The following is a 41992-nucleotide window of genomic DNA, read 5'->3' as shown; positions in this document are numbered from 1 at the left end:
TTGACCTCGCCAAAAGTTTTACCTGTCGCCTCATTGGCCAGCACCACATCGGTGCGCCAACTCTGAAATTCAGGCAGACTAAAGTTCAACAGGTAGATGCCATATACCGGAAGCAAGCTATACTTCCAGTCAGCTCCGCTCTCTCCCTGACGAGAGACTAGTCGACAAATATAATAAAATCCACGGTTAAAGAAATAATGTTGGGGACAATTCTGCATTTCAAGTACAAATTTGCTCCCGTCCGCATCTTCGCAAAGGAGATCGAAGATCACCGTGCGCTGTTCTATTACTTCGGGTTGGATTTCTTTATCGAGATAGGTCAGGTCTTTTACCCGGCGTTCGCCCTCGAGCGTGGCGTTGATAAAGTCGATTGCTACCTGCTTTTCACCAAATACGGTCTTAAAAGCCTTGTCGAGCATGATGTTCACATACTTTTCCATAAGTCAATAGTTTTAGTTGTTTATTACCCGATAGCAGGTAACGGGACAAATGTAGGCAATATTTTATTTATTCCAACAGTGGAGAATACCTTTTTTTGATTCACAGTCAGAAATAAGTAAACCCTCCTCTTTCCCTTCAAAGAAAAGGCGATTCAATTCTTAGCAGAAAAGGTGAATGGTTGTTAGCAGCCATTCACCTTTTCCACAAACCTTTCACCCCCGCTATTCACCGTCAAACAACTAGAAAACAAACAGTTGTCCTACACGCAGCAGATGGTGAACGGTTTTTATCTAAAATCTATCAGTATCATTCTACATTATATCCTGACACAACCACTTTCGGTGCATTGCCTCTGGTATCTTCGTCTTTCCAACGGAAGCTGATTTCTTTCTTTTCACCCGGAAGCAGAGCGAAGTAGTTGTCGGAATAGAACATCGGAAGGAACTGCTCGCCATCCTTGTCGCCCACAACATTTACACGAATCATTAATGCCGGTGTTGAAGTAGTATTCTCGATAACGACTGTACCGTTCCAGTTTCCATCAGTTCCCTTGTTTGTCGTGACATCGGACTTCAATGCTACTTTCGGGAGATTACGCAGATCCTGGTAGTTGTTTTCTTCCAGGCTTCTGTGATAGAAGTTCTCGGAAATAACCTTTCCGTTTTCAGTCAAGACCATCTTGATAAAGTGAACCTTCGACAGGTTATCCGGGAATTCCAGCTGGATACATTTGTTGGTCGTATCTTCATTGCTGTCAGTAGTGACTTCTTTCTCCCAAGCTACGGAAGCATCCATATTCAGCACCTGTACTTTAGCTGTCAAACCCTTACGGTTGCCACCACTGTAGTTTACGACTTCTACCTCATCGGTTACCGGGTTCCATTGGATATGCAACGGTTCGGAAGCCTTCTTGATAGCGAAATAGGCGGCTGTCGGTTCGAAGTAATAATCATAGGTCTGCCATACCATAGAAGGCCAGCAGGAATGACTCATCCACATCAGCAAACCTTTACGGTTCTGGCTGCGGGATTCAAATAAGCTGCGGTGACCGTCATAGTTCACCCATTGCGCCAGTTCGGAAAACTCTTTGGCGCTACGGGGTTCGCCGTATCCTTTCGCAATAATCTCGTTGAAAGAAGTAGCACCCTGTGCACCTTCACGGGTATAGTCGTGCATACCCCACTGATTATCCTGCGGCCAGATACCTTCCGGAGAGAAGGTACGGAGCATACTTTCGTAGGTCAGCACATTCGGCATACCGCGTTCGCTATGGAACTTGTCGTTACCGGTCTTCAATGTGAAGTATTCCTTTGCAGGAAGCATACGGTACGGGCCGTGGCCACTTACTACATCATCAGCCGAACTGGATATATAATGTATATCCGAATGATCTTCTTTGATGATCCGGAGCAACGCCTTGTCGATCTGTTCGGGAGGGAAACCTTCGTTACGACCGCAATAGATACCGATGGAAGCATGGTTACGGATGCGCTTCACATAATCTTCCGCGTTGGCAATAAACATTTCGGGATAGTAAGGATCAGGACCGTCAGCCGGATTCGCCAGCCAGAAGTCTTGCCAAACCACGATACCATGGCGGTCGCAGGCTTCATACAGTTCTTCATCACCAATCATACCCACCCAGTTACGCATGATCGTGAAGTTCATATCGGCATGGTAAGCCACGGCAATATCATATTCACGTGCACGGTAATTCAGGTTAGACTCACTGAATCCCCAGTTACCGCCCCGGCCAACAAAACGACGGCCGTTGATAAAGAGACTCAAAATCTGATTATCCTCATTGAAGGTCATTTGGCGGATACCGACTTTAAAGTCTTTGGCATCCGATACCTTATCATCTATTTTAAATGTGAAGTTGGCATCATACAAATTAGGCTCTCCATAGCCTTTAGGCCACCAGAGACGCGGATTCTGAACATTCAACTGAGCGAAATCCTTTGCATCGAAGACAACCGTTTTCTCTTCGCCCGCTGCCAGTTCCACCGGCTGCTGGAATGTGATATCACCGATCTTGCCTTCCAGCATACCTTTTACCGCATTTGCATCATGGTTCTTTACGATCACTTCCGCCGTCAGTTTAGCAGAAGTCGTATCGGGCAACGGCAGAACCGATTTAACAAGCGGATCGGCTACCGTCACTTTTCCGGTCGTTGTCAGGAAGACATCATTCCAGATACCGATATTACGGCCACGCATCGTCGGGATCCAGTCCCAACCGATCGTTGCATGGAATGTCGGGTTATCAGCACCCAGAATACCGCCGTTGAAGTCCGTGCTCTGTGCATTCTTCTCTTTGATAGCACCGATATGCTGGTTTTTGATGATCTCTACGGCTACCACATTCTTACCCGGAACGATCAGGTCCGTTACATCGAACTTGCCACGCATAAAGGCGCCTTCAATGCGGCCAGCCTGTTTTCCGTTTACATATACATTCGCCTTCCAGTTGATACCGTCGAAATTCAGGAACACACGATCCTGTTTAAAGTCGGCCGGCACCTCAAACTCGTCACGATACCAGAAATCGGAATTGAAGAACGACTCGGATATCTGCAACTGATTATCTGCATAGTTAGGATCGGCAATGGCACCAATATTCTTGTAACTGCTCAAGACAGTTCCCGGCACAGTGGCAACAACCCAGTTTTCAGGTTTGAAGCCGGGAGCCGAAATTTCTTCTCCCGTAGCCGTTATTTCTGATGCACGCTGAAGTTTCCAGTTGCCGCCGGACAAATAGATTTCGCCTTTCGATGCGGCAGGTGCAGCCACAGCCTGCGGAACCAGGCCACCTTTACCCATCACTTCCAGTTCGCTCAGGATATAACGACTGTCGTTGGCCGGCTGTTGCATCAGGATACGCACATAACGCGCATTCTTTTTGCCGTTCAGCGAAATTTCATCGACCAGTTCCTCCCCACCGGGAAGTTCAGCGACATCCGTCCACTGTTCTGCATTATCGGAAACCTGTACTTTACCTTTTACGGCTTTGTTTATCCAGCGTAAAACGACTTTGTCAAATTCAGACTGACTACCCAGGTCTACATATAACCATTCTTCTCCCGTTGTGGCACTCATCCAGGCACTATTGAAGAATTGAGAAGGTTTCATTTCCACCATTCCGCCTTTATTATAGAAATCGGCTGCCGTAAACACCCAGCTATGAGCACCGGCCATCTTCAATAGAACACGGTAATTGGAGTAATTCGCCTCTTTATCGAATGCTATGGTTTCATTCAGTTTGCGGACCGGCATGGAAATCTGTTCGGTCTGCTTGTTCGGGTCGGTTACCGGTATACGATACCGTACAGCGTCGCCCGGCAGTCCTTTACCGCTCAGTTTGCCGACCTCGGTCCAGTTCTGTCCGTCATTGGAACCCTGGCAGATAATTTCATAACCGTCTTTTGCCAACTGGTCGTCATAAATAAGAGTTCCTGTCAGCACCAGCTTGTCGGCCGTTTTAGTGTAATTATTCAATGTAAACTGGAAATAAGTATCCGCCCCTTCAAATGTATTCCGGGAATACGGACCTTCGTCGATCATCCATTCGCGTTCACGCCGGGGAACCTCACCGGCCGGAGTCGATAGTATTAAATACTGTGGTTGCCGGTCGGTTATAATACCATCTGTCACTAACTGCGCCGTCAGGTTATAGTCATGACTGGAGGAGTTGAAAGCCGAACGCAGAAGGGCTATATTGCGATAATTTGACTTATCCGGAGCCAAATCAGGAGAGAAATCCTCCTTCGGGTTACCGGGATATTGCCCTATACCACGCGTATAGTAGTCCGAACGTTCAAACGATTCGGTTGTCGCCCCTGCACCACTACAACCCCAAAGCAACAACGAAGTCGTTGCTGCTCCACAGAGCGTGAGGATACGGGAGACTTTTTGCTGTTTACACATTTTCATACGATGAAAGTCTATTTGATTTGTATTTTTTGCATAGGCAAATATACATTAAAAACAGTGATTTCTATGCAAATAGGAAAAGGTTAGATATAAAAAAGGTATATAATCGGTATTTAACAAGGGAACAACAGGCGGAGAAACAAACTTATAGCGACGAAAGTATCTCTTCCCCTCTTGAGAGGGGATAAGGGGTGTGTTATAATTCTGCCATAAGACTTGCTTTAACACACCCCCTGCCCCCTCTCAAGAGGGGAAAAGTTACTCCCGTCGCTATATATGCGATGTTCTTTTACTTCAAATCAGCCGCTTCAAGAATCTGCTCTACGGCCTGGGCTAAACCGTCGGAGTTTTTACCGCCGGCAGTTGCAAAGTGGGCCTGTCCGCCACCGCCACCCTGAATCAGTTTGGCTGCATCTTTTACCAGTTTACCGGCATTCAGTCCTTCGGCAACAAGCGGTTCGCTCAGCATCACCATCAATGCACATTTTGCACCGTCCTTGATACCGGCCACAAAGAATACTTTCTCTTCGCTATTGCTTTCACCTTTGATCTGGAAGGCCAGGTCCTTGATCGCATCTACATTCGCCTCACCGCGGAAAACAACCACCTTCACTCCGTGGCGTTCAACAGCCTTGGCGATCAGTTCTTTCTTCAACATAGCGACCTTTTCCTTTACATAGTCGCTAACCTGTTTCTTCAGCTCGGCATTTTCTTCGATCGACTTACGGATTGTCTGTGCCAGGTTCGGTACATTATTAAATAAAGCACGCAACTCACGCATGGAATCCTGCAACATGAAGGTATAGTTTTCCGCCCCTTCGGCCGTCACCGCTTCGATACGGCGTACACCGGCAGCGATAGAACTTTCGGCAATCACACGCAGCGAACCGATCATACCGGTTGCCGGGATATGCGTACCACCGCACAACTCGATAGAAGAACCGTATTTAACGACACGTACTTCCTCGCCATACTTTTCACCGAACAACGCCATAGCACCCAAAGCCTGCGCCTGGGCAATCGGCATATTGCGATGCTCTTCCAACGGATAGTTGGCACGGATCTTTTCGCTTACCAGCTTTTCTACCCGGCGGATTTCTTCGTCAGTCACTTTCTGGAAATGAGAGAAGTCGAAACGAAGCGCTTCGGGAGAAACATACGAACCTTTCTGTTCAACATGTGTGCCCAATACTTCACGCAAAGCCTCATGCAGCAAGTGAGTTGCCGAGTGGTTACATTCGCACTGGATACGTTTCTTTTCGTTGATCTTAGCCGTGAAAGTAGCTGTTACATCTTTCGGCAAACGAGTGACGAAATGTACCGGCAGGTTGTTTTCACGTTTCGTATCTACAACATCCAGTTTCTCATCGTCGGCAATCAGCCATCCGGTATCACCTACCTGTCCACCCATCTCTGCATAAAACGGAGTCTGGTCGAGAACGATCTGGAACAACTCTTTATTCTTCTGCTTGATTTTACGGTAACGCAGGATTTCGGCTTCACATTCGAACAGGTCGTAACCAACAAACTTAGCTTCGCCTTCTTTCAGGACCACCCAGTCACCGGTTTCGATAGCAGCCGCATTACGGGCACGTTCTTTCTGTTTCTGCATTTCCGCATTGAACTCTTCGATATTCACTTCCATGCCGTTTTCACGCAGGATAAGTTCGGTCAGGTCCAACGGGAATCCGTATGTATCATATAATGTAAAGGCATCCACACCGCTGATAACGGTTTTTCCGACAGCCTTTGTTTCTTCAATCTTCTTATCCAGCAGACGAATACCTGTTTCCAACGTGCGCAGGAACGATTCTTCTTCTTCCTTGATTACCTTTTCGATCAGCGTCTTCTGGGCAACCAGTTCGGGATAAGCATCGCCCATCGTCTCGATCAGGACAGGCAACAAGCTATACATAAAAGCTTCGCGGCGTCCGAGGAACGTATAACCGTAACGAACGGCACGGCGAAGGATACGGCGGATTACGTAACCGGCCTTTGCGTTCGACGGCAACTGTCCGTCTGTGATAGAGAACGCGATTGTACGGATATGGTCGGCAATAACGCGCATAGCCACATCCTGCTGTCTGTTGTCACCGTATTTTGTTCCGGTCTTTTCGGCAATCACCTGGATGATCGGCTGGAATACATCGGTATCGTAGTTGGAAGTCTTACCCTGCAATGACATACACAGGCGTTCGAATCCCATACCCGTATCGATCACCTTCGCAGGCAGCGGTTCCAACGAACCGTCGGCTTTGCGGTTGAACTGCATAAACACCAGGTTCCAGATCTCGATTACCTGCGGATGGTCTTTGTTTACCATCTCTGCACCGCTAGAAACGGCACGTTCTTCGTCAGAGCGAAGGTCTATATGAATTTCCGAGCAGGGACCGCAAGGACCGGTATCACCCATTTCCCAGAAGTTATCATGTTTGTTACCATTGATAATATGATCTTTCGGCAGGAACTGTTCCCAGTAGCCGGCAGCTTCGTCGTCGCGCGACAAACCTTCGGCAGGGCTTCCTTCGAATACGGTTGCATACAAACGTTTCGGGTCCAGCTTCAGGACATCCACCAGATATTCCCATGCCCATCCGATAGCCTCTTTCTTGAAATAATCACCGAACGACCAGTTTCCCAACATTTCGAACATCGTGTGGTGATAGGTATCGTGTCCTACCTCTTCCAGGTCGTTATGTTTACCGCTTACACGAAGACATTTCTGCGAGTCCGCGACACGTGAATATTTAATGGGTACATTTCCCAGGATTATATCCTTAAACTGGTTCATGCCCGCATTGGTGAACATCAATGTCGGGTCCCCCTTCACGACCATAGGAGCAGACGGTACAATCTGGTGCTGCTTGGAAGCGAAGAACTCTTTAAACGATTCACGAATTTCTTTTGCTGTCAACATAATCTATTATATAGTTCTCGTTAATATTCTGAAAAACAATTTGCAAAAGTACTGCAAATTATTATTTTTGCACGTATCCAAGCAATAAAATATTCAATGAAACTGTTTAAAACAAGAAAAACATATTACTTATATAACCCGAACACGCTCAGTTACGACCGTGTTTACCCCTCCGCCAAAGACCGTTTCTTCATTGTGCTCCGTCATTTGAGCATTGGTGCGGCAATCGGTATCGGTGTATTCTTTATTATGATGTACACGATCGATTCGCCGGTCGAGTCTTTGATGAAGAAGGAAAACAAGCTGTTGCAGACTCAGTATGAAGTACTTTCATTACGTCTCACCAATGCGCTGGAAGTGTTGGATGATATACAGCAAAGGGATGAGAACCTGTACCGCGCCATTTTCCAGGCCGAATCCATTCCCGAATCGGTGCGTAAATCAGGTTTCGGGGGAACCAACCGCTACGAACATCTGCTGAACCTGTCCAATCCGGAGCTGGTTGTCTCCACCACCCAGAAGATGGACATGCTCAGCAAACAACTTTATATACAATCCAACTCATTGGAAGAGTTGATTAAACTGGGTAAGAACCAGGAAGAACGCAGCCGCTGCATCCCTGCCATCCAGCCAATCTCCAACAAGGACCTGCGTCGCACGGCATCCGGCTACGGTGTACGTATCGACCCGATCTACCGAACTCCGCGTTTCCACTCCGGCATGGACTTCTCCGCCAAAGTAGGAACGGAAATCTATGCAACCGGCGATGGAGTCGTCACCTTTGCCGCCTGGAAACAGGGCTACGGAAACTGTCTGATGATCGATCACGGCTATGGATTCCAGACATTATACGGTCATATGAGCAAATACAGAAAACGCGTCGGACAGAAAGTGACACGCGGCGAAGTGATTGGAGAAGTAGGTAACACCGGTAAATCGACCGGCCCGCACCTGCATTATGAAGTGATAGTTCGTGGTAAACACGATAACCCATCCAGATACTACTATATGGACCTGACACCGGAAGAATACGACCGTATGATTCAGATTGCAGAAAACCATGGCCAGGTAATGGATTAAACATCTTTAATACAATGGCATTAAATAAAGATAAAAATCTGAAGTTATATTTCTCCATCAGCGAGGTGGCGCAGATGTTCGACGTGAACGAATCGACACTGCGTTTCTGGGAGAAAGAATTCGATATCATCCGTCCGCGCAAGACGCCTAAAGGAACCCGTTTTTATAAGCAGGAAGACATCGACGCCGTCCGCCTGATCTTCCATCTGGTAAAAGAGCGGGGAATGACCTTGGCTGGTGCCCGGCAAAAACTAAAGGATAACAGGGAGACAACCATCCGGCAGGAAGAGATCGTTAATAAGCTGAAGCTGATTAAGGAAGAACTGCTCTCTATGAAAGCTGCCTTCGATGCGCTCGACCCTTCCGAATTGCCTCAGGAAGAGAAAATCTAAGTCAAACAATTAGCAGGTTACGCCGGAAAAGCGTACCTTCGCCGACAATTTAATAGAACAATAAACATGGAAATTACGGGAAAAATTATCGCCGTACTGCCAGCGCAGAGCGGAACCAGCAAAGCTGGAAACGAGTGGAAAAAACAAGAATACGTATTAGAAACACACGACCAATACCCTAAGAAAGTCTGCTTCCAGATCTTCGGTGCCGACCGCATCGAACAAGCAGCTATTCAACCCGGAGAAGAATTGACAGTATCATTCGATATAGACAGCCGCGAGTATCAGGGACGTTGGTTCACCAACATCAGTGCCTGGAAGGTAGACCGTCCGATGGCAGGCGCTCCCCAGTCAGCACCAGGAGCCATGACACCGGAAAACTTTGCACCGGCATCTGCCCCGACAGCATCTGCCGCTCCCGACTTCGGCCCGGCTAACCCGATCGACGATCTGCCATTCTAATGGATATCGTTGCCCTGATCGGCGGACTACTCCTCATCTTGGTCGGCGCAAATGCACTGACCGATGGGGCTGCTTCGGTAGCCAAACGTTTTAACATCTCCTCTCTTGTTATCGGATTAACGATCGTAGCCTTCGGTACATCCGCCCCCGAACTGACCGTCAGCATTGTATCGGCACTGAAAGGAAGTGCGGATATGGCCATCGGGAATGTTGTCGGAAGTAATATTTTCAATACCCTTATGATTGTAGGTTGCACGGCAGCCATTGTTCCCATCGGGATGAATAAAGGGACGCTCAGCAAAGAGATTCCGTTATGTATCCTGGCATCTGTCGTTTTATTTATCTGCGGAAACGACGTGTTGATAAACGGAGCGACTGAAAATACAATCAGCAGCAGCGACGGGATGCTGCTGCTCTGCTTCTTTGCGATCTTTCTGGGTTATACATTTGCCATTGCACATAACGGGAACGGAGAGGAAGAGACGAAAATCAAATTGATGCCCGTATGGAAATCCGGGTTATTCATTGCCGGTGGCCTGGTAGGTCTGATTTATGGAGGGCAGTTCTTCGTAGACGGAGCATCAGGGATTGCGCGTGGCTTGGGTGTCAGTGAGTCTATTATCGGCCTGACGCTGGTTGCCGGAGGAACTTCCCTGCCCGAACTCGCCACCTCGGTCGTTGCCGCCTTGAAGAAAAATCCGGAGATGGCGATCGGGAATGTGATCGGTTCGAACCTGTTCAATATATTTTTTGTATTGGGTTGCAGTGCGACCATCAGTCCGCTGAACATGAAAGGTATTACCAATGTGGACCTCGGGGTTCTGATCGGTTCATGCGTATTGCTTTACCTGTTCGGGCTGTTTATCAGAAAGCGTACCATAACACGCCTCGAAGGGATTGTTATGGTCCTATGCTATATTGCCTATATGATCTATCTGGTCAAAGGATAAGTTACTCCCTGACCAGCCGCATAAGCGTCTCATGCATCGCTCCATTGGTGGCAAGCACTTCATCTCCCGACTGCCAGTTGTCGCCACCGCTGAAGTCGGTCACTTTGCCGCCGGCCTGCATCAGGATCAGGGCACCTGCCGCTATATCCCAGGGACCGATCCAGGCTTCGATACGCGCTTCGAAACGTCCGGCGGCGATATAGCAGACTTCGGCAGCCGCCGCTCCCATCAGGCGCGTTCCTCCGGCAAAACCGTATAACCGGTCGACCAGGCGGAGGGCCACCGGGCGGTAAGCATCGGAGTTATAAGGAAATCCCAGGTCGATAAAGGCTTTATCCAAGTCAGAGACGTCTGATACGTGTATTTCCCTGCCATCCAGATAGGCTTTACTGCCTTTCCAGGCATAGAAGCATTCGTCGCGACAGACTTCGTAAACGACACCGATCAGCAATTCTTCTTTATTACGCAGGGCGATGCTGACACAGTAAGGGGCGACATCGTGGATATAGTTGGAGGTCCCGTCCAGCGGGTCTACCAGCCAGCAATAGTTTTCGTCTGTCAGGCTGCCGCTGCCTTCTTCGGCGATGAAGCCTGCTTCGGGAAGCAAGGCGGAGAGTTGGGCGATCAGCCATTTTTCCGATTCCTTGTCGACATACGATACGTAATTGTGAGCACTTTTTTCTTCTACACGTGTACGGTCGAACTTACGCCGTTCTTCTTTCAGGAAAGTCCCGGCTTGCCGGGCTATCTGTTGTACCTGGGTACAAAGTTCTTCTAAATTAAGCATATCCTCTTTTTATCTTTTTGTTGTGACAAACATACGCATTTTGGAACTAAATAATACGGGTAGTACTGAATATTAACGAAAAAGATATACTTTTGACACAAGACATAAAACAGTTACGATCTATGAATATCCGGAAACCATGGAAACAGACTCCAAGCTATAAGGGAGAAGAGAAGGCCGAGAGTTATAATTTCTTCGATATCTCTTCCTTCTTCCGTTTCGATACGCACCGGAATGCTTTGGGCGTATTGTCCGACCAGACCTGCTCCGACCTGGGTTTCGAGGATCTTTTCATGTTTTCCGACCGCACCGCCTCACGCGTCGGGCAGCAGTATCTGTACAACCTGATGCGGATCATCCCGGACAAAGCGGGCGAAATAGAACGGCATGAAGCACTTATAAACAAGCTGTCGTCGCATCCGGATTTACAGGAAGAACTTGTCAAAGACCTGCAAATCCTGAATGCCTATGAAGCATATAGTATTGCGTCGCTGATGGGTATAGGATTTCCGGCTGTTCCTGTATGGAGGAAAATCTTGTTTCGTGTTTGTGGTTTCCTGCCGAGCTTCTTCCTTCTATTGTTGTATTTCTATCAGGCGGGAGCATGGCTGCTTTTGTTGATTGCAGCAATACTTGTGAACGGCGTTATTCATTACGGGAACAAGCCGAACAACCTGAATTTTCTGATATCCATCCCCCAACTGATACGTTTGCTGAATATTTCGGGCAAACTATCGAAGAACCCGCTTTTCACAGAACTCGGCAAAGAGGTTCCGGAGGCGCTGTCTTCATTGGAAACACTGAGAAAGGCGAGCGGCCACCTGCGGATGGAATCGAAGATGGACAGCGACCCGGCCGTCATCCTTTGGGCGATCATGGAATGCGTCAAGATCTTCTTTCTGGCGGAACCGATCGCCTATCATAAGGTGATCACCCTGCTGAAAGATAAGAACCGGCAGATAGAGACGGTGTTTCGTTTTGTCGGGTTGGCAGACAGCCTGTCGTCGGTCGCTTTTCTGCGAAAGAGTCTGCCTTATTACTGTCTGCCGGAAAAGCCGGAAGGCGAGGTGCGGATGGAGACGGATGAGATGTGTCATCCCCTGCTTGAAAACTGTGTTGCCAATACGATCCGGATCGAAGGCCGTTCCATCTTGTTTACCGGTTCGAATATGTCGGGAAAGACTACTTTCATCCGTACCCTGGGCGTCAATATGCTGGCGGCACAGACGCTTCATACGGCTTTTGCCCGGCGGATGCAGATGAAAGCGCCTGTCATGATCCATGCCGCCCTGATGCTTTCCGACAGCCTTTCCGACGGCAAAAGTTTCTATCTGAAAGAGGTAGAGTCGATACGCGATATGCTATCATGCAGCCGGAGCGAACATATCAACCTTTTCCTGCTGGACGAAATATTCAAGGGAACCAACACCACCGAGCGGATAGCGGCTGCCAAAGCAGTCCTGTCATACCTGAACACCTCGAACAACATCGTAATTGTCTCCACTCACGATGCGGAATTAGGAACATTCCTGAAAAACGAATACGACCTGTATCATTTCTGTGAAACGATAGCCAACGGCATTCTCTCGTTCGATTATAAATTAAAGGCAGGCAACCTCTACCAGCGGAACGCCATCCGTATTCTGGAAATAAATGATTACCCAGCTACATTGATAGAAGATGCCTACTCCGTTATCCGACAGATAGAAGGCAGATAGTTCTCGCAAAGCATCTTTCCATTGCTCACGCTCTTCACCCAAATTCTGCGGTTCTTCTTTCGGCTCCTCGCACGCGTGTTGTTGCTGTTGTATATTTACTTTCCTTTTCTTTTCTTTTCTTTGTCGCATTTCTGTAACAGAAACCCCCGTTTCTGATACATTAACAGCATTTTCCACGATGTTAATGCAATTAAACTCTTCGGAAATGGGATTTTTGCATCGTTTTACAACTAAAATGTATCTTTCCTGAATCTTTTCTTCCGTATCTCCCAAACGATCAGCAAGGTCATACACATAATCATCCGACAATTGCAGGAAATACCCCTCTTTTTTGTAAATGTCGCACAGGAGCGTAAAATAAGCCAGGAAACCAAACGACTTGTAGCGGCTTTTCAGTTTACGTACTTGTATATTTTCAAATATATCGGTATCGACCGGAAAATAATCCAGTCCTTTTTTAATAGGTCTAGCCATGATTGTTATAAACTTTTTCAATTATGATTTTGTACCGCACGGATAACCAGCCGTAACGTTTTCAGCATCAGCAGTTCTCCAGGCAGCACGCGTATCACGCACCAGCCTGAGACTGCCGCCTCATTATATTTCTCCATATCACGCAGGTAGCCTTCGGGGCGGATATGGCGGCCACCGTTGAAGGCGCCGCCCTCCACCTCGACAGCCACACGGCGGGAAGGGATGGCGAAGTCGAACCGCCAGTCCCGCCCGGGATGGAAACGGTATTCCGCCACCACCTCCTCGCCCGTATGCTTCAGGATCAACGCGCTAAGCGGCGAAAAATAGGCCGTCGCCAAAATACTTATTGTATATTTCCCCATTTCGGTGAAAACTGTTGTTTTTTTATAGGAAAACGCCCTTCCGGGAGAAAATACAATTCCTTTCGGAAGAAAATCAAATTTCATCCGGGAGAAATTGAAAACGGACTCGGATGGGGTGAAACAGGGAAGGGAAGATAATGTAAAATTCGAGACTGGCTTTCAGAAATAAGGTGTCAGATTGAAAAAGATGCTTCAGAGGTTTCGGCACAAAATCATTCGAAAACGTTTACGACGTCCTCCATCAAAACGGCATCCTCGACGAAAACAACGATAGTTATTTGTTCGAATTTATCTGAATATTTTCCACAGAAAAACAGATACGGGACAAATAAAAAAGAAGAACTTAAAGATTTACCAGTTGTCGCAAATTTTGCGACAACTGCAAGAGATGGCAAAACTTATAAAATGGAGTTTTACAATCTGGAGATGATTTTATCAATTGGATATCGGGTAAAATCTCAATCTGGAATACGATTTCGTATTTGGGCCAACAAAACATCGCTTCCCCCTGTCGAGGGAATTTTCTTCGACGGTCAATTGTTCGATGCTTATAAATTTGCTGCCGACCTGATAAGATCGGCCCGCAAATCAATTGTACTTATCGATAATTATATTGATGAAAATGTCTTAATGCTTTTCACAAAACGGAGTCCAGGTGTAACTAATTGGCATATTATCACATTACCCCGTTTTTATTACGAAATTTTATTTCTATATTTGTTAAAGAATTTTCAAACAAAACAGGGTATTTAGCCGTTATGATAATAAAAAAGAAAACGCTGATAAAAAGATGAGGATTTGGATAAAACGGATAGGGATTGTGTTGTTGATACCGGTGGTATTGATATTACTCGTCTCTGTGCTTTTATATATACCGCCTGTACAGAATTTTGCAGTGAAACAGGCCGCCTACTATGCCGGAAAAGCGACCGGGATGCAGATCGGGATCGAGCGGATACGCCTCTCCTTCCCGCTGAACCTGACTGTGCGGGGCGTAGAAGTCCTGACGGCTCCTACCGATACGCTCCTGACGCTGAAAAGCCTTTCCGTCAATGTACGTGCCTTGCCTCTGCTGAAAAAAGAAGTGCTGGTAGACGCCATCAATCTGGAAGGGGTGAAAGTGAATACCGGGACTTTTATCGAAGGCATGGAGATAAAAGGTGTGCTAGGACGCTTATATGCCAAGGCCGACCGCATCAATCTCTCGAAAGAACAGGTGACGCTCAATACAATCGACCTGTCCGATACCGCTATCACCCTGCTACTGAACGATACGACAACGAAAGCCGACACCACCTCCACCCCAGTCAACTGGATATTGAAACTGGAAAAGATCAATCTCGACCGGGTGGCGTTTGCCATGCAGATGCCTGCCGACTCGTTGCGCCTGACTACCTATATAGATAAGGCGAACCTGAAAGACGGCGTCGTAGACCTGGGCACCTCACAATATGGAGCAGACCTGTTCACGCTGACCGGTTCGACACTGGGATACGACGGCAACGACCAGGAGCCGGTGATAGGTTTCGACCCTTCGCATATCGCCCTGAGTAATGTCAATATCACCCTGGATTCGCTGTTCTACGGAGGGAGGGACATAAAGGCACGGATACGCGAACTCTCTGCCAACGACCGTTCCGGACTGGCGATCACTTCGCTGACCGGAAGCCTTCACAGCGACAGCACGACTATTAGTGTACCGCAATTATTACTGAAAACAGCTGCTTCGGAAGCACGCCTGCTGGCGATGGTTCCCTGGAGTTCGTTCGATGAAAACCCCGAAGGTGATATGCGGGTGTTATTAACTGCCTCTTTGGGAAAAGAAGATGTGATGACATTTGCCGGTGCACTGCCCGAAGATTTTCAGAAAGCCTATCCTCAGAAACCGGTTTCACTGACTGCCGGAGTAGAGGGAAACTTATCGTCCATGCTGCTCCGCCAGTTGAAAGCTGAGTTGCCGGGGACTTTCCGGATGGACGTTTCCGGAACGATGAAAGCACTGACCGACAGTGTGCGCCGTTCTGGAAAACTGGACCTGAAAGCTAAAACCGGCAATCTCGATTTCCTGCTGACGATGCTTCCCCTCGCCGAACGCCATCGGTATAATATCCCGGCAGGCATCACCCTGACCGGCGAGGCGGCTCTGAAGAATAATGAGTATCAAGCCGATCTCCTGTTGAAAGAAGACAAAGGGAAAGTCCTGCTGACAGGCCGTTTCAACCCGGCCAAAGAGGCTTATAAAGCCGACCTGAAAGTGGATAGCCTGGAGCCGGTGCATTTTATGCCGCTCGATTCGCTCTATTATATGAGCGCTTCCATACAGGCGGAAGGCCAAGGGTTCGATCCCTTCAAAACCTCTTCCTGGGCAAAGCTGGACGGAAAACTGACGGATATACGATACGGCAATTACAACGTATCGGACGTCACCCTGGCCGGTTCGCTGGAAAAGAACTTCGTAAAGTTCGACCTGCTGAGCAAATATCCGCTGGCAAAGATGGATATGACGCTGAATGCGACCTTGCAAAAGAAAGAGATCAAAGCCATGCTGATAGCCGATGTCGAAAACTTCGACCTCTATGGCATGCATCTGATGAACGACTCGCTGGCAACCTCCTTTCAGCTTTTCGCGGAAGCGGAAACCGATATGGGAAAGAACAACCTGGTCGACGTCACCCTCGGAAACTGGGAACTGACCACCACCACGGGTATTTATAAACCGAAGACACTGACCCTGCACGCCCAAAGCTCCAAGGACACCACCCGCGTCTCCTTCCATGCCGGCGACCTCGGGATCGTGCTGACCGGCAACTCCGACCTGGAGACCATGACCGATAAGTTCAACAAGATTTCCGAAGGGTTGAACAAACAACTCGAGAAAGATTCGATGATCAATATCCCCGCCTTTAAACCGTTGCTGCCGGATATGCATCTGGCCATATCGGCAGGGAAAGATAATCCGATTTATAATATATTGCAGCAGGCGAACGTCTTGTTCAACAACCTGAACCTGGAGGCGTTCACCTCTCCCGAAGAAGGTTTCCGGCTGGATGCCGGCATTTACAACCTGATGCAGGACACGACGCGGATAGACACAGTCAGCTTTGCGATCCGGCAGGACTCGCTCGGACTGTTGTATCAGGCCGATGTCATCAAGACGAAATTCCGCCAGCAGGCTCCGTTCACAGCCGGAGTCAAGGGGAAGGTCAGGAATACGTTTGCCGATGCCGAACTCCTGTACACGGACGGCCTGGGGAAAACCGGTATCCTGCTCGGACTGCGTGCCGACAAGGTGGAAGAAGGTTTCAACCTCCATCTGTTCCCGGACAATCCAATCCTGGCATTCCGCCCTTTCAAGCTGAACCCGGACAATTATATCCTTTATAAGAACGAAAAAGATATTGCCGCCGACCTCCGCCTGTCGGGCGAAGAAAACGCCTCCCTGTGGATACATTCGCTGCCCGAAAAGGATAAGATGGAGGAACTACATCTGGAATTGAGCCAGATCAACCTCGATGTGATCTCAAAGGCTTTTGCGGAGATACCTTCGATGAAGGGTATCCTGAGCGCCGACATGCAATATGCTCCGTCGGACAGTTCGTTTCTGGTCGTTGTCGATGCGAATATTGACAATCTGATCTATGAAGGCGGACGGGTAGGCGAACTGATGTTCAGCACCGTTTATCTCCCGCTGGCAGACAATACACACCAGGTCGACATGCACTTCTTCCGCGACCAAAACGAGGTCATGTCGGCAACCGCCCTTTACAAGATGGGAGAAAACGACCATCTGGACGGGACACTCGACGTAACGCATCTGCCGCTGGATATGGTGAACCCGTTTATCCCGGATAATATGGCGGCGCTCAGCGGCGTGCTAGAAGGAAACATGACGATAAAGGGCAGCAGCAAAGCTCCCGAAATGAACGGATATATCGAAATGGATTCGACTTCAATGTTCGTCACTGCCGTGGGAACCAGTTTCCGGGTGGACGACAAGAAAATCGTGGTGAAAGAAAATAAGATCCTATTCGACAAATACCATATCCACGCAGCCGGAAAGAACCCGTTCGTGATAGACGGCACGATCGACTTCAATAATCCTTCGCGGATGATGGCCGACCTGAAGCTGAATGCCGACAACATGCAGTTGCTCGACGTGAAGCGTAACAAGGAAAGCATGGTGTACGGCAAACTGCTCGTCAACCTGGCGTCGACGGTCAAAGGTCCGCTGGATGCCTTAATGATGCGCGGCAGCCTGCAACTGCTGGGAGGAACCAATGTGACCTATGTCATGAAAGACTCGCCGCTGACGGTACAGGACCGTCTGTCCGACCTGGTGACTTTCACTTCGTTCGAAGACACGCTGGTGAACCGACGCCGGCAAGAAGCCCCGCTGCCTTTGGGCGGCCTGGATATGCTGCTGACCATCCGCATCGACCAGTCCGTACGGCTGAACGCCGACATTACACCCGACCGCTCCAGCAAAGTCGAGCTCGAAGGGGGTGGCGACCTTTCTTTCCAGTATACCCCGCAGGGCGAGATGATCCTGAACGGACGATATACCCTTTCGGGCGGCATCGTGAAATATGCCCTGCCGGTCATCCCGCTGAAAGAATTTAATATCGAAAACGGTAGTTATGTGCAGTGGAGCGGCGATCCGATGGACCCGTACCTGAACCTGACCGCCACCGAACGCATCCGCACGAACGTGACGCTCAGCGGACAGAACCCGCGCATGGTGAATTTCGACGTGGGCATCGCCCTCAAACAGCAGTTGGAGAACCTGGGCCTGCAATTCGTCCTGACGGCTCCCGAAGACCAGGCGATGCAGACAGAATTGAGCAGCCTGGGTGAAGATGAACGCACGAAACTGGCAGTCGGCATGATCATGACCGGCATGTATCTGGGCAACTCAGGAAGCGGCAAACAGAATCTGAACATGGGTGCCGCCCTGAACAGCTTCCTCAACAGCGAGATCAGCAACATTGCCGGAAGTGCCCTGAAAACGGTCGACATCTCCTTCGGTATGGATACCTACGACGAGAACGGCGACGGCTCAGGCGGCCAGCGTACCGATTATAATTTCAGTTTCGCCAAACGTTTTTGGAACGACCGCATCCGTGTCGTGCTGGGCGGACGCATCTCGACTGGCGAAAATGCCAGCAACAGCAGCCAGACACAAGCCTTTATCGACAACGTCTCGATCGAATACCGGCTGGATGCCAGCGGAACCCGCTACGTGAAGCTGTTCCACGATAAGAACTACGAAAGTCTGCTAGAAGGTGAGATCACCGAAACAGGTGCCGGTATCGTCCTGCGCCGCAAGATGCTCCATCTGCGCGAACTGTTCAATTTTAAAAAGAATCGACCCAAACCGGTAAATGAAGAAGAATGATGGAAAATAAGGACATATTATACAAATTATACAGACTGTTAAACGGGATGGCGATAACCCCCCCCCTGCCCTCTCTCGAGAGGGGAAAAGTTACCAACAGTTTCCACAACAGAGAGTATCCGTCTCCCCTCTCGAGAGGGGGCAGGGGGGGGGTCATAATTTTCCTATTCACTACCCTGATCCTGCTATCCTCTTCCTGTTCGACAACGAAGAATCTGCCTGAAGGCGAAGTACTCTACACCGGCATTAAAAAGATCGATGTCACCGATGACGATAAAACCACCGCCGGCGAAGATGCCCTCGCCGAAGTGGAAGGCGCCCTTGCCTATCCGCCCAACAATGCCCTGCTGGGAAGTTCGTCCATCCGTGTGCCGTTGCCTTTCGGCCTCTGGGTCTATAATGCATTTGTTAATAAAAAGGGGAAGATTGGGAAATGGATTTTCGACAAGCTGGCTGCTAAACCGGTGTTCGTCTCCACCGTAAATCCCGAAGTCCGCATCAAGGTAGCGCAAAACCTGTTGAAGGAATATGGCTATTTCAACGGAACGACTTCTTTCCAGGTGGATACCAATCCGAAAAATGCGAAGAAAGCAAAACTCATTTACCAGGTGGCCATGAACCATCCCTACACCTACGACAGTATCCGTTATGTAAGGATGCGTCACCGGATGGATACACTGATACAAAATACGATAGGCGAACGCCTGCTTCATGACGGCGAAAACTTCAACGTGACGAATCTGGAAGCCGAACGGCAACGTATCTCCTCTTTGTTGCGCAACAACGGCTTTTATTATTTCCGTCCCGAGTTCATCACTTACCAGGCTGATACCATCATGAATCCCGGCAAGGTGGCGCTCCGCATCATGACCAAACCCGGACTGTCGCGTGCCGCTCTTCGCCCGTGGAAGATCGGCGATATATCAGTCTGGCTGAACGGCTATAACAATGAGACACCCACCGATTCGGTACGTTACAAAGACATGACCGTCTATTACGAAGGCAAACTGCGCGTCCGTCCGTCGGTGCTTTATAACCGCCTGCGGTTCCGGTCGGGCGACCTTTATTCGCAGGAAAAACAGCAACGGACCCAGACCAGCTATTCGCGCCTGGGTATTTTCCGGTATTCCGAAATGCAATATACCCCGCGCGACACCACCCGGCGCCAGGATACGCTCGACCTGAAGATCAACACGGTCTACGACCTTCCGCTCGACGGTGAACTGGAAGTGAACGTCACCTCCAAAAGTAACGACCAGGTGGGACCGGGAGCCATCTTCAGCGTTACGAAACGGAACGTGTTCGGTGGCGGCGAGACTTTCGGAGTACGCCTGCGCGGTTCTTACGAATGGCAGACCGGCAACCGGGTGGATGGTGCCAAATCGGCCATCAACAGCTGGGAGATGGGGTTGAGCGGAACGCTGACATTCCCGCAATTGCTTTTCCCGGGAATGATGAAGAAAGACGGCTTGTATCCGTCAAGTACCTCTTTCCGGTTGTATGTCGACCAGCTGAACCGGGCACGTTTCTTCAAGATGCTGGCTTTCGGCGGAAGTGCTTCCTACGATTACCAGTCGTCCGCCACCAGCCACCATTCGATCACGCCGTTCAAGCTGACGTACAACCTGCTCCAGTCTACGACGCATGAGTTCGATAGCATAACAAAGGATAACAAGGCGTTAAAACTGAGTCTGGAAAACCAGTTCGTGCCGGCAATGGGTTATACCTATACCTATGATGATGCCCCGATCACTACACGCCGGAACCATACGTGGTTCCAGCTTGCCGTTTCGCAGGCAGGTAACCTGCTGGGTGCCGGCTATGCTATTGCCGGAAAGAAATTCAACGAAGAAGGGAAACATCTGCTGGGAAACAAGTTTGCCCAGTTCGTGAAAGGGACAGCCGAGATACGTTATGATTATAAGATCGGCCATAACCAGCATCTGGTCGGACGCATGATGGCAGGTGCCGTCTACAGTTACGGGAACGCCCGGGTTGCTCCCTATAGCGAGCAGTTTTATATCGGGGGAGCCAACAGTTTGCGTGCCTTTACGATCCGTTCGATCGGCCCGGGCCGTTACCTTCCTGAAAAGTCTACTTACAGTTACCTCGACCAGACCGGCGACCTGAAATTTGAAGCCAACCTCGAATATCGTTTCCCGATCCTGGGCGACCTGCACGGGGCTGCATTCGTAGACGCCGGTAACATCTGGCTGATCCGTGAAGACAAACAGCGTCCCGGCGGCCAACTGAAATGGGGACGTTTCCTGAAAGACCTGGCGCTAGATGCCGGTGTCGGCCTACGTTACGACCTGACCTTTATCGTAATCCGCCTGGATATGGGTATCCCATTACATGTTCCTTACGAAACGGACAAGAATGGTTACTTCAACGTCCCCAAATATAAACCGGGATGGCATCTGGCAATCGGGTATCCGTTCTAGGAGTTCCTCATTTCTTATGTCTGAACAGCAGAACACCCAGTAAAACCAGGAAGGCGACAGCCATCATTGTCATCTCCAACCAATAGTGGGAAGGTTCTACCCATATTTCGGTCAGCATGTCCCAGCGGCCCAATATCTCGACAAAGGTCCAGAAGATAATCACGGTCGGGATGGCATAACGGATGGCATAGGCCAGCTTCTTGATTTTCAGCAAACGGATAAAGAGGTAGATCGACCACGCGAGCGAACCGAAAGCAATCAGCATCGTCACCGGATGACGGTTGCCCAGAAACTCCGTGTCATAGGCGAAAAGCAAGACCATATAGCAAGTCCACAGCAGCACGTTCAGCTCCATAAAGGTTGTCATAGCCACATTGCGCACAATCGGCTGAAGCGTTTCCACCGGCTGGCCGTAATGTATCTTGCGCTGTATCCAGTTAAAAAAGTTACAACCGGAACGGGTACTGAAAATATAGAACAGCATGACAATCGCCCAAAAACCGTAGGAGGATGGCATAATCAGATACTCCGGCTTAGTCACCACCTCACCGTTCTCAATCAGGGGTTGCACACCGAAACGGTTGGCAAAGTAAACATACCCGAACTCAATCCAACCCGTCCAGACAAACAGTCCTCCAAACAATCCCCAGAATGTAGCCGAAGTCTCTTTCTTCGAAATAATTCCGACCAATAGCATCACGACACCCAATACTCCCAACCCGAATGCGGCAGGATAAAGATAATTATGACCCAGCAGTTTTTCCATCAGAATCATGGCGGCATGTCCCAACGGCATAGTGAAAAGAACAATCAGAAAGGACAGGATTCCCGTCCAGGGTGAAGTAAGTTTCATAAATGTAATGTATGTATTTGTTTATATTGGTTTCAAAAGTAATCCTTTTTTTATTCGGGAACATAAATAATCTCGCCGTTCTCCATTTCATAAGCGATTCCGACTTTCTTTCCCTTCTTACCGGATTTTTCCTGGCTTTCCGAAGGTTTGTATTTCGTAATCGTCTGTCCTTCTTTCGTTATGATTTCCATATTCTCTTTTCCGGGATTCTTTACCATCGTATAATCTTCCTGCGAGAATATCTCCGTCATGTTGAACTTAGTCACCAGGGCAACCATCAGGGCGACGGCAAAAACCATCGCCACGTCGAACAGGTTCGACAACATCGCAACCGGGTCATGGTCCTCGGCTGCGTTCAATATCCGGCGGCGGCTCATTCGTTTACGGCTTTTGAAGTGACTAATGTGGCTTTTGCTGCCTGAGGTTTCTCTTTTTGGAGGTCAGACAGGAAATCGAGATAAACCAGGTCGGAAGTGAACCAGCGCTGTTTTACCTGTAACAGGATAAATCCGACCGCACCGGAAAACAAGCCCAATACCGTCGTCGCAAAAGCGACCTGCATATTGTAGGCCATAGATGAAATATCGCCGGTGGAAAGTCCCGCTAGGGCAGGTCCCATCGGAATCAGAGTTCCCATCAGCCCGAGGATAGGACCGAATTTAACCAGTACTTTATATTTGCCGAGTTCGGCATCTGCCGTTACCTCATACTCGGAGAGGATACGGTTGGACACGGCCGTGCTGCCGGTAGACAACAACTGCCGGGCAGTACGGGTAAACAGCGAATCCGGCTGCTCTTCCAGTTCTTCCGAAAAAGTATGGATGGTCGCCTGATCCAGTTGGTCCATGCGGGTACGTAATTGTTTATCTTGTTTTATGCGCTGGATATATTGGCCGGCAAAGCCTCCCAGCATAACGATACTCTTGGCGAAGAAAAAAAGCAATCCGACGATAACGGGTACCAGTAACCCGCTCGATATCCAGAATAAAATATTTGATACTTGTTCCATAATATATTTAGTGCTTAGAATTTTTATGTTGTTTATAAATGCGGACCACCTGTGTCCAAAGATATCCGAGGATGAAAATAACCAGCAACAGGGCCAACGTACCGGCACAGCCTACCCAGTCGACCGGCGAAGCATGGTTGTAGACTGTAGCCGACGGATGGAAAATCGTACAGCAGATAACCAGTACGCAGACGAAGAAGGTCAGGATAACGACCAGTTCTATCAGCAGCTCCTTTTCCGCAATCAGCTTGCGCATAAAGAACGATGCCAGTGAGAACGCAACCGTTACTCCGACTGCCAGTCCGATGCTCGTACGCATAAAATCAACTCCCGTCAACGTAAAGAACAGGGTGATATGAATATAGTACAGGGCAGGGAAAACCAGCAGGGAGGGTATATACCGGAACAACTTCGTGTACCACCGGAAAGAGTTGCCCTCTTCCCAATCCTTTATGCGGGCCATGCAGAAATAACCGGACAACAGCATATCCACCATCACCACCAGCGAAATATTCATCATGGCAGACTGTGTGGAGAGCACCCGTTGTAACTCCAGTTTATTTACCTCCATGGCATAGGGATGGCAGAGCATGATAAATGCGCCCAGCGAAAGGCTGAAGGCAAGCCTGTACCAACGGTTCGGCAACAGGCTTGTCATAAACAGGCTTTTCACGACTGCGAAAAGTGATAATAACAGCAAGATATTATCCATCGTTATTTTCTCCTTTTTCCCTTCCGGGTTCTTTTACGGATGAAGAATATAAGCAGGAAGATGACCGCCAGCCAGAAGAAGCTGATTAAAGCCAGGCTGAATGAAGAAATATTATCTCCCAACCCCGATTCCTGGGTCTGCACGCTCTTGTCTTTCTTCAGCACCACTCCCTTATCATCGCCGGAGATGCTTTCGTTGCGGGCCGATTCAATCTTTCCCTGATATTGTTTGGCTGATTCTGCGGATAACTGTTCGCCGATAAACGTGCGCAACTTGGCATTGTCGCAAACGAAGCCGCTGCAACCTGCATCATATTTCTCCACCAGCTCCGAATGAAGGGCGGCGATATTCCTCAACTGTTCCGGAGTTGCTTTCCAGTAACCTTTGCGGGCGGTTTCCATCATCACGGCAGTAGCTTCCTGCAAAGCTGCGGGGTTCTCACGTTCGAAGAACTCCCTGACACCGACATTCAGCTTATCGTTCACAAACACTTCATAATACTGGTCCCAGATTTCATTGTCGATGGCTTTCGGCTTCATCACATTCCAGCCGTAGGTATTACGGATCGTTTCCGACATCGCGTTGGCTGCCGAAGCTCCCTCTTTCATCTGCTCCTTCATGTAAACCGGGTTGAACAGCGTTGAACGGGTCTCTACCCCGATAGCCGATTTCAAATCCTGTACACGGGCCTGGTGGCGGTTACGCAGGTCATTGAAATAAGCGTCGGGATCATTGCCGGTCACGTTGCGGACCGTCAGACTGATACCGCCCATAAATTCATACACATGGTCGAGGCTGAGCGCTCCCCAGGTATTGCTCTGGCGGGGCTGCACGACTGCCTCCGTGTTTTGGAGGGCCGCTTCGAAGATTCCGGGTTTGAAACCACCGAAGTCTTTTTCATTGCCGTAGGTGGCACCCATATTATTCAGGTAGACATTGGCTATCTCCGATTCGTTCTCCCAACGGTCGCCGCTTTCAACCATGGCTGTGATGCCGGTTCCGTACATACCGTTTGCACCGCCGAACACACGTTGTGTAGCGTATTCGTGTGCTTCCTTCGGAGAAAAACCTTTATCCAGCAGGACGCGTTCGGCATCGTTGCGGCCTTTGGCCACGTAGTTGTCGTCACCGTCGCCGGCAGCGGCTGCCATATCCACCGCCTTTTGTATCAGGGTAAGGCGGGAGGCGGCTACGTCACGCAACTGGCCGGAAGTCTGCACAACCACGTCCACACGCGGACGTCCCAGGTCTTTGGTGTCGATCAGGCGGATATCCAGCACACGGTTGAACTGGTCGCGTATCGGTTCGACGCCGAGCAGATAAAGTATCTCGCCGATTGTCGCTCCTTCGCTTTCAATGAAACTGCCGGACCAAAGGGTAAAACTAACTTTCTTCGGAGTGGCACCGCCATGGTTTTTGGCATGTTCTGCCAGCATACGGTTCGCCATCTCTTTCCCTTTTTCCCAAGCTGCTGGGGTGGGAGTCGCTTCGGCATTAATACCGTAAAGATTACGTCCGGTAGGCAACGCGTTCGGGTCGGAGATGACATCGCCACCCGGGCTCGGAGCTACATAATGGCCGTTCAGGGCATTGATGAAGGCATCCAGTTCCATCTGCGGAGTATGGCGGAGGTATTCGCGATAGTTGTTTATATGCTGAATGGCCTGTTGGATATCCAGCACGGCATTGGCAAACAGGAGTTGTTCGCGGGTAACGGTATCCATTTGCTGGGTAGCACCGCTTTTGCTGTCTACTGCCTTATGTTTGCCTGTTGTATCGGCAGGCATCTGTTCGCCTTTCATCTTCTCTTCCAGCATCTTCTTGACAGCGTCCGGCATCTTTCCGGTTTTGGGGATTCCGGCGGGATGACCGTGTCCCATCTTCGGTTTCTTACCGTCTTTGGACTCTTCCGTCATCTTTGACATCATCATAGCCATCATCCGGTTCATCTTCGGTTCGGATGCTTTCTTGATTGCCTGTGCCTTCGCTACGGTTTCGGGAGAGACTCCCAGCCGGGCAAGCAAGGCCGGGTCGTTGGCCAGAGCCGGGTTATCCATCACCTGTTTGACGGCAAGCTGTGCTTTTGTACGGTAGTTATCGTTGAAGAAAGCCTGGTTTTCGATTTGCTTCCGGGTGACTTTCTTCTGTACCTCATCCAGGTTTGCCAAGCTGAAAGCGATCGGTTCCGTGCACATCAGTTTGACGGAAGAGGCAATCTTTGACTCTTCATACGGAACGCCCAAGGTATACTGTCCGCCGACAATCTTTTCGGCACAGAGTTCTTCCGCAAAGTTTTCTATCTTTTCGATTTCGGCATCGGTATAGGCCTGCGTACGGAGACTGTCCAGCTGAAGGTCGCGATGCAATCCCATTTGTATCGCTTTATTCTTAATCTTTCTGTTCAGCGATTCGTCACGCAGGTCAGTTGCCAGGTAACGTTTGATATCGTTCAATAAATCATCCACTTCCCGGCGAAGACCTGTTTCAATAAACGGGGGAGTCAAGTGGGAGATGGTTGTCGCATAGCTGCGGCGTTTGGCTATCAATCCTTCTCCCACATCGCTGATTGTATAAAGGTAGAAATGGGGAAGCGAACCTACCAGACGGTCTGTCCAGTCGTCGGAAGACAGGGCGACCTGTTTGCCCGGTATAAATTCCAGGCTGCCGTGCGTACCAAAATGAATCATGGCATCCGCCTTGAAATCCTTCTGGACCCAGAGGTAAGAAGCGATATAATGGTGAGGAGGGACCTCGTTCGAACCATGCACGGCAGCAAAGGAGTTATCGCCTGTACCTTGTGTCGGCTGGGGTAAGAGAACGACATTCCCCAGGTCGATGCGGGTCACGGCAATCTGCTCGATACCGTCCGCTTCGCGGGTATAGAAATCTCCCAGTCCCCTGCCGTAATGGCTGACCAGCGTATCCTGCATAGCCGGAGAAAGGATATCTTCCAGCCAGGCGCTGTATTGCGGAGACGACACCCAAGCGGGATAACCGGAATCCAGGTATTTCTGGATATTCCCTTCGGCATAAGCGTTGAACACCGGTCCCTGCTCGTTGATCATCGCTTCGAAAGCCGTTTCCGTAGCGGGCAGGCCGGAGAGGTCGTAGCCTTCCGCTTTCAGTTTCTTCAGGAAATTATACAGCGAAGGAACGACTTCGAGTCCGGCAGCCGTCATGGCATTCTTGCCCGGACCTTTATAATAATAGATAGCTATCTTTTTATCCTTGTTCGGAAGCGTCTGCAAGTTCAGATAATTGGCAACCATATCGGTGAACTGCGCGAGGCGGCCAGGGATATTCTTAAACAGATATAAGCCGTCTTTGTCGATAAACTGTGCATTGAGGGCAAACGGGGCAATGCCGCCGTCGAGTTCGGGCATCACGATGCTCTGGCTCATAAAGCCGCCGGCCATCCCGCGTTTATCTGCCATCCAGTTATCATAGGTATCGTTGATGGTGATCGGGCAAAACATCGGGACGTTATGCGCCTTCAGCCATTCCACTGCTTTCTCGCCCTGTCCCATCAACAAACGACCGTGAGGCATATAGATCACGGCGACAGGATTGATCTCCTCCAGGAACTGAAGGCGACTGGCAAAACCGGATACGGGATAGACATTCATATTGCGCTGCTCCAGACTGATGATCAGGGAATCCAGATGGTCCTTGTTCGTATCGAACGGACCCGCCATCCCAACGATCAGTGCCACTTTCGGCGCATTTTCCTTATAGTAACCGTTTTCTTTATAATACTTCTCATAATCGGCTACGGTATCGAACACCCGTTCATCATCCAGGTGGAAAAGGACGTCGGAGCTGATCTCCACCGGTTCTTTGATCTCACCGGTAAAAAGGCTCTTTCCCGTCAGATCCTGACGGATATAGTTGAAGAGGCTGCGGTAATTGGCAGTACCTCCGTTCGACAGGTAATCGCCCACCCGTTTGTTTTGGATAGAATCCAGGCTGCTGATATTATTTACCGGGTCGGTTACGGCTGTCGAGAAGACAGGCACTTGCTTCGCCTTCAGTTTTTCGAGTACGGCTCGGTGTTCGTCTGTCATCCGGATACCCATACCGAAGACAAGGACGGCATCATACCGATTCAGCTGGTCGAAATCATCGATCGTCAGTTGCTTCAGGTCAATAAAACCAGTATCTACCGATTTTACCATTTTGGCCACCTGATAGTTGGGAAAGTTCACAAGGGCCACCTTCGTCGTACCGGCAACCCTGGCCCATACAAACCAGGCAACCAACACGACTGCTACTAGTGTTCCTGCAATAATTAAATTCCGTTTCATTATTTATTGGTTTGTTTTTGTTTACTTGCTTATCTGAACAGTTCGTCGATATTGACGGAAAGCCCGACCGTAAAGGTGGTACCCGGCGACATAGGCGAGTTGGAGGCAATATTGTCCGGCTTGTAATTAAAGATATTATCTACCGTCGCCTGAAGCATATAAGCACCGAACAGACGTTGTGAAACCGTTACCCGCCAGTTCTGATAGCCGGCATAATGTACTGCGGTGAATTGATCGCCCGTGCTGTTCGCCTCATACGTATCCAGTTTGCTCAGGAAGCGGCCATTCAATGCCACATTCAGTTCATAATTCTTCCGTGTATATTCATAATTCAGTCCCAGCGTAGCCGAATGCGGACGGGTGGAAGAGACGTTGTATCCGTTTTGCTTCATATCCTCATGTACATACGCATAGGCCGCCTTGACGGTAAAGCCATACGGGCATTTCACAGCCAGGTTCGCATCCAGGCCGGCCAGCTTCGATTTGTCCACATTCCTGTAATAGGAGGTATCCCTGTCGGCGCTGAAGATAGTCGTGATTTTATCCTTTATATGATTGTAATAACCGATTACGGAGAAGTTCACCCGGTCGCGGGAATACTCGGCAGACAAAGAGAAATTATCGCTGATCTCCGGCTTCAGGTTCGGGTCACCGGCAATAATGAACATATTCATACCGCCCATATCCCATTCGGTCCACATCTCTTTCAGCGACGGGGCACGGAAACCGCGCGAATAGGAAGTACGAAATGTCAGCGGCTTGAGCTTATACATCAATGAGACATTCGGACTGACATGTGCTCCGAAAGAGTTGTAATAGTCCATACGTCCTCCATACACCAGATTGAACTGCTCCGTCACGTTGAAATCGTGCTGGGCATACAGAATATAGTCATTGGTAGCATGCGTATCGCCATTGAACTGGTAAGACATCAACTCGTCACGGAAGAACTCGGCTCCCCCGATCAGGGTATTGCCCGGCGTAAAGGAGTAGTTATACTGGGCACGCGCCGTATGCTGGGTGTTACGGTAATTCAATGAATCGACATCGTTCTTCGTATAATGATCGTATTTGTTGTAGCGGTCCAACAGGTAGGAGACTGTCAGGTCCTGCTTATCCGAGATCAGGTAATTCATGCGGACACTTCCATTGTAATCGCGGTAACGGTCGGTTTTCTTATCGTTCGCATTATCTGCCAGACGGGTGTAGAAACCGCCTTTTCCGGTCAGGGTGATCTTGTCGGATAGCTTCCACGACAACTTTTCGTCGACGCTCAGGTCTTTTCCACCATAGATGATAGCGGAGTCGGTGCGGGATGAATTTCTTAATATATAATGATCCCTGTTCTTGTACATGACGGAGGTCAGGCTGCTGACGTTTTTCTGCTTCGTGCCGATCGTCCCGCCGTAACGCTGCTCGTTGTTGCTGCCGTAATAGCCGTTCACATTCACTTCGAGGGGTTTGGAAGGTTCCTTCGTGATGATGTTGACAACTCCTCCGATCGCACTCGACCCGTAGAGGGCCGAGGCGGCACCTTTCACGATCTCGATCCGTTCGATATGGTCAGCGTTGAGGCGGTTGTAATCCACATTGTTGAGCGTTTCGCCCGCCATGCGTTCACCATCGATCAGGAAAAGCACGTACTTGCCACTCATTCCCTGCATGTTGATAGCGATCTGTCCGTCCATCTGGCGGGTGAACTCCATACCCGGCAATTCCGTTGCCAGCAAATCCTGCACGGTGACGGCATTGAGTTTCTTTATGTCGGTGGAGGTGATCACACGGGTGATGACGGGAGCGTCTTTCAGCAACTTCGGCGTGCGGGTAGCCGTAACGGTTACTTCATTCAGGTTGAGGGCATCCTCTTTCAGACGGAAGTTGATGGTCGTGTCGCCACTCAGGAAGATACGTTGTTCGAAAGGAGCGAAACCGGCGTATTTAATGAGAAGACGGTATTCGCCGGGCTTCGGAATAACCAGACGGTAATTGCCGTCGAGGTCGGAGGCCGTACCGTGGGTGGTGCCTTTCACCAGGATATTGGCATAAGGCAATGTTTCCCCCTTTTCATCGGTTATACAACCGGAAACCTGTCGGGGAGGTTCATTCGCCGACAGGTTTCCGCATATTAATATTGACACGAGGATCAATAATATCGTTTTCATATAAGAAATTAGAGTTTGTTACTTAAAAGGATATACGTATTCAAAGGAGATATGACCTTTAACATCAGCGTCGTTTGAATAATCGGTGAATTTGATCTTTGCGTATTCGCCGGATTTCAATTTGATGACGTAAACTTTATTGCTCATCGTCCAGTTTGCCGGCGTAGGAGGCATAGGTACGGAACTGAATTCGATGCCTTTGTTCAATACTTCATTGATATTGGAAGTAGCATATCCTACCTTATTATTCATCATGCCGGAATTATCAATGATAAGACTGTCTGTTTTGATATCAGCCACATAACCACTGGAAGGAATAGCTGTCACCTTTTTAATATCTGATTCAGTTGTTTCTACAGCCGAGGCACCATTTGTCTTTACATCATAACGATGAAGGGCGATATCCCAGTTGAAAGAAGTTTCGTCGATGCCGGTACGAGTTTCGAGTTTACCTTTGTAAGTAACGGGCATAGTTGTACCTCCCATCATTGCAGCTACATAAATCGTCATATCCAACGTGATATTATCGCCTTCAATCTTACCATCTTTACAGGCAACAACGATATCATATTCACCGATAGTTATAGAATTTTCTGCTCCTGCTGATAAACTCCATCCTTCCGTATCGGCTGCAACAGATGTACCTACTGGTAAATCAGCTGTACCTATCATTGCATTAAAATCTTTTATCGTGAGCAGAAGTGAGTCACCTTCAACGCGGCTTACCTCCAGTTTAACATCATTATATACTGTCTCTCTTCCCATAGCTACAAGAGTAGCATCACCAACATAAGTCCCTGCCACCGGTTCAATCTCATGAGCAACCGATGTGCCATCCTTAAAACTAAAATACATCCATTTATCATAAGCCGTAGCGTCGAGCATCACATCTTTCACAGTCTCTTCTGTATCTCCACCACCATTGTCATCATCATCGCCACAAGCGGAAAACACAGTTAAAGAGCTGATAACTAATACAGCTAATAAGTAAAAATTCTTTTTCATTGCGTTACTATTATTTTATAAAAACCTTTTGTGACAGCAAAGTTCCGGTTTTATAAAAAGATGTGAAATCCCTAAAAAAAGGTAAAAAAAGAAGACATCCTACCTATTAGTAGGTAGTTACTTTTTGGATGGTTCGGGTATTATCAGATGTGAGTGTTTGTTTATAGCAACTGGTTGTACCTGGCTCCCCTCTGGAGAGGGGGAAGGGGGTGTGTCATATTCCCGCCTATACAACCTTCATAATCAGAGCTACTTAACTATTACAGGTTCATTTGCCGTTTGCTTCAGCTGACGGTTTACAAGTTGTTTCTCTCTTTTGGCTTCAGCCACATTTCTCCTAGATAGAAAACTGTAAGAAATAGGACTAAAGTCCAATGAAATAGACCCTTTACTAATCCGTCAGCTGAAGCAAACGGCAAATAAACCTGTAACAAGGTCTGTTTTATAGACTGGCTTTAACACACCCCCTACCCCCTCTCCAGAGGGGAGACAGTTACAACCAGTCACTAAACAGATAGCTCAATTATTTCTAACTATGAATCTCTCCTCTCCCCCTTCGCCCATAAAAAAGGCAAAAGATGTTATCTAACAACTAAACCGGTCTTATTTATCCGGTAAGAAACCACTACTTTTACCTCCGAGCGATAAAAAGTAATGCGTCCGACATCCGGCGAGTTACTTTTTGTCACAAAAACAGCTTTCCGGACGGGGGCCGATCATTTTTCGTAACAAAAACACCTGTCCGAAGCCCGGCGAGTTACATTTTGTTACAGAAATAGCTCGCCGGAGACCGGAAAACAATTTCTTACATCAGAAATAACCGGCCGAAAGCCGGAAACGTATTTTTTAAGCAAAAACAGACTCGCCGAAAGCCGGCAAGCCTTTTATTACATAAAAACAAATAGAATATGACACAAATCAAAAGCTTGGACTTAAAAAAGCTCCATCAGGAAGAAGATTTCGGTTTCCACCAATTGATGCTTATCGAAACAGCCAAATGTACTGATGCAAAAGTAACCCCGTTGCACGAAGCCTATGCAGCCGCGTTCGCCCAGTTCGACGAGGTGCTCAAACCCGGCGGCAAGGACCCGATGACGGCCCAACTGCTAGACATCGACAACCAACGCGACCAGGCTTATTCGGGCACCTCGGTACAAGCTCATAACATGATTAAATATTTCGACCCGGACAAAGCCGCCATCGCCAAAGAGGTCAGCGACATCATCGACAAGTATGGTGACCCACGTTCACTGCCTTATATCAAGGAAAACGGAGTGATTGAAAATCTGATACAAGATTTAAAAGCGTATGACAATCCTCCCAAAGAGGACCGGCCGGAAATCGAATCGACCGGAATTGAACATAACCGGTTGTCGGCCATCGGTCTGAAAGAATGGGTCGACCAGCTGGAAATACTGAATAACCGGTTCATCCAACTCTTCTCCGACCGCAATGCCATTCAGGCTGCCACGATAACCGGCGCCTCAAAGGCCAAACGCGAAGAAACCGACAAGGCCTACCGGGCAATTGTGAGACGTATCAACGCGCTGATCGAGGTGAACGGGGAGGAAGATTACCTGGCTGTTGTCAACAACATGAATAAACTGATCGATTACCAGCAGACTATACTGGCTGCACGTTCGACAAGAAACGCTAACAAAAAGAAAAAGGACGACAGACCGGAAATTGAATAATCCGGACGGAAAGATAAGAAGAAGGTATTGCTGACAGACGGTTTGTAATACCTTCTTTTTGTTTTTAGGGGTTGGTTACTCCCGCAAGCACAAAAACGGAAATTACCTACTAATAGCTATTGCATCCTATTACAATTATGATACATTTATCAATCTTTACCTATTCCTTGCGATTGATGTGCCTTCTTTTTATGCGGAAATTTGCACCGGTTTAATAACGGCAAAAAGAATTTACATTGAAAACAAGTTTTTATAAAATATCCTTGATAGTGATATTACTACTATCATCGGTGATTACTTATGCACAAAACGATGCGATGATTTCCGGAAAAATCCTCTCGACGGAGAAAGAGATTGTTGATTTTGCAACAGTCTATCTGAAAGGTACCAACTACGGGGGAACAACGAATGAAGAAGGTATCTACCATCTCAAAGCTCCCGCAGGAAATTATACACTGGTCGTATCCGCCATCGGCTATAAAACAGTTGAAAAGCAAGTCAGGCTTATCAACGGCGAACGCGTAAAACAAAATATCACCATCACTCCGCAAGTGGAAGAACTGGACGAAGTCGTAGTCGTTTCCAACGGCATCAGCCGCCTGAAACGTTCGGCTTTCAACGCCATAGCCGTGGATACCAAGGAACTGCAAAACTCCACCAAAAGCCTGAGCGACGCACTCGCCAAAGCACCGGGCATGAAACTCCGCGAATCGGGCGGTGTAGGCTCGGACATGCAACTGATGCTCGACGGTTTCAGCGGAAAGCACGTGAAGGTCTTTATCGACGGCGTGCCGCAGGAAGGCGTAGGCAGTTCGTTCGCCCTGAATAATATACCGGTCAATTTCGCCGAACGCATCGAAGTATATAAAGGAGTAGTCCCCGTCGGTTTCGGAACGGATGCCATCGGCGGCGTTGTCAATATCGTGACGAACAAGAAACGCCGCAACTGGTTCCTCGACGCCTCCTATTCTTTCGGCTCGTTCAATACGCACAAATCATACGTCAACTTCGGACAGACACTGGATAACGGTTTCACTTACGAAATCAATGCTTTCCAGAACTATTCGGACAACGATTACTATGTGGATGCCCCGGTAAAGGATTTCGAAACGGGACGTCTCGACACGGATAAGAAAGAACGTGTGAAACGCTTCAACGACACCTACCATAACGAAGCCATCACCGGAAAGCTGGGATTTGTCAACAGGAAATGGGCCGACCGCCTGTTGTTCGGTTTCACTTATTCCAATATGTACCAGGATATACAGACGGGGGTACGCCAGAACACGGTTTACGGTGAGAAGCACCGTAAAGGCCATTCCCTGATGCCGTCGCTGGAATACAACAAACGCAACCTGTTCACCGATGGTCTCGACCTGGTATTCACCGCCAATTACAACAAGAACCTGACGACCAACGTGGATACCTCCGCCTACGAATATAACTGGGCAGGCGACAAGCACCTGATGAACTCACGCGGCGAACAGTCCTACCAGCACACCCGTTCGGACAACAACAACTGGAACGGTACGGTCACCCTCAACTACCGCATCGGCAAGGCACATATGTTTACGTTCAACAACGTACTGACCGCCTTCCGCCGCTCCAACACCTCACTGCTGACAAACGAGGAACTGACGGATGCCATCGACAAGGAGACACGCAAAAACATTGCCGGCCTCTCTTACCGCCTGATGCCGTCAGAACATTGGAACCTGTCTGTCTTCGGAAAGCATTACAACCAGTATGTAGCCGGTCCGATAGCAACTGATAACACAAGTTCAGAATATGTCCGCACCTCCCGCAGCGTCAACTCGATGGGATACGGGGCCGCCGGTACCTACTTCGTACTGCCGGGTTTGCAGGCCAAACTGTCTTACGAAAAAGCCTACCGCCTGCCTACCATCGAGGAAATGTTCGGAAACGAAGACCTTGAGATGGGCGACATGGGCATCAAACCGGAAAACAGCGACAACCTGAACCTGAATGTCAGCTACAACAAAGCATTCAACAAACATAACGTATATGTGGAAGGCGGTTTGATTTACCGCAACACCAAAGACTATATCCAGCGTAACATCACCGACCTGAGCGGCGGCAAACAGGCGGCAAGCTACATCAACTACGGCAAGGTGCTGACCAAAGGCTATAACATCTCCGCCCGTTACAGCTTTGCGAACTGGCTGAGCCTGGGTGGAAACTATACGCAGATGAATGTCCGCGACAACCAGAAAACGGCCATCAGTAACGGCGCAAACAATATCGCCTATAAACAGCGTATGCCGAACCTTCCGTACCGTTTCGCCGACTCCGACGTGACCTTCTACTGGCGTAACCTCTGGAAGAAAGGCAACACGCTGATAGTTACTTACGACAATCAGTACCTGCATAGCTTTACCTATTATTCTTCCATCATCGGTTCGAATAAAGGCGAATATGTGGTGCCGAACCAGTTCTCACACAACCTGACTCTCTCTTACAGCCTTCAGAACGGACGTTACAACATCTCGTTCGAGTGCCGCAACTTCACGGACGAAAAGCTGTACGACAACTTCAGCCTGCAAAAAGCAGGACGGGCATTCTACGGAAAAGTCCGTGTCTATCTAGGTAATTAATCTCTCTAAAATAAATAGTAATAAACAATATTAAAACAAACAAGATGAAGAAGAATTTCTTTTTAACAGGCCTTTTCGCTACTGCAATGGCCGGACTGACACTGACTGCGTGTGACGACGACCCATCTACCGGCGGTGGTGATGGCGGTGATGATGACAACAACGCAGAATACGTAATCGCAGCCTCTGTAACGGCTTCCGGAAATACAACCAATGTGCTGGTCAATGCCGAATCGTTGGACGAAGGTACCGTTACGACCATCAACAACGGCGTTGTGAACGACGGTGCAACCTACTGGGTATTCTTCAAGGAACAATATCTCTACGCCCTGACATACCACCAGGGAGAAGCCGGCGGAACCCGCTCGTATATCATGGATGCCAGCGGCGAACTGAAGAAACGTTCTGCCGAATTCAATGTAAAGCGTTTTACCACCTATGGTATCTACGACAAATATATCATGACCTCTTCTACCGGTGACGGTCCTACGGAATGGAACGACGAAAACGGTTACACTCCGAAAGTATTCCTGCTTTCTTACCTGGACCCGGCAGCCGAAACATTCACCACCAACGATACGCAGAACAAAGCCTATTTGTCTGAAAACTTCCTGGGTAACGGTGAATACGTAACCCTGTCCGGTATGCTGGAACATAACAACAAGATTTACACAGCTGCCGTTCCGATGGGTCTGAGCCAGTACGGTACAAAAGACCAGAACGGCAAATGGGTATTGCCGGGCAACGAAGACCTGGTGAAGAAAGAATCGGGCGGTTCCAACAGCAGCGCTTACAAGAAAGACGAATTGCAGTGGACACAGTATCCGAACGAATGCTGGGTAGCCATCTTCGACGATGCAACCATGACCAGCAAGAAACTTATCAAAACAGACAAAATCAGTTATGCCGCAGGCCGTAACAGATCCCAGTATTACCAAATGATCTGGGCAGCCGACAACGGTGACGTATATGTATTCTCGCCGAGCTTCGCAAAAACGATGACCGATGCCCGCCAAAAGACAACGCTGCCCGCCGGTGTCGTTCGTATCCCCAGCGGAAGCACTGAGTTCGACGATTACTACTGCAACCTGGAAGCCCTGACCAACGGTAACTCTTTCCTCCGCAGCTGGCATATCGCAGACGACTATTTCATGTTGCTGATGTACGACAGACCTCTCACAGAAACAGGCTATGTAGCCAACCAGTTGGCTATCTTCAAGGCCGGAGACAAGAAGCTGACATACGTAACAGGTCTTCCTTCAACCGACCAGATTTCCGGCTTTGGCAACGCTCCGTATGTTGAAAAAGGCAACGCTTACGTGACCGTTACCTTCAACGAAGGCGGCGGCAACCCAGCTATCTACAAAATCGACCCGGCAACAGCCCAGGCAACAAAAGGTCTGACAATCGAAGCTACACAAGTGAGCGGTGTCGGTAAACTGGCGGCTGCGAAGTAAACAATAACAACGAAAGATGATTCGTATTTATATCTTTCTTATACTCCTCCTGCTCCCGCTAACCATGCGGAGCCAGGAGGATATTTGTATAGGCAAGAAACAGTCTCTCCACTCTGCCGTATTAAATGAGGAACGGAACTACTGGATACACCTTCCCGCCGGCTATGAGCAGGATACAACGAAAAGATATCCGGTCATCTATCTGCTCGACGGAGACGCTTTCTTTCATTCGCTGGTAGGAATCAGCCGGACATTTACAACGGTCAGAGGCAAATACCTCCCGGAAAGCATCATCATCGGCGTGCTCAACGTCGACCGGACACGCGACCTGACGCCGACAGCCTCGGCAGCGGGACGGGACGGCCGGATTGCCCCCGATGCCACTCCCCAGGGCGGCGGAAGCGAAACATTCAGCCGCTTCCTGACCGAAGAGCTCCGCGGCGTTATCGACAGCACCTGCCGGACGAACGGAAAGAATATGCTGATAGGCCATTCCTACGCGGGACTGTTCACCCTGAACACCTTCCTCCGCCATACGGAGCTGTTCGACACCTATCTGGCTGTCGACCCGAGCCTGTGGTGGGACCAGGGCAAGCTATCGCAGGAAGCAGCCACATGGGTTGAAGGAAAAGACTTCACGGGTAAAAGCCTGTACATCGGCGTCGCTTCGAAGAAACGGACCGACCGGGTGGACATCCACCTCAACAAAGTAAACCATCTCCTCACGGAGGTATTGCCGCAGGCGAAGAACCTGCGTTTCTTTCATAAATCATTCCCCGAAGAGAACCACGGAACAGTTGCAATTCCGGGAATATACGACGGGATAAAACAATTATTCGGAAAATGAGAAAGCTCTTTGCTAAAATACATCTATGGTTATCCATACCCTTCGGTATCATCATCGCCATTGTCTGCCTGACAGGGGCAATACAGGTATTTGAAACGGAGATACAAGAACTCTGCCACCCTTCCCACTACTTTGTAAAAGAGGTGAAGGGCGAACCGCTCCCGCCGGCCGCATTGATAGAATCGGCCCGGCAGCAACTCCCCGACTCCATTAAGATAAACGGCATCCGCGTCACTCCCGACCCGAAACGTACCTACCAACTGGTGCTACCGGGCAAAAAAGCCGCCGCCTTCATCGACCCTTACACCGCAGAAGTCACCGGCATCAACGACGGACAAGGTTTCTTCATGCAGATGATGCGCCTCCACCGCTGGTTGCTCGACTCCTATAAGCGCGACGGCAGCTTTTCACTGGGGAAAGCGCTCGTGGGATACTCCACACTCATACTGGCCATCATTCTGATAAGCGGTATTGTCATCTGGTATCCCCGTAACAGGAAGGCATTGAAGAATCGCCTGAAAATAAAGGCGAACGCCGGCTGGTACCGTTTCTTCTACGACCTGCATGTGGCGGGAGGCTTTTACTCCACCCTGCTTCTGCTCGTCCTGACACTCACCGGGCTGACCTGGTCGTTCGGTTGGTACCGAGATGCGTTCTATACGGCTTTCGGCGTAGAGACAACCCAGCCGCAGGCACATGCTCCGGCCCCTTCCGCCCAACAGGAACAGCCCGAAGATAAAAAGCCGGGGGAAAGAGGCCGCGGGGAGAGAGGCTCAGACGACAGACCTGCCGGCGAAAAACGGGAAAGAAACAGGGAGAGAGGTGGTCATCCGGAACGTTCCGGTTCTTCTGAAAGAAAAGAAAGGCAACAGAAAAGAACGGATTATACAGTCTGGGCGAACGTTCTATCGGATTTGCAGCATCGCTATCCGGCATACAACTCCATCACCATCCAGGACGGTTCAGCTTCGGTCTCCGCTGCACGATACGGTAATACCCGGGGTAGCGACCGTTACACATTCGATGCGGCAACGGGCCAAATCACCGATATCCAGTTATACAAAGACCTCCCCAAATCAGGAAAGATAAGAGGCTGGATATATTCCGTACATGCCGGCACCTGGGGTGGCATGACAACAAAAATCCTGAGCTGCCTGGTGTCTTTCCTCGGCGCAGTCTTCGCCATAACCGGTTATTATTTCTGGATTAAAAAGAAGATGCGGAAAAGGAAGATGCGGAAAAGGAAGAAATAAAGGGTCACTCGATTCATCAAGGCTGCATCCGCTTCGGCAAATCGGATGCGACCGACGAAGAAATAGAAGCCGCTGCCCACAAAGCCTGCTGCCACGATTTCATCATGCGCCTGCCGGGTGGTTACGACACGATGGTCGGTGAAGGAGGTTGTACCCTCTCCGGCGGAGAGAAACAGCGTCTCTCCATCGCCCGCGCCATCCTGGAAGAGGCTCCCATCGTCCTGCTGGACGAAGCGACCGCCTTCCTCGACCCGGAAAACGAAGTGGAAGTGCAGAAAGCCATCAACACCCTGATTGAGGGCCGCACCGTCATCGTCATCGCCCATTGCCTGAAAACCATCCGCAATGCCGACAAAATCATCGTCCTCGAAAACGGCTGCATCGCCGAACAAGGGAGGCATGATGAATTACTCCGTAACCAAGGACTTTACCACAAGCTAGGGACGATACAAGGAAAAACGATTGGATGGAGATTATAATACTAAGCTAACGGTCAGCCAATTACAGTTTCCTCGTAGTTACCCTCTTTGGAAACTCGCGTTTCCTCCGCAGGAAACTGTAATTTCCTCGGCAGGGAACTAGAGTTTCTTCCGCAGGAAACTGAAGTTTCCTTAGGAAGAAACTGGTATCAGAATCCGAAACCGCCATGAGTATCCTCTTCAGCTTCCTGTTCCTTACCGGTTAGATAAATGAAATCGTTCCCACTCCGGATAATATCGGAGGCAGGGACTTTTTCTTTTAGCTTATCTATCTCGCCCTTTTCCTTGACACAAACCAGGGCACGATAACTCTTCGAAGGCTTATCGGCCACAAACCAGACACCTGTATAGGCAACACCTTCCAGATAATGCATCAGCGAAGTGCTGACCCCGGATATGCCAATAGGCCCCCGGAAGAATTTAACTTTGCCCGAATAAGGAGACAATCCTTCCAGCTGTTCCGGGAAGGCCGGATTATCCTTACCATCCATCGGCAGATAATAACGAATTACCGCGTCCGCCTTACTTTTTGCCGCCGCCGAACCGGAAGGAAAAACGACCGACACATATTTATTCCCAGCCACAGCCTGCAACTGGTAAGGCGACAGACAATCGATACACCCCAAAGTATCCGCCCGCTGGCATCTGAACACATGGAGTGAATAAATACCGAACGCGTCCTCCGGCGTTGGCATATCATAAATCTCAACCGTATATTCCTGCCCTTCGTAAACGACATCGCGGGCTACCAGCTTACTGACACCGTATTCGAGGAACTGTTCCGCTCCCCCGTTCATAAAACCATAAAGGCCGGAACCGGTAAATTCGCGCTCCCTTTTCACCTCAACCTCCTGTGCTGCCAGGAAAGCCGGGATAAACATCAAAAGTCCCAACCAGTGTATAACGTGTTTCATGCCTGCAAATTTATTTCGACCAGTTCTATCTTTTCCTTATCGGCTACTCCCAACTTGAACTCCTGTGCCATATCCATAAAGCCACGTGCCCCGGCTTTCTCTTCCTCCTGCACGCCTTCTTCGATACGTTTGGCAATCACCATATCATAACCGATACGGTCGACTGCCACCGGGTCGCTTCCCGCCAGAATCGTATTGTAATGACAGATAAACTGCGGATTGGCAGCCGGCCCGCCATCGAAACAGCCAATCATACCGTCGGTAATATTCAATACCACCTTATCACGCAAAGGAGGAAAGGCACAAGCCGAAGCGCAGGTGTCGTGCCACATTGGGCCGTGAAGCCGCGCCGTATTGGTAATAGAACCGAAAGCCAGGTTCTTCATACAGGAAGTAATCGTCGTTCCCGCATTCTTCAGCACCGGGACGTTGATGATTTTCGTCACCATCTCCGTACATATCTTTGTGAAGTAAGAGTATTTTCCGCCATTAATCATGAACGGCATGGTATAGGCATCATACTCGCCCTCCAAATCAACAAAGTAATAGTGCTCTTTGTCAATCCGTTCTTCCCCGTAAAACTTTCCTTCGGCATTGATATAGCTGCCGTTCTCATCAGTGTATTCCGTACCGATGATGCGGATATCGGGGTAATTCTCCGGGGTAAAGCCGGACTCTTTCAGGTCTGCCTCCCGCCTGTCCCAGATAACGATGTTTTTCCAGGAGATGCCGGCCTCTTCCAACTGGTTAATAATAGATTGCGTCAGGGCGTGCGAAGTAGACAGCAGCGTCCTCCGACGGTTGCCCGTCAACAATACAACCGGGGTGAGTCGCTTTTACCACTTTCCCGGGATATTTGCCCGGCATAGAATTCCCATTTCGGGGAATGGCAAGAGCTTCCTTTATATTGGTTGCCGGCTTCTCTTTGACCGCCTGCACCGAAGGGGCAGCCTTCACGATGGGAGAAAAAGCAACACTCGCCCCTCCAAGGGCTAACGAACGAAAAAAATTTCTTCTTTTCATGGCATTACATTATTAAGCCTTCAGGCTGCTAAGGTATTGATTTTCTCCGGTGCTTAGTTGTTTTCAGGCAGATTATTCTATTATTCCATTTCCACAAAAGTAGGTACGCCTTCAGTAAAAATACCCATTGCTAGGTATTTTACTATATGGAAGCCCGTCCTACCTTTGTACCGTATTTATTAAGTATTAATGCGAATCAGGAGTTGGCGACCTGATTCAAAGATTAAAAATTAACATAAGAAAGTAGAGCAATTGCCAATTTTCCAAAGGAGTGTACCAACAGCCCTTTGGTAGCTCTTACTTTAGACGC

The 41992-nt window shown here is 49.1% G+C and carries 29 protein-coding genes and 1 pseudogene; 14 read left to right on the top strand and 16 right to left on the bottom strand.

What is annotated here, in order from left to right; translation table 11 throughout:
• The 3 genes from NBH15_RS23400 to alaS form a co-directional block, all read right to left on the bottom strand.
• Positions 1–440 (bottom strand): PD-(D/E)XK nuclease family transposase (locus NBH15_RS23400; protein WP_250823677.1); only part of this gene is annotated, 440 nt, incomplete at its 3' end.
• A gap of 307 nt (positions 441–747) precedes the next feature.
• A complete protein-coding gene (locus NBH15_RS23395) occupies positions 748–4374 on the bottom strand; it encodes a glycosyl hydrolase 2 galactose-binding domain-containing protein (protein ID WP_250823676.1) in 3627 nt (1208 codons plus the stop codon).
• Between the two features lie 289 nt (positions 4375–4663).
• Positions 4664–7291, bottom strand: coding sequence for an alanine--tRNA ligase (gene alaS / locus NBH15_RS23390; RefSeq protein ID WP_186961617.1), 2628 nt, complete (start codon positions 7289–7291; stop codon positions 4664–4666).
• A 96-nt stretch (positions 7292–7387) separates the two neighbouring features.
• Between alaS and NBH15_RS23385 the strand changes: the two genes are divergently transcribed.
• The 4 genes from NBH15_RS23385 (at position 7388) to NBH15_RS23370 (ending at position 10175) form a co-directional block, all read left to right on the top strand.
• On the top strand, positions 7388–8371 hold the full coding sequence (locus tag NBH15_RS23385) for a M23 family metallopeptidase (RefSeq protein ID WP_128135095.1): 984 nt from the start codon (positions 7388–7390) through the stop codon (positions 8369–8371).
• A 14-nt stretch (positions 8372–8385) separates the two neighbouring features.
• Positions 8386–8763: a MerR family transcriptional regulator gene (locus NBH15_RS23380; protein ID WP_128135096.1), complete on the top strand. Its 378-nt coding sequence runs from the start codon at positions 8386–8388 to the stop codon at positions 8761–8763.
• Positions 8764–8829: 66 nt separating this feature from the next.
• Positions 8830–9225 (top strand): DUF3127 domain-containing protein, encoded by a 396-nt coding sequence (locus tag NBH15_RS23375; RefSeq protein ID WP_009859820.1) that lies wholly within the window; start codon positions 8830–8832, stop codon positions 9223–9225.
• On the top strand, positions 9225–10175 hold the full coding sequence (locus tag NBH15_RS23370; protein ID WP_128135097.1) for a calcium/sodium antiporter: 951 nt from the start codon (positions 9225–9227) through the stop codon (positions 10173–10175). The genes NBH15_RS23375 and NBH15_RS23370 overlap by 1 nt, the downstream gene beginning before the upstream one ends.
• A gap of 1 nt (position 10176) precedes the next feature.
• Here NBH15_RS23370 and NBH15_RS23365 read toward each other — a convergent pair whose 3' ends face one another.
• Positions 10177–10962 carry an inositol monophosphatase family protein gene (locus NBH15_RS23365; protein ID WP_128135098.1) on the bottom strand — a complete coding sequence of 262 codons (786 nt, stop codon included), beginning with the start codon at positions 10960–10962 and terminating at the stop codon, positions 10177–10179.
• 122 nt (positions 10963–11084) lie between these two features.
• On the opposite strand from NBH15_RS23365, the gene NBH15_RS23360 reads away from it, so the two are divergent.
• Positions 11085–12680, top strand: a complete 1596-nt coding sequence (locus tag NBH15_RS23360) for a MutS-related protein (protein ID WP_128135099.1) — start codon at positions 11085–11087, stop codon at positions 12678–12680.
• On the opposite strand, the gene NBH15_RS23355 is transcribed toward NBH15_RS23360, so the two are convergent.
• Positions 12564–13154: a DUF4373 domain-containing protein gene (locus NBH15_RS23355; protein ID WP_244050641.1), complete on the bottom strand. Its 591-nt coding sequence runs from the start codon at positions 13152–13154 to the stop codon at positions 12564–12566. The genes NBH15_RS23360 and NBH15_RS23355 overlap by 117 nt on opposite strands.
• A gap of 17 nt (positions 13155–13171) precedes the next feature.
• Positions 13172–13600 carry a putative endonuclease domain-containing protein gene (locus NBH15_RS23350; protein WP_233566657.1) on the bottom strand — a complete coding sequence of 143 codons (429 nt, stop codon included), beginning with the start codon at positions 13598–13600 and terminating at the stop codon, positions 13172–13174.
• 60 nt (positions 13601–13660) lie between these two features.
• Between NBH15_RS23350 and rhuM the strand changes: the two genes are divergently transcribed.
• Genes rhuM through tamL form a run of 3 tightly spaced genes read left to right on the top strand, consistent with a single transcriptional unit; the run spans position 13661 to position 21355 of the window.
• Entirely contained in the window at positions 13661–14269 is a 609-nt protein-coding gene (rhuM, locus tag NBH15_RS29570) for a RhuM family protein (RefSeq protein WP_443146961.1), read from the top strand.
• A 37-nt stretch (positions 14270–14306) separates the two neighbouring features.
• Positions 14307–18911 (top strand): translocation/assembly module TamB domain-containing protein, encoded by a 4605-nt coding sequence (locus NBH15_RS23340; protein WP_250823675.1) that lies wholly within the window; start codon positions 14307–14309, stop codon positions 18909–18911.
• Positions 18911–21355 carry a translocation and assembly module lipoprotein TamL gene (tamL, locus tag NBH15_RS23335; protein WP_443146960.1) on the top strand — a complete coding sequence of 815 codons (2445 nt, stop codon included), beginning with the start codon at positions 18911–18913 and terminating at the stop codon, positions 21353–21355. The genes NBH15_RS23340 and tamL overlap by 1 nt, the downstream gene beginning before the upstream one ends.
• A gap of 7 nt (positions 21356–21362) precedes the next feature.
• Here the strand turns inward: tamL and NBH15_RS23330 are convergent, their stop codons facing one another.
• The 7 genes from NBH15_RS23330 to NBH15_RS23300 are packed head-to-tail and all read right to left on the bottom strand — an operon-like array spanning position 21363 to position 31400.
• A complete protein-coding gene (locus NBH15_RS23330; protein WP_250823673.1) occupies positions 21363–22208 on the bottom strand; it encodes a hypothetical protein in 846 nt (281 codons plus the stop codon).
• 50 nt (positions 22209–22258) lie between these two features.
• A complete protein-coding gene (locus NBH15_RS23325) occupies positions 22259–22585 on the bottom strand; it encodes a DUF2149 domain-containing protein (protein WP_075559044.1) in 327 nt (108 codons plus the stop codon).
• Positions 22582–23217, bottom strand: a complete 636-nt coding sequence (locus tag NBH15_RS23320; protein WP_186961624.1) for a MotA/TolQ/ExbB proton channel family protein — start codon at positions 23215–23217, stop codon at positions 22582–22584. Before NBH15_RS23320 ends, NBH15_RS23325 begins: the two co-directional genes overlap by 4 nt.
• Before the next feature lie 7 nt (positions 23218–23224).
• Positions 23225–23929 (bottom strand): HmuT family protein, encoded by a 705-nt coding sequence (gene hmuT, locus NBH15_RS23315; protein WP_128132893.1) that lies wholly within the window; start codon positions 23927–23929, stop codon positions 23225–23227.
• Positions 23930–23931: 2 nt separating this feature from the next.
• A complete protein-coding gene (locus tag NBH15_RS23310) occupies positions 23932–28233 on the bottom strand; it encodes a cobaltochelatase subunit CobN (protein WP_250823672.1) in 4302 nt (1433 codons plus the stop codon).
• Between the two features lie 29 nt (positions 28234–28262).
• Positions 28263–30395, bottom strand: coding sequence for a TonB-dependent receptor (locus NBH15_RS23305; RefSeq protein ID WP_250823671.1), 2133 nt, complete (start codon positions 30393–30395; stop codon positions 28263–28265).
• A gap of 18 nt (positions 30396–30413) precedes the next feature.
• Positions 30414–31400 (bottom strand): HmuY family protein, encoded by a 987-nt coding sequence (locus NBH15_RS23300; RefSeq protein ID WP_250823670.1) that lies wholly within the window; start codon positions 31398–31400, stop codon positions 30414–30416.
• Positions 31401–32308: 908 nt separating this feature from the next.
• Between NBH15_RS23300 and NBH15_RS23295 the strand changes: the two genes are divergently transcribed.
• From NBH15_RS23295 to NBH15_RS23270, 6 genes and pseudogenes are all read left to right on the top strand, one after another.
• Positions 32309–33094 carry a DUF6261 family protein gene (locus NBH15_RS23295; RefSeq protein WP_250823669.1) on the top strand — a complete coding sequence of 262 codons (786 nt, stop codon included), beginning with the start codon at positions 32309–32311 and terminating at the stop codon, positions 33092–33094.
• Between the two features lie 317 nt (positions 33095–33411).
• Positions 33412–35709, top strand: a complete 2298-nt coding sequence (locus NBH15_RS23290) for a TonB-dependent receptor (protein ID WP_250823678.1) — start codon at positions 33412–33414, stop codon at positions 35707–35709.
• Positions 35710–35753: 44 nt separating this feature from the next.
• A complete protein-coding gene (locus NBH15_RS23285) occupies positions 35754–37166 on the top strand; it encodes a DUF4374 domain-containing protein (protein WP_250823668.1) in 1413 nt (470 codons plus the stop codon).
• A 16-nt stretch (positions 37167–37182) separates the two neighbouring features.
• Positions 37183–38013 (top strand): alpha/beta hydrolase, encoded by an 831-nt coding sequence (locus NBH15_RS23280; protein ID WP_250823667.1) that lies wholly within the window; start codon positions 37183–37185, stop codon positions 38011–38013.
• Complete coding sequence (locus NBH15_RS23275) at positions 38010–39266, top strand: PepSY-associated TM helix domain-containing protein (protein ID WP_250823666.1); 1257 nt, start codon at positions 38010–38012, stop codon at positions 39264–39266. Before NBH15_RS23280 ends, NBH15_RS23275 begins: the two co-directional genes overlap by 4 nt.
• Positions 39267–39292: 26 nt before the next feature.
• Positions 39293–39745: pseudogene (locus NBH15_RS23270) on the top strand (ATP-binding cassette domain-containing protein); the annotation flags it as partial.
• A 149-nt stretch (positions 39746–39894) separates the two neighbouring features.
• Here NBH15_RS23270 and NBH15_RS23265 read toward each other — a convergent pair.
• Genes NBH15_RS23265 through NBH15_RS23255 form a run of 3 tightly spaced genes read right to left on the bottom strand, consistent with a single transcriptional unit; the run spans position 39895 to position 41682 of the window.
• Complete coding sequence (locus NBH15_RS23265) at positions 39895–40659, bottom strand: DUF6599 family protein (protein ID WP_128132885.1); 765 nt, start codon at positions 40657–40659, stop codon at positions 39895–39897.
• Complete coding sequence (locus tag NBH15_RS23260; protein WP_250823665.1) at positions 40656–41474, bottom strand: DUF362 domain-containing protein; 819 nt, start codon at positions 41472–41474, stop codon at positions 40656–40658. The genes NBH15_RS23265 and NBH15_RS23260 overlap by 4 nt, the downstream gene beginning before the upstream one ends.
• Positions 41407–41682, bottom strand: a complete 276-nt coding sequence (locus tag NBH15_RS23255) for a hypothetical protein (protein WP_250823664.1) — start codon at positions 41680–41682, stop codon at positions 41407–41409. The genes NBH15_RS23260 and NBH15_RS23255 overlap by 68 nt, the downstream gene beginning before the upstream one ends.
• Positions 41683–41992: the final 310 nt, after the last annotated feature.

It is taken from the genome of Parabacteroides caeci (genome assembly GCF_023656795.1).
In the GTDB taxonomy this organism is placed as follows: domain Bacteria; phylum Bacteroidota; class Bacteroidia; order Bacteroidales; family Tannerellaceae; genus Parabacteroides; species Parabacteroides segnis.
Note: the sequence above shows the minus strand (reverse complement) of the source record. Positions and strands in the feature narration are given on the sequence as shown.

What these genes read in the sequence shown, in the direction of transcription:
- NBH15_RS23285 (WP_250823668.1), top strand. Translation starts at nt 35,754, where the DNA reads ATGAAGAAGAATTTCTTTTTAACAGGCCTTTTCGCTACTGCAATGGCC.
- NBH15_RS23280 (WP_250823667.1), top strand. Translation starts at nt 37,183, where the DNA reads ATGATTCGTATTTATATCTTTCTTATACTCCTCCTGCTCCCGCTAACC.
- alaS (WP_186961617.1), bottom strand. Translation starts at nt 7,291, where the DNA reads ATGTTGACAGCAAAAGAAATTCGTGAATCGTTTAAAGAGTTCTTCGCT.
- NBH15_RS23350 (WP_233566657.1), bottom strand. Translation starts at nt 13,600, where the DNA reads ATGAAATTTGATTTTCTTCCGAAAGGAATTGTATTTTCTCCCGGAAGG.
- NBH15_RS23310 (WP_250823672.1), bottom strand. Translation starts at nt 28,233, where the DNA reads ATGAAACGGAATTTAATTATTGCAGGAACACTAGTAGCAGTCGTGTTG.
- NBH15_RS23295 (WP_250823669.1), top strand. Translation starts at nt 32,309, where the DNA reads ATGACACAAATCAAAAGCTTGGACTTAAAAAAGCTCCATCAGGAAGAA.
- NBH15_RS23375 (WP_009859820.1), top strand. Translation starts at nt 8,830, where the DNA reads ATGGAAATTACGGGAAAAATTATCGCCGTACTGCCAGCGCAGAGCGGA.
- NBH15_RS23365 (WP_128135098.1), bottom strand. Translation starts at nt 10,962, where the DNA reads ATGCTTAATTTAGAAGAACTTTGTACCCAGGTACAACAGATAGCCCGG.
- NBH15_RS23265 (WP_128132885.1), bottom strand. Translation starts at nt 40,659, where the DNA reads ATGAAACACGTTATACACTGGTTGGGACTTTTGATGTTTATCCCGGCT.
- hmuT (WP_128132893.1), bottom strand. Translation starts at nt 23,929, where the DNA reads ATGGATAATATCTTGCTGTTATTATCACTTTTCGCAGTCGTGAAAAGC.
- NBH15_RS23305 (WP_250823671.1), bottom strand. Translation starts at nt 30,395, where the DNA reads ATGAAAACGATATTATTGATCCTCGTGTCAATATTAATATGCGGAAAC.
- NBH15_RS23330 (WP_250823673.1), bottom strand. Translation starts at nt 22,208, where the DNA reads ATGAAACTTACTTCACCCTGGACGGGAATCCTGTCCTTTCTGATTGTT.
- NBH15_RS23370 (WP_128135097.1), top strand. Translation starts at nt 9,225, where the DNA reads ATGGATATCGTTGCCCTGATCGGCGGACTACTCCTCATCTTGGTCGGC.
- NBH15_RS23325 (WP_075559044.1), bottom strand. Translation starts at nt 22,585, where the DNA reads ATGAGCCGCCGCCGGATATTGAACGCAGCCGAGGACCATGACCCGGTT.
- NBH15_RS23340 (WP_250823675.1), top strand. Translation starts at nt 14,307, where the DNA reads ATGAGGATTTGGATAAAACGGATAGGGATTGTGTTGTTGATACCGGTG.
- NBH15_RS23355 (WP_244050641.1), bottom strand. Translation starts at nt 13,154, where the DNA reads ATGGCTAGACCTATTAAAAAAGGACTGGATTATTTTCCGGTCGATACC.
- NBH15_RS23360 (WP_128135099.1), top strand. Translation starts at nt 11,085, where the DNA reads ATGAATATCCGGAAACCATGGAAACAGACTCCAAGCTATAAGGGAGAA.
- NBH15_RS23320 (WP_186961624.1), bottom strand. Translation starts at nt 23,217, where the DNA reads ATGGAACAAGTATCAAATATTTTATTCTGGATATCGAGCGGGTTACTG.
- NBH15_RS23275 (WP_250823666.1), top strand. Translation starts at nt 38,010, where the DNA reads ATGAGAAAGCTCTTTGCTAAAATACATCTATGGTTATCCATACCCTTC.
- NBH15_RS23300 (WP_250823670.1), bottom strand. Translation starts at nt 31,400, where the DNA reads ATGAAAAAGAATTTTTACTTATTAGCTGTATTAGTTATCAGCTCTTTA.
- tamL (WP_443146960.1), top strand. Translation starts at nt 18,911, where the DNA reads ATGGAAAATAAGGACATATTATACAAATTATACAGACTGTTAAACGGG.
- NBH15_RS23380 (WP_128135096.1), top strand. Translation starts at nt 8,386, where the DNA reads ATGGCATTAAATAAAGATAAAAATCTGAAGTTATATTTCTCCATCAGC.
- NBH15_RS23395 (WP_250823676.1), bottom strand. Translation starts at nt 4,374, where the DNA reads ATGAAAATGTGTAAACAGCAAAAAGTCTCCCGTATCCTCACGCTCTGT.
- NBH15_RS23290 (WP_250823678.1), top strand. Translation starts at nt 33,412, where the DNA reads ATGATTTCCGGAAAAATCCTCTCGACGGAGAAAGAGATTGTTGATTTT.
- NBH15_RS23385 (WP_128135095.1), top strand. Translation starts at nt 7,388, where the DNA reads ATGAAACTGTTTAAAACAAGAAAAACATATTACTTATATAACCCGAAC.
- NBH15_RS23255 (WP_250823664.1), bottom strand. Translation starts at nt 41,682, where the DNA reads ATGAAAAGAAGAAATTTTTTTCGTTCGTTAGCCCTTGGAGGGGCGAGT.